Origin of the sequence: Primorskyibacter aestuariivivens (assembly GCF_028023675.1) — a bacterium.
In the GTDB taxonomy this organism is placed as follows: Bacteria; Pseudomonadota; Alphaproteobacteria; order Rhodobacterales; family Rhodobacteraceae; genus Marinovum; species Marinovum aestuariivivens.
The window spans coordinates 1-54,011 of record NZ_JAQIOZ010000021.1 but is presented as its reverse complement, the minus strand read 5'-3'; the positions used below and the strand labels follow the sequence as shown (position 1 = coordinate 54,011).

Genomic DNA, 54,011 nt, shown 5'->3' with positions numbered 1-54,011 from the left:
GCCTCCAGCGCCTTGGACGCGTTGCGGCGCAATTCGCGTTTCTTCAGCACGCCAAAACGATTCGTGGGCCATGCACCAAGATAGATATTCTCGGCCACCGACAGTTCCGGCGACAGCGACAATTCCTGGTGGATCAACAAAATCCCCTTTTGTCGCGCGTCCAGCGGGCCGGTGACCTCGGTCGGCGCGCCCTGATAGACGATCTGCCCGCTATCGGGTTTGTGCAGCCCGGCCAGCGCCTTCATCAGGGTGGATTTCCCGGCGCCGTTTTCGCCCACCAACGCGTGAACCTCGCCGGGGCGGATGTCAAAGCTGACATTGTCCAGCGCCTTCACGCCCGGAAATGTCTTGGTGATGCCTTCGACCTTGAGAATGACGTCATCCATCACGTGTCCCCCTTGTGGTTCAACAGCTTGTCCAGAACGAGCGCCAGCACGAGCACCCCGCCCATCACCATCAGCTCGACATAGTTGGGCGTATTGAGCAGCCGCAGACCGTTGCGTAGAACCGCCAGCGTCAGCACGCCGCCAATGGTCATCCACATGCTGCCGAACCCGCCCTGCAGACGCGTGCCGCCCAGCACCACGGCGATGATCGTCCAAAGCTCCCAGATCTTGCCCGCGTTGGGCTCGGCCGTGCCAAGCCGCATCGACAACAGGATGCCACAGACCGCCGCCAGCGTGCCGCAGATGGTGAAATTGATGATCTTGTGGCGTTTGACATTGATGCCCGCATCATGCGCGGCCTCGATATTGTCGCCCACCGCATAGGTTTCGCGCCCGTGGCGGGTGCTCGACAGTACCCATTGAAAGAACAGCGCCAGCGCAAGGAACAGCATCGCGGTAAGCGAGATCGGGCCAATGTAGATTTCGGGGATCTCGGTATAGCTGAAGTCCTGCACCATCAGCGCGTTTTCCCCGCTATAGACAAAGACCAGACCGCGAATGCCGATGAGCCCACCCAGCGTGACGATGAAGGAATGCATGCCCGACAGCGCCACCAGCGTGCCGTTGACGAAGCCCAGCGCCGCGCCGGACATCAGGCCAAGGAACACGGCGGGCCAGACGCCCATGTGATCCTGCAACCCGATGGCCAGGGCCGAGGCCAGCGCGAGGATGGCGCCGACCGAGAGGTCGATCTCGCCGTCGATCATCACCAGGGTCATTCCGATGGCAAGAATGCCGATGAACGCGCCTTGGGTCAGGATATTGCCGATATTGTTAACGGTCAGGAAATAGGGGCTGGCGAGCGAAAACACGACCACGGTGAGGGCGAGAAACACCCAGATATGGTTGCGAAGCAGCCAGCCCAGCACGCTTTGCAGCGGCGATCCGGTCTGAGATTCGGTTGCAAGGCTCATGCGAAGATCCTCCCGCGCTTGGCGCCCAGATCAATCCAGACGGCGATGATGATGACGGCCCATGTGACGAGCCATTGCACGTAATAGGGAAAACCAAGCAGCAGCAGTCCGTTTTGGATGAAACCCAACATCGAGATGCCGATCACCGTCCGCCAGATGCTGCCAGACCCGCCCAGAAGCGAAGTCCCGCCAAGGATAACCCCGGCCAGAACGGTCAGTTCATAACCCTGCCCGATGGTGTTCTGCGCCCCCATGACCCGGCTGCCCATGATGACCGCGGCCACCCCTGTGGTGAAACCGGACACGACATAGGTCCAAAACACGGTCCAGCGTGCGTCGATCCCGGAAAAGATGCTGGCGGTTTCATTGCCGCCCACGCCGTAGACGCGCCGCCCAAAGGTGGTGAATTGCAGCACCAGCCCGGCGATCACGGCCCCCACAAGAAACAGGATCACAGGCACCGGAAGACCAAGGAAATCGCCGCGTCCGAACACCCCGAACCAGGTCTCCTGCGCATTGGCGACATTGACGTTCGATCCGCCCGAGTAAAACAGCACAAGCCCTTGTAAAAATGATAACATTGCCAAAGTCACGATCAGCGCGTTCAGCCCGACAAACCCAACGAGCAACCCGTTGAAGGCGCCCACGGCGACCCCCACCAGCAAGGTCATGACAATCGCCGGAAACGGCCCCGCGATATTGTGCTGATCGACCACGATGACCGTGAGCAATGTCAGAAGCGAGCCGACGGACAGGTCGAGCCGCCCGGTCAGCACCACAAAAGTGACCCCCAGTGCCATCATGCCGGTGATCGACACCTGCCTGAGCACATCGAGAATATTCCCCGGTGTCAGAAAGGCGTCTGCGTTCAGCGCGACCCCTCCCAGAAACACCAGAAAGGCCAGTATTAGCCCATGTCGGCGCAAGACGCCGTTGATCGTCTGTCCCATGTGAAAATTTCCTCCCTACAGCGACGATAGGCAGCGTCCGGGGTCCGAAAAACTGCGGTTATGTCCAAAATGAATCTTTACCCATTCCGTTGCCCCGAACAGCTCCCCGACAAAGGCCCCGGGCGCAAATGCCGGAAAATCAGATTTGGACATTTCAGCAATTGAGCGCGCCCTCCTTCTGCCGAACAGTCAGGGCAAGCACCCCGAAACGCTGCCAACGGGGCGTGCACTGAGGAGGAATGGCAGCGTCCAGAGGAGGAACACATGAACAAATTTACAACAGCACTGGCCCTTGCGACCGCTGTTGCCTGCGCCGCAGGCTTTGCGAGCGCCGAGGATGCACCGGACTGGCTGGGCGGTGAGCTGAAAAAGCCGCTGTCCGAGACCCGTATCGGCATCACCGTGCTTTATCCCGGCTCCAACGCCTATCAGGCGAAATATGCCGAAACGGCTGAGGCCTATACCAAGGAACTGGGCATCCAGGCGACCGTGATGGACCCGCAGGGCGATCCGGCCGTACAATTCGACCAGATTCAGGACATGGCGTCGCAAAACCCCGATGCGCTTGTGGTCTGGCCGACCTCGCAGAACGCGCTGATCCCGGCGATTCGCAACGCATCGCGCGCGGGCATCCCGGTGATCACCTCGAACTCGCCCATCGGCGAGGCGGGCCGCCGCTATATCGTTGGTCACACTGGCCCCGATGATTGCGCGCAAGCCGAACAATCGGCGGAAATGCTGGGCGACGCGCTTGGCGGCGAGGGCAATATCGTGGTGGTCGAAGGCACGCCCGGCTACAGCGTGTCGATCCTGCGCAAGAACTGCTTCCTCGACAAGATGGCGGACAGCTATCCCGGGATCACCATTCTGGCCAGCCAGACCGCAGAATGGAACCGCGAGAAAGCGCAGACTGTGATGGAAACCTTCCTCACCCAGTTCGGCGACCAGATCGACGGCGTCTATGCCTTTGACGATGGCATGGGGCTTGGCGTGATCTCCGCGCTGCAAGGCGCCGGCAAGGAACCGGGCGAGGTCAAGGTCGTGACCTGTAACCAGTTCGGCGAAGGCTGGGACGCGATGAAGGCCGGATGGCATTCCGGTTCGAACAAGCAATCCCCGGTCGATGACGCGATCCTTGCGATCCAGACCGCGATCAAGGTCGCCAACGGGATCGACGTCCCTGCGCTGCAAGGCATCGAAACACCCAAGGTGCTGCCGGAGAACGTTGACGAGTTTGAACGTCCGTCCTGGTAAGCACGGGCTTTAATTGGTGCAACAAGCGCCCCCGCAGGAGACTGCGGGGGCGTTTCTGATTGGCGGAAAGCTCTGTTTGAGTCGAAGTGCAAAACCGTGCTTTGGCGCGGCGGCCTTCGGCCTTTGTTCCGTGTGGGGCACATTGTCCGGGCAGAGCTCCAACCAGACATGCGCACGATGCCTTTGGCAGGCATTCCACGGCTTCGAAACGACCTGGATGCAGCCGGGGAACCGGCATCTAATCAATCACTATTCGTGCTCAACTCACCGGAAGGAAATCCACGGGCCACATCGCGATCCATGCATGTTTTTCTGGACCGTCTCGATGATCAAGCGGTAGCCGGATTCCCGACCCACGTCCATGCCGCACCCACAGTCGGGCTGTGGTAACAATGCTCGCCCCGCGCCGCCACCGCTCGAATGCGATCTGGTAGCGCGGCGATTTCTTCCTCGGTCGCCACCCCGAGTCGAACGGCTTTGGGGCCGAATCCCGCTACCCCTTCTGCAAGCTGCAAATCCGGGTAGGTGACGACCATTTTGCCATGCAAATCCGTTCCGTGCGGCATCGGTAATCCAGCCTCGCGAAACCAGCTCGCGAGACGAGCGCCCGCGTCCAACGACCGACCAGCCGCAGCCAGGGTCAGATTCATGATCTCGATGCCGCGCACGAGCACAGGATCGGGCGGCGCGACCAGTGCCGCCGCAATCACGTAGTCCATGGCAACCAATACACCACCCGGCCGGGTCAGAGCCGCGAGCCGCCGCACCATTGCAATCGGATCATCCATGTGAATCAGCAGGAACCGGCAGAACACCATGTCGAACGGGGCACCGGGGACGGTCTCGCCCGACAACAGGTCAGCTGTGTGGAAGTTGAAATTGCAGGCCTCTTCCCCTTGCAGCCTCTTCAAACCGTAGGCGCCCACTTCCGGGTCGATATCGACGCCCGTGACAACGCCATCTTGCCCGACCCTGCGCCCCATCAAACGCATCACCTCACCTGGCCCGCAACCCGCATCGAGCACGGACATCCCCGATCCGAGCCCCGCGCGGGCAAGTACCTGATCTGTGAAGGGGGCCCAGCGTTCTGCCTGAACACGGAGGCGCTCGTATTCTCGCGGCGTTCGCGACAGAACATAGCCGTCGTCATTCAGGTCTTGCGACATGGGGCGCCTCACTACAGATCCACGAGCAGCCTGGGCGGTGGAGGAACAGCTCTCCAGACGCCCCTTCTCCCCCAGCATAGCACAAAGCGCGCGGGTGATGGTCGCCGCAGTCGGTTCCTTTCGCCGGAGCACCCGGTCTCCACGCCTTAGTAATGCCCCCGCTCACGCATCAGCGCGTCGATCCTGTTCTGAGACCGGCCAAGCGCGTCTTCGACGGAAATCGCCCCTTGCAGCATCATGTGGATCTCGTCCCCCAGAACGCTCAGCAACTCGCTGAATTCCGGGATTGGCGGGCGGGGCCATGTCTGCAATTCACCGCGTCGCTCCATGGCATCCACTTCGCTGATCAGCGAGGAACTGGCCTGCACCTCGGGGTCAGCGCTGGTGGAAAAACGCGGGCTGGTGAGGTTGCCGTTCAGCACATACCACTTGAGCATTTCGGGCCGGGTCAGGTATTCCATGACCTTCCACGATGCTTTCTTGCGTTCCGCGCTCAACCCCGCAGGCACCGACAGCGAAAACCCCCCGATGGGTGACACCGTGCGCGCGCCGGGGCCATGCGGATGCGGCACGAATTTCACGTTGCCATGGGCGGGCGAGTTTTCGTTCAGCTCAAAAGCGGCAGCGCGAATGCTCCAGCCATAGGTCATCGCCGCCTCGCCGCGCGAAAAAATCCCGATTCGCCGGTCCCAATTGCAGCTCAGGCTGTCCTTGTGGGAAAACTCCGCCAGTTCCAGCAGGAACTCCGCCGCCTCCCGCGCGGCATCGGTATCCAGCAGTGGACGGTAGTTTTCCCCCTCGATCTCGGCCACGTTGAATTCATCGCCCAGCGGATCAAGGTTGATGATCGGCTGACCAAAATCCGCCAGCGTCTGCATGAAGGTATGGGCCATCGGCGTACCGCGTCCGAAATTCATCACGATGCCGGACATGTTGAAGCCTGAGCGGTGCAGCACCCGCGCCGCCAGCAACAACTCATCGGTGGATGTCGGACAGGACAGCCCGGCCTCGGCAAACAGGTCGGCGCGGCAGAACAGCAATTCCGCCGTCGGCTGGATTGGTAACCCGTACTGGCTGCCGTTCCAGGACGATCCCTTGTACGCCGCGTTATGAAAATCCGATGGGTTATAGCGCTCTTCCCGCATGACCTCGTCCAACGGTTCGATCACGCCTTCGGTGGCCAGTTGGCCAATCCACGGCAGATCGACAGCCATCAGGTCATATTTGGATATCTGCCGCCCGGCATTGCTCATGATCTCGCCATGCAGCTCATCCAGCGGCAGGTTGACGATTTCGATATTGGTCCCGCATAACTCGTCCAGATTGGACGAAAACTCGCTTAGCGTCTTGAAGGTGGGATCGATGGGGCTGAGAATCCGGAAGGTCCGGTCCACCCCCACCCCCTGCCGCATGGCGCTGGGATAGGGCAAGGTGCGCGAGGCCATGTAATAGCCCCCGAAATAGAAATCGCCCATCTCGCTATCGCCGGTGGTGAAACCGAATGTATTGCCGACCATCGCCTTGAGTTGCATGGCAAAGCTTTCGAACTCCGCGATCAGCTTGCGGGTGGGATGCAGCGAAAAGCTTTTGCCAGACCGCGATTTTGGCCGCTTGTGCAGCAATCCCTCGTCGATCAGCTCGGTAATCCGCCGCATCGCCGTACCATAGGGCACATCGGCCGCCGATGCCGCCGAGGTCACGGTCAGCAGCTTGCCCTCGAGATGCCGCCGCATCGCATAGGCCACGATGTTCCAGCGCGGGTCCACCGTGGCAAGGCTGGTCCGCTTTTCGGATATGTCGCGGTTCGATTCCACAAAGGTGAGGATTCGCAACAGTTCCTCGCGCGTCATCGGGGCATCTCCTGTGGTCCGTCGGGCTGGTCCAGCACATGATTTCAAAGCCGCACGGGCAAACCAGACGCGGTTCGTCCAAATCTGACATTTCGCGTGTTCAGCAACAAGGCCCCGTCATGCAACCCTCTGAAACAAGACATATCCGGGGAGGAGACAATGGCGCATTCGGAGTACGACTATATCGTGATTGGTGCGGGGTCGGCCGGCTGCGCCGTGGCCGGCCGCCTGGCCGAGGCCGGGCAATCGGTGCTGCTTCTGGAAGCCGGTGGAAAGGACCGCAACCCCTTCATCCATATCCCGCTGGGCTATTCGATGCTCTATGCCAACCCATCGGTCAACTGGTGCTATGAAAGCGCGCCGGAGCCACATCTGAACAATCGCCGCCTGTTCCAGCCGCGTGGCAAGGTACTGGGCGGAACCGGCGCGATCAACGGCATGATCTACATGCGCGGCCAACCGCAGGATTTCGACGGCTGGGAAGCGGCGGGCTGCACCGGCTGGGGCTGGGACGGTGTGCTGCCCTATTTCAAATCCTGCGAGGATCAGGAGCGCGGTGCCAATGAATTCCACGGCACCGGCGGCCCGGTGGCGGTCTCGGATATCCGTACCGAACATGAATTGGGTGAGGCGTTCCATGCCGCCTCTGAGGCGCTTGGCGTGCCGCGCAATGACGATTTCAACGGCGCGCAGCAGGAAGGCACGGGCTATGTCCAGACCACAACCAAAAAGGGCCTGCGCTGGAGCACCGCGGCGGGCTATCTGCGCGGTCCCGCGAAACGCAATATCGACCTGAAGCTGAATGCCATGGTCGAGCGCATCACACTGGAGGGCAAGCGCGCCTCCGGTGTACGCTGGACCGATCGGCGCGGCAGCCATGAGGCCCGCGCCCGGCGCGAGATCATCCTGAGCGGTGGCACCTTCAACTCGCCGCAGCTTTTGCAAATCTCCGGCATCGGGCCCGGCGCGCTGCTCCGCCAACATGGTATCGAGGTGAGCCACGAGCTGCCCGGCGTGGGCGAGAACCTGCAGGATCATTTCGGCATCGGGGCCGAGTATCGCTCCACCGTGCATTCCACGGTCAACGACCTCTACAACAACAAGCTCAAGGGCGGGCTGCAGCTCTTGCGGCACCTGATTTTCCGCACCGGACCTTTTGCCGATAATGGCAATTATTCCAATACCTTCATCTGCTCCGGCCCGGAAATTGACCGACCCGACATGATGGTCACCTTCATGGCGTGGTGCACCGATGAGCAACTGAAACCCCACCCGTTCTCGGGCTTTACCATTCTTGCCGAACACATGCGTCCGAACTCCCGCGGGCATGTCAGGATCTCCGGCCCGGCTCCCAGCGACAAGCCGGAGATCCAGTTTAATTTCTTCGCCGACGAAGCCGACCAGCGCGCCGCCATCGCGGGGCTGCAATTCGGTCGCAAGATCGCGGCGACCAAGCCGATGTCCGATTGCGTGGAGTATGAGCTGTCACCGGGCAAGGACGTTCAGTCCGACGCCGAATTGCTCGCCTATTGCCGCGCCAATGGCCTGTCCTTGCTGCACCCGGTCGGGACCTGCAAGATGGGTGTGGGCGAGGATGCGGTGGTCGATCCGCGCCTGCGGGTGCATGGTATCGACGGGCTGCGGGTGGCCGATGCCTCGATCATGCCGCGCATCGTCACCGGCAACACCAATGCCGCCTCGATCATGATCGGAGAAAAGGCCGCCGCGCTGATCCTCGAAGACGCAAGGGAGCACGCCTGATGCAGACGCTTGGAATTGCCCTGATGGGCACCGGCCGCATGGCCCATGTCTACGGACCCAAGATCAACGCCCATCCCGGGCTGCGCCTTGAGGTGATCTATAACCCGCGCATCGCGTCCGCCACCAAGGCCGCCGATCTCTATGGCGGGCGCGCGATGGACGATCTGGATGCGGTACTGGCCGATCCGGCCGTGGACGCGGTGGTCATCGCCACGCCGACCGACACCCATGTCGATTATATCGAGGCGGCGGCGCGGGCGGGCAAGCCGATCTATTGCGAAAAGCCGCTGGATCAGTCGCTCAGCCGCGTCGATCGGGCGATGGCCGCGTTGCGCGACCATCCCGTGCCCTTCATGCTGGGCTTCAACCGGCGCTTTGATCCGGACAATGCGGCGTTGCGAGAAGCGGTGAAACGCGGCGAAATCGGGCGGCTCAATATGCTGATGAGCTGGTCACGCGAACCCAGCCCGCCGCCCATCGAGTATGTCCGCGCCTCGGGTGGCTATTTCGTCGACGCCACGATCCACGATATCGACCTCTTGTGCTGGATCGCAGGTGAGCGCCCGGTCGAGGTCATGGCCGCCGGCTCCTGCATGTTTGATCCACAGATAGGTGCCGAGGGCGATTTCGACATGACCATGACCACGCTCAAGATGCCCTCGGGCGCGCTGGTCCATATCAACAACTCCCGCGCCTGTGCCTACGGATTCGACCAGCGGTTGGAGGCCTTTGGCGACGGTGGCATGGTGCAGACGCTGAATCACCGTGACGACAATCTGGTGCGCTGGGACAAGGCCCGCACCGTCGCACGCGAACCGCTCAAGCATTTCTTTCTCGAACGCTATGATCAGTCTTTCTACAACGCGCTCGACGAATTCCACGCGGCGGTAACCGGCAACCGCGCGCCATCAGCGACGGCCGAGGACGGGCACGCTGCGCTTGCCATCGCGCTGGCCTGTGCCGAGTCGGCGCGAACCGGTCGCGCCGTGGCACCAGAATTCGCATAGCGGGAATTCGGAGATCTGAGCGGCCTGTATTTGCCAAGACCGTCGAAGTGATCACACATGCCGGGAATGGCGGCGGTCCGCGCGTGACCAAGACATCCACCGTAACCATCTGGAAATTGTGACGGCGCTGCAATCCCGTGACGCCAAAGCGGCGCGTCCCGCGCCGAAACCCGCCTTGCCTGTCGTCTTTTGTGGGGGAAGGTGGCGGACCGAGGAGGATTCGAACCCCCGACCCCCTGATTCGTAGTCAGGTACTCTATCCAGCTGAGCTATCGGTCCGTGGAGCCGGGGTTTACGGAAGCCGCCCGACCTTTGCAAGAGTGAAATGCGAGAATTTTCAAAGATCACCGCGCGGCAGGCAAATCTCGAATATCGTGCCCGCCTCGGAGCTGTCGATGAGCATCACCGTGCCGCCATGACCACGGATCAGTTCGGCAGCGATGGCAAGCCCAAGACCGCTGCCGCCCTTGCGTGCACCGCCCTGAAACGGCTGGAACAGATGCTCACGCGCCTTGGGCGGCAGGCCGGGACCGGTATCGGTCACGCGGATGCGCCAGACATCTTCCTCTTCCTGCGCCGCGACGTTGATCTCGCCCGGTTTGCCGGTGTTGACGATGGCCTGACGTGCATTGCGCACGAGGTTGGACAACACACGGTACAATTGTTCAGGGTCAGCACGGACGCTAAGCGTGGCGGGCACGTCCTCGGAAAAGCTCAGGTCATGGTCGCCCACCGTCAGCCGTTCGCTTTCCACCACATCGCTGACCAGTTCGGCAAGCGAGACACGGGTAAGGCTGGGCGCCGGTTCCTCGGCCCGGCCAAAAGCCAGCGTGCTTTCACAGAGCGACACAGCGCGGGTGATAGATCTGACCAGTTTGGGCGCGAGACGTTTCACAGCCGGGTCCTCGGACATTTCGATCCGGTCGGTGAACAGCTGTGCCGAGGTCAGGATGTTGCGCAGGTCATGGCTGACCCGAGCCACGGCCCCGCCCAACTGCGCGAGCCGCTCTTTCTGTTTCAGCGCGTGGGTCAGTTCGGTCTGCAGCGATTGCAGCGCTTCTTCCGCTTCGCGCAATTCGCGCACACCGGCCGAGGGCTGGATGATACGGCGTGCATCTTCGGGCGCGGCGGCATAGGCCATCATGTGACCGATGACCCCCTTGATCGGTTTCACGAGGAAGACACGCACTGCGAGGAACAACAGAAACGCCGTGGCAATCGAAATCACGGCCGAGAGAAACAGAATGCGCAGCCCGTAATCGATCATCGCCATGCGCAGCGGCGCGGTTTCCATCGACACTTCAATCAACAGGCCTGCGTCACGCAGCGGGTTTCCGATGACACGGATGATCCGGGGCTCCGGATCGGCAAGACGCTGCATGGCATGCATGATTAACGGAAGGGGCCGCGACTCCCGCAGGTCAAAGGTGGCATCAATGGGCCGGGGCATGGGCGAGGACAGGATCAACTGCCGCGCCTCATCCCGGCGCAGCACCACGTTGTAGACGCCCGCATTGCGCAACAGCTCTTCTTCGAGATCGGTGTCGATCATGTCATTGGCCAAAAGCGCCAGCGACGCGATTTGCGCCCGTTCCAGATGACCCAGAAGGTAATCTTCGCGGAACCGGGCCACCGAGGGCACAAAGACCAGCACCTCCGCCAACATCACGAAGACGGTTGTGAGGATCAGAAATCGCCCAGACAGCGAATTGAGCATGGCCCGCCCTACCCCTTGGAGCAATTCCAGCAAAAGTGGATCGCGGTTTTGCGTCCGGAATTGCGAAATATCGAAACGCGTTAACGTATCCAGCGCTGTACAAAACCGACAACGCGCTTAACCATCTGATTATCAAACAATCTGGGAGAGAAATAGGCCCCTGCCGCGCGTTTGTTGATCTCGCCCACCGTCGGATAGGGCGACACCATCGCCGCCACGTGCTTCATCTTGAGCTTGTTGGCGATGACCAGTGACCACAGGTTGATCAATTCCCCTGCCTGATGCCCGGCGATGGACACGCCCACGGGCCGTCCCTTGACCACCATGACCTTGATCCGCCCCGCGGTTTTACGCTCGGCGATCAGCCGGTCGTTATGCTCGAAATCAAAGCGCACCACCTCCAGCCTGTCACCATGCGCCTCGCGCGCCTCTGCCTCGGTCAGCCCCACCTGCGCCAGTTCCGGCGCGGTATAGGTGGCCCAGGGGATATGTGCGTTCGAAACCTTCGCAGGCAGACCAAACAGAGCGGAGCGGATGATGATCCCCGCATGATACCCGGCGACATGGGTGAATTGCAGCCCGCCCGCAACGTCGCCAATGGCGTAAACCCGCTTGTTTGTTGTCTTCAGACTGTCATCCACGGTGATGCCCGTCCGATGCGTCTCGACCCCGGCTTTCTCAAGGTCCAAATTGTCGATATTCGCCTTGCGCCCCACCGCCATAAGCAAATGCGAGCCCTTGAAGACGCGACCATCCTTGGTTTCCACCTCGATGGCCCCGGCCTGTCCGCGAATCTCGGCGGCCAGCGCCTCCTCCGCGATCTCGATACATTCCGCGCGCATCTGTTCGAGGACAATCCCGGCCATCTCCGGATCATCCTTGCCCAGCGCCTTGGCCCCTTCGATCACCGTCACGTCACAGCCCAGACGGCGATGCGCCTGCGCCATCTCCATACCGATAGGACCGCCCCCGATGATCAGCAGGTGATCTGGCTTATCACGCAGCTCGAAAACCGTCTCATTGGTCTCATAAGGCACAGAGTCCAGCCCCGGGATCGGTGGCACCAGCGGTGAAGAGCCGGTGGCGATCACGATACGGCGCGCGGTGATGATATGCTCGCCCGCCTGCACCTCGGTTTCGGAAATGAATCGGCCGTAGTCCCGGATCACCCGCACACCGAGGCCCTCGAACCGCTCCTGACTGTCCACCGGTTCGATCTGGGCGATCACATCGGCCACATGATCCTTGGCCGCCGCATAATCCACCTGAGGCACGTGATCGGCCACGCCATAAGCGCTGGCGTGTGATTGAGCGTAAGCCGCCTTGCCGCTGGCAATCAGAGCCTTGGAGGGCACGCAGCCGAAGTTCAGGCAATCCCCGCCCATCTTGTGCCCTTCCAGAAGGACCACATCGGCCCCCATCTGAACCGCACCCGCAGCCACTGACAGGCCCCCGGAACCGGCACCAATGACCAGAATATCCGTCTTGATCCGCTCCATGCCTCAGACCCCCGGCTTGCCGCGCACGGCTTTGATAACCATTGGCAGCGCGGCCAGAGCCGAAAGCCCCAGCAGCGGCCCGATGATATGCGGCTCCCACAACAGACTCAGATCCGGGCTTTCGCCCCGGTCGAACACCTCGCCCAGCCCCACGCCGATCCATGTAAAGACCAGCCCGCCGGGGATGATGCCCAGCGCCGTGGTCCAGACAAAGTTGCGGAATTTCACACCGACCAGCGCGGGCAACAGGTTGGCCACGAAAAACGGCACCGCCGGGACAAGTCGCAGGAGCAACAGCACGCTGATCTCGTTTTCGCGCAGCCCGTCCTTGAGCCGTTTGATCGTACCCTCCGACGCCTCAAGCCTGGCGGTCAGCGAGGCCCCCAACCCCCAGCGCGCCGCGAGGAATATAGCCGTGGCCCCGATGGTGGCGGCCAGCACGTTCAATCCGGTGCCCGCAGCAAGACCGAACAGGAAGCCGCCAGTGACCGACGCCACCGCCGCGCCCGGCAATGAAAACGCCACGATCAACACGTAGATGCCCACGAAACTCAGCGCCACCAGCGCATAGTTCGAATCGCGCCACCCCAGGAGCAGTTCGCGATTGTCGCGCAACGTGTCAAAGGTGATGTAATCGCGCAACGTGAAGTACCCGATCACCGCCACCACAAGGATAGTCAGAAGCGGAAGGTGTCGGGTCAGGCCGGGCTTGGCGTCCGGCGCGGGCTGGGGTGAGGTCATATCGGTCATGCTATTAGGCTATTCCTGAAAAGGGCAGTGGCTTTCTTGCTCAAAACATGGGCCCCGGGCCAGTGCCGCAACAGCATGGTCACGCCCGCTTGATCTCAGGTGACGGGTTTCGTTAGAAAACACGCGGTGCGACCCGCTTTTGTAACATTTCTCACGTAGCCAACCCCGGAAATGTTGCAGGGGACCGGATTTCGCAGCCAACAGGGTTTGACTTGGCTCCAAAGCCCCCCTATAGCACGGGCTTCAATTTGCTGCCGCGCGAATCCGCGTGATGGAGAGCGTGCGGCCCAGAATTCGGAGACGGAGCGATGAAACGCACCTATCAACCCTCGAACCTCGTGCGCAAGCGGCGCCACGGTTTCCGTTCGCGTATGGCCACCAAAGCCGGTCGCAAGATCCTGAACGCGCGTCGCGCCCGTGGCCGCAAGTCGCTGAGCGCCTAAGCGCGTCTCAAGACTGACCCGCGATGACACCGCCGGAGGCCCCCTTGGATGGCGACAGCGCCAGCCGGGAGGACCGCAGCCCGGCGGTTTCTTCGTACCCGGTTGCGTCACGAGCTGTGCTCCGCACGCTGTCCAAACGCCCGCAATTCCTCGCCGCCGCGCGCGCCCGCAAACAGGGCACGGGCGGTTTTTTGCTGCAAGCACGCAACCGCGGCGATGATGATCCCGCGATTGGCGTGGGCTTCACCTGTTCCAAAAAGGTCGGCAATGCCGTGGCCCGCAACCGCGCCAAACGCCGCTTGCGCGAGATCGCCCGCCTGATCCTGCCCGAACTGGGCCGCCCCGGCTGGGACTACGTGCTGATCGGCAAGGCCGGGAACACCGCCGCGCGCGACTTTACCGATCTGCAAAAGGACCTCTGCTATGCGCTGCGCAAGGTGCACGGAGGTGCGCAATGAGCCCGCTGGCGTGGCTCCTGTCCTTGCCCGTGCGTGGCTATCGCGCGGTCTTCTCACCATGGGTCGGGCATAATTGCCGCTATCACCCGACCTGTTCGGCCTACGCCATGGAAGCCTTGCAAAAACATGGCGGGATCAAGGGCGGCTACCTCGCCCTGCGCCGCATCCTGCGGTGTCACCCGTGGGGCAAAAGCGGCGTGGATAACGTGCCGGATTGAGAAAGGCCAAAATCCGGGCTTGGCCGGACCATCCCTCCACCACGCGCTCTTTTCGATCCCACCCTTGACCGCGGGCCTTAACTTGCGGGAAGCTTGATCAGGGTAGGAAAACAATTTGAAAGCCATCCTCAAGCGTTCTGGATACCGGATTCAACCGTGCATGGTCGGGGACCGTCCGGATGTGGCGGAATATATTTTTGGAGATACCGAGGTCGCCAAAACGCTTGTCCACAATGTCTCGTCCCGCGAAGGCGCCTTGGCCGCAACCAACGCCTGGATTGATACTCTTGCAATCGACGGGAAAAAGAACATCGGTACTGCTGAACATATCGGCCTCTGGACGATCCGTGACGAGTCACGGGACAATCAGTTCGTGGGGATCCGTGGCGTATTTGTTGCTCCTGGCCTCCCAGCCAACTCAGTAGCAACATTTGTTGCCGTCGCCCGGGCTTACTGGGGCCAAGGGGTATCAAGCGATTCATCTCGTATACTTTGTGAGCATGTTTTCGAAACCTCAGACGCCGATGCGATCTACACCCGCGTTTGGCCAAACCTGAATCCAGCTAGCGATGCCGTCCAACGCCGGTTGGGCTTTGTCCGGGCAAAGCGACACACGCTCAGAAACACATTCGGCGAAGCGCGCATGAAAGAGGTTCTGGAATTCGATCTTTGGCGCGCATCTCAACTCCGAGGCGAAGATTTCGATGAGACGCTGCGTCAGGTGTCCATACGCATTGGACAATTGGCGGCGGAAAACCTGCTGGATTCCGAGGCGGCATTTCAGCGAATTATCAACACTCTTCCTGACGCCTTGGCGTGCACAGAAGACCTGCAAACCAAGATTATGGATGATCTGAAAAGCGGGTTGGAAAACCCAGCTTGGGCAACTTATCGATTGTCACGTGACAATTGGTCAGCGTCTCTTCGTGGCACATCATCGGGTTAAAACGCACGACCGTTCGATCCCTCCAAGCACCAACCCTGCGCCGCGCTCTGGACCTCTGCGCTCCCTCTGCTATGACCCGTCCAACATAAAGCCAAAGGGATGTGCCCATGACCACCGCCAAACGCATCGTGCTGTCCAGCGATCACGCCGCCATTGACCTGCGTCAGGCCATCGCCGCCCATATCTCGGCCAAGGGGTTCGAGGTCGAAGACATCGGTCCAACCACGACCGAAAGCACACATTACCCCAAGCATGGCGAAGCCGCCGCGCGCAAGATCGCAGCGGGCGAGGCCGATCTGGGCATTATCCTTTGCGGCACCGGTCAGGGCATCATGATGGCCGCCAACAAGGTGCCGGGCATCCGCTGTGGCGTCTGCATGGACACGTTTTCGGCCCGGATGATCCGCGAGCATAACAATGCGCAGATGCTCTCCCTCGGCGCGCGCGTTGTGGGTGATGCGCTGGCATTGGACATTGTCGATGCCTTCCTGTCTGCCGAGTTCGAAGGCGGCCGCCATGGCACGCGCGTGGACATGATCACTGCGATCGAAGCACAGGGCTGACGCCGCAGCGTGCGCATTCACCTGCGCACCGTTCTTGCCAGATCACGCCAACAGGCATAAACCCGCGCCATGCTGGACACACCTGACGATATCCACCCGCTCTTTGCCGGGGCCCCCTCGACCACCGAGTTCAAGAAGCTGCGCAAACGCGTCGTGCGGCAGGCGCGTGAAGCGATTGAACATTTCGGCATGATCGAACGCGGCGCGCGCTGGCTGGTCTGTTTGTCAGGGGGTAAGGACAGCTATACGCTTCTGGCGGTGCTGCACGAGCTGAAATGGCGCGGGCTGCTGCCGGTGGAGCTTCTGGCCTGCAATCTTGATCAGGGGCAGCCGGGGTTTCCCGCGACAGTGCTGCCCGAATTCCTTGAGGAAATGGGTGTCGAACACCGGATCGAGTATCAGGACACCTATTCCGTGGTGGTGGACAAGGTCCCGCGGGGGCGCACCTATTGCGCGCTATGTTCACGGCTCCGCCGCGGCAATCTCTATCGCATTGCACGGGAAGAGGGGTGCTCGGCCGTGGTCCTGGGCCACCACCGCGACGACATTCTTGAAACCTTCTTCATGAACCTCTTCCATGGCGGGCGTCTGGCCACGATGCCGCCAAAGCTGGTCAATGAAGAAGGCGATTTGTTCGTCTATCGCCCGCTGGCTTACGTGGCCGAGGCCGATTGCGAAAAATTTGCGAATTCAATGCAGTATCCCATTATCCCCTGTGACCTCTGTGGGTCGCAGGACGGGTTGCAGCGCCAGCAGGTCAAGCAGATCCTCGACGGTTGGGAACGCAACAGCCCAGGGCGCAGGCAGGTGATGTTCCGCGCTTTGATGAATGCGCGCCCCTCCCATCTGCTGGACCCGAAGCTGTTTGATTTTGCGGGTCTCGAGCGTGGATCGGGAAAATTCGAAGAAAACCCCGAAGATATCCCGAAGCTGCGTTAACATCCGGGTGAGACATCCGCGCCTATCCTGGTCCTGTACTTCATGGACAGGCACAGGGCATGCGACACACAACTCGGTCTTTCGCTGCAGATTTTCGCCACCTGGTCGGCAAACTGGTCAATAACAGCTGGCTGCCAGCGGTTTTTCCCATCCTGGCCTTTGCCGGCTATCTTCTGGGGGGCGAAGTGTTCCTCGCTTTCTTCGCGCTCGGGCTGCCGATGCTCTGGTTGCTGCTGATCGCGGGACGTGATCGCACCCCGCATATAGCGGGCGCAGATCCGGTCACAGGGTTTGGACTGGCGTCACATTTTGAAAACTGGTGCGCCCAAGCAATTTCCTGCAGCGAAGCCACGGGCAAGGGCACGGCCTGTATCATCCTGGAAATCGACGACGCTGCGGTCTTGCCGGAACGATTCGGGACCGGCGGCTGCGACCGGATCCAGCAACAGCTTGCCAAGCGGCTGCGTGCCGCGACACGGGGCGGCGACCAGTTTGCAAAGCTGTCGGACTGGCAATTCGGCATCATTTTGGATCCGGTGCCACATTTGGATATCGAAGCGTGCATTCAACTTGCCGTGCGTCTGCAGGCCACCCTGGAAGACCCTGTAAGGCTGGATGGGGTCTCCGCTTATGTCTCGGCATCGGTCGGCCTGTGCCTCCTGCGTGACAGCCCCGGCCAGGATACCATGCATTTTGTCGAAGCGGCGGAAACCGCTCTGATCACTGCCCGGCGCAACGGGCCATCCGCGATCCGCGCCTATTCTCCGGGCATGGCGATGATCAAAAGATCGGCTGACAAGGAAGCGCTGGACGTGGCTGCCGCACTTGAAGCGGGACATATCAAACCCTGGTTCCAACCCCAGATTGACACGGTCAGCAAAGCGATCACCGGCTGTGAGGCGCTGGCGCGCTGGGAGCACCCGGATCGCGGGCTGATTCCCCCTGATGAATTCCTGCCGCTTGTCGAGCGGAATGGGTTTCTGGACAGGTTGGGGGAAGACATGCTCTATCACGCGCTGTCGATGCTGCAAGACCTCGACCAGCGTGGTCTCGATCTGCCGGTCATCGGGGTGAATTTCTCTTTGTCGGATTTACGCAACCCAAAGCTGCCTGACCGGGTCGCGTGGGAGCTTGACCGTTTTGCAATTGCGCCGGAACGGCTATGCGTCGAGATTCTGGAACAGGTGGTCGCGGAATCGCCCGACGATATCACCGTACGCAATATCGCAGCACTTTCAGAGGCCGGCTGCCGGATCGACCTTGACGATTTCGGCACCGGGCATGCGTCGATCACATCCTTGCGGCGTTTCGCGGTCGACCGGTTGAAGATTGACCGCTCATTTGTCGTCCATTGCGACCAGGACCCGGACCAGCGCCGCATGGTATCGACCATCATTTCCATGGCCCAGGAGCTTGGGCTCGACACATTGGCCGAAGGCGTGGAAACGATCGGCGAACAGGTTGTGCTGACCGAGCTTGGCTGCGGACATCTGCAGGGATTCGGAATTGCCCGTCCCATGCCGCTTGCGCAATTGCCCGACTGGATTACCGCCCATGAAACGCGGCTGCACGGCGCTTGCAGCGAAGCAACTCCGAAAACCCGGCTCAATTAGGGCCGCGAATGGACGCAGGCAGCTGCTTTCTGCCACTCTGCCCTTGACCTTTGGCCCCACACTCTGTTGAACGCGGCCTGATGAACTAAGGACAGGTGGCAGTCCCTCATGGACGATCAGAACAAGAACCTTATCCTCGCAACCGCGCTCAGCTTTGTCGTGATCCTAATCTGGTTCGTGCTGTTTCCTCCGCCGGAACCCGAACCAACGGACCCGAACGCGCCTACGCAGTCCGAGGCGGGGGTCACGCCGGGAGGAGAAACCAGGGTTGCCGATACTCCGGCAGCCGCTCCGGGCACAACGCCCGCGACCGAGGAAACGGCCGCCGACGAGGCGTCTGACGCCGCGCGCATTGCCATCGAAACCGCGCGCCTGTCCGGCAGCATCTCGGCGCTTGGTGGCCGGATCGACACATTGGCGCTCAAGGATTACCGCGTCACACTGGACGAGGGCGCGCCGATTGTTGATCTGCTCAAACCCGTGGGCAGCCAGGGCGCCTATTACGCGCTTTATGGCTGGGCGCCGGGTCAGGGTCTGAACCTTGATGACGTCCCCGGTCCCAACACCGAGTGGCAGGTCAGCGAAGGCGTGACCCTGACTGAGGACACCCCCGTCACCCTGACCTGGGACAGTGGCAACGGTCTTTTGTTCACGCGCGAAATTGCCGTTGACGAAAACTACATGTTCACCGTGACCCAGAAAGTGGCCAATAGCGGCGCTGGCACCGTGTCCATGGCCCCCTATGGCATTCTGGCCCGTCACGGCGAGCCGCAGGACCTCAAGAATTTCTTTATCCTGCATGAGGGTGTTGTGGCCATGGCCGACGGCGAACTGGCCGAGATCGATTATGCAGACATGCCCGATTTCGACGTCGACCCCGCCGAAGGCGCCCGCGCCGAGGTGACACAAGTCAGCGAGAACGGCTGGATCGGCTTCACCGAGCATTACTGGATGGCAACGCTGATCCCGCAACCGGGCAGCGCTTTCAAATCCGTGGCCAAATACGATGCGCGCCGCGACATCTACCAGACCGAAGCCGTACTCCCCACACGCCAACTGGCAGCGGGCGAAGAGGTCGCCGTGACCACGCAGCTGTTTGCAGGTGCCAAGGAATGGGAAGCGATACGCAACTATGAAAAGGGCGGCGTTGACAGGTTCCTCGATTCCATCGACTGGGGCTGGTTCTTTTTCCTGACGAAACCGATTTTCGCCGTGCTGCACTGGCTCAATGCGATGATCGGCAATATGGGCTGGGCCATCATCGGTCTGACCATCCTGATCAAGGCGCTGCTCTTCCCGCTGGCTTATAAATCCTATGCCTCCATGGCGAAGATGAAAGAGCTTCAGCCGGAAATGGAAAAGATCAAGGAACGCGCGGGCGAAGACCGTCAGAAGCTCCAGCAGGAGATGATGGCGCTCTACAAGAAGGAAAAGGTCAACCCGGCCTCGGGCTGTCTGCCGATCCTGCTGCAGATCCCGATCTTCTTCTCGCTCTACAAGGTGATTTTCGTCACGCTGGAACTGCGGCACGCGCCCTGGATCGGCTGGATCAAGGACCTTTCGGCACCCGATCCGTCGTCGCTCTATAACCTCTGGGGCGTCCTGCCCTGGGGCACGCCAGAACCGGGCTCGATCCTTGCGCTGATCTTCATCGGGATCCTGCCGCTGCTGCTTGGTATCTCGATGTGGCTGCAGCAAAAGCTGAACCCGGCACCCACCGACCCCACGCAACAGATGATCTTTGCCTGGATGCCATGGGTGTTCATGTTCATGCTGGGCTCCTTCGCCAGCGGGCTGGTGGTCTACTGGATCGCGAACAACACGATCACGTTCATTCAGCAGTACCTGATCATGCGGAGCCACGGGTACAAGCCCGACGTGTTCGGCAACATCAAGTCGAGCATAAAACGGAAGCCACGCGAGGCAGACAAGAAATGACCGGCAGGATCACTCAGATCTTCCGCCACCCAATCAAGAGCCACGGTCTTCAGACCGTGGCTCGTGTCTCTTTGGAGGAAGGGCATATGATGCCCTGGGACCGGGTCTGGGGCGTGGCACATGAGGCCTCGGAGGCGGACGGCTCGAAATGGGTGTCCTGTGCCAATTTTTCGCGTGTGTCCAAGGCCCCGGGCCTGTCGGCCATCACCGCCGATCTTGACGAGGCGACCGAAACCGTGACGCTGACCCACCCCGAGTTGGGTTCGCTGACGTTCCAACCGGATCATGAAGGCGACAAGCTGATCGCATGGGCGGGCGGGTTGATCCCGGAAAACCGTGCCGCATCGGCCCGGGTTATTCGCGGCACAGGACAGGGGTTTTCGGACAGCGATTTCCCATCTGTCACGCTGTGCAACATGTCATCGCACCGCGCGGTGGAACAACGGGTGGGACAGGAGCTGTCGATCAAGCGGTGGCGCGGGAATTTCTGGTTCGACGGGCTGGCGCCGTGGGAAGAATTCGACTGGATCGACCGGGAAGTCCGTATCGGCACCGCCATTGTCATCCCCCGCGAACGCACCGACCGCTGCCTTGCCACGCATAACAACCCCGACACCGGCACCCGCGACGCCAATGTGCTTGGCGCGCTGGACAGTTGGGGACACCGTGATTTCTCCGTGCGCGCCGAGGTGGTGCAGGCGGGTGACGTCGCCGTCGGCGACACGATAGGACGAGCCTGATGCAATTGCCTTTCCCTCTGGCCGAAGACCCCGATGCACTGAGCCTGGAAAAGGGCCGCAAGCTGTTCGCGGGGAATACCGATTTCCTCAAGGGCGTGGTGGCTATGTCTGGCCTGCCGCCCGATGACCGGATCGAAGTGTGCTTTGCCGGGCGTTCCAATGTGGGCAAATCCAGCCTGATCAACGCGCTGACCGGCCGCAAGGGATTGGCGCGGGCGTCGAATACGCCGGGGCGCACGCAGGAGATCAACTTTTTCACCTGTGGCGAGGATCATTACCTCGTGGACCTTCCGGGCTATGGATATGCCAATGCGCCGCTGCCGGTGGTGGAGAAATGGCAGAAGCTGTTGAAACAGTATCTCTCGGGCCGCCAATCGCTACGCCGGGCCTTTGTGCTGATCGACACGCGGCACGGGATCAAGAAGGTGGATGAAGAGATCCTGACGCTTTTGGACAAGAGCGCAGTGACCTTCCAATGCGTGCTGACCAAGGCCGATAAGGTCAAGGCGGCGGATCGTGAGAAGGTGCTGACCCAGGTGCGCAGTAAGCTCAGCCAGCATCCGGCGGCCTTTCCCGAGATCGTCCTGACGTCGAGCGAAAAGGGCGACGGGATTGGAACGCTTCGGGCGATTATTGCCTCCCTTGTTTGATGGTTTGGTGGGCAGGAATTGCCCACCCTACGCTTGCGCCTTGGTCCCGTGCTTGGGATAACAGAGCACCAAGAGGGACAAAGGATGAAAACCCAGGATATGAATCGCGACTGGATCGCCACCGCCCGCACGCTGTCTCAGGCCCTGCCCTATCTGCAGCGCTATACCGACGCCATAGTTGTCATCAAGCTGGGCGGTCACGCCATGGGCAGCGACGAGGCGATGGAGGAGTTTGCCCGCGACGTGGTGCTCATGCAGCAGGTGGGCGTAAACCCGGTGATCGTGCATGGCGGCGGACCGATGATCAACGCCATGCTGGACAAGCTGGGGATCACCTCGACTTTCGTGAATGGCAAGCGGGTGACGGACAAGGCCACTGTGGAAGTGGTGGAAATGGTGCTGTCGGGGCTGGTGAATAAGCGCCTCGTGCAGGCCATCAATGGTCAGGGCGGCAAGGCCGTGGGCCTGTCCGGCAAGGATGCCAACCTCATCGTCTGTGACCAGACCAATCCCGATCTGGGTTTTGTAGGCACGCCGGCAAAGATCAACACCGCTGTTCTACATGACATGTTCCGATCCAACACGATCCCGGTGATTGCCCCGCTGGGCGCAGGCCGGGCGGGCGAGACGTTCAACATCAACGGCGACACCGCCGCTGGGGCCATCGCTGGCGCGCTCAAGGCCGACCGGCTGCTTTTGTTGACCGATGTGGCCGGGGTCAAGAATGCAGCGGGCGACGTGGTGACTGAACTGACCGCCGCGCAGATCCGAGAAATGACCAGCGAGGGCGTGATTGCAGGGGGGATGATTCCCAAGACAGAGACCGCGCTTGACGCGATCGAACGTGGCGTGCGCGCGGTTGTGATACTCGACGGGCGCGCGCCCAATGCCTGTCTTCTGGAGCTTTATACCGAACACGGGGCCGGATCGCTTATTCGCGAGGCCCCGAAAACGTGAGTTGTCATATGCGGTCTGCCGCATATATCTGAACGCATGGAAAACGAAGCGCTCATCCGTCTTGTTGTCTTTGCGGGGCTGTTCAGCCTGTTCGCCTTTCTCGAAACGCGCGCCCCGCGGCGCGCGCTGGGTCAGCCGCGTCTGCGGCGCTGGACGACCAATTGGGCGATCATCATCATCGACACACTGACACTGCGGGCTCTGGCCATCGGCCTGCCGCTGCTGGCCGTGGGCGCGGCGGTAGATGCGGGCGCAAATGGCTGGGGGCTGTTCAACGCGCTGGACTGGCCGGGCTGGCTCGAAATTGTCCTTGCGATCCTCATCCTCGATTTCGCGATCTGGGCGCAGCACCTGATCACCCATAAAGTGCCGATCCTGTGGCGGCTGCACCGGGTTCATCACGCCGATACGGATATCGACGTGACGACGGCTATCCGCTTTCACCCGGTCGAGATCGCCCTGTCCATGCTGCTCAAGATCGGTTTGGTGTATTTGCTGGGACCGGCGGCGCTGGCGGTGATCCTGTTCGAGATCATCCTGAACGGCACGGCGATGTTCAATCACTCCAACCTTAAATTGCCGCTCTGGCTGGATGCGGTGCTGCGCCGGGTTCTGGTGACACCGGATATGCACCGCGTTCATCATTCCGTGCACCGCCACGAACATGACAGCAATTACGGGTTTTCCCTGTCGATCTGGGACCGCCTCTTTGGCACCTACATCGCCCAGCCTGAGGCCGGGCATGAAGGGATGCAGATCGGGCTTGAGTGGCAGGACGAGCGGCCTTCAAAGCTGGGATGGGCCTTGTGGCTGCCGTTTATGAAGCGCTAAGCTGGGACGCCGAGGCGCGGCATCTGCGCATTCTGGGCGGGTTTCATCCCGGGCCGGAGCACGGCGCACCTGAGGGATGCCACACGCTGTTGATGATCGGCCCCGCCGAACCCGCATTCTGGCCTGCCTTTCAAGCAACCCCTGAATATCAGGATGGCGCCCCGGACCCTCTTGATCGCTGGTCCAAGCGCGTCCTCGGCGACTGGGCCGCAGAACTGGGCGCAGAGGCGCTGTTCCCCTCGGATGGCCCGCCCTATGCGCCTTTCATCGCCTGGGCCAAGGCAACGAGGCGCGTGCATAATTCGCCCGCCGGTATCCTTGTGCATGACCTTGCCGGGCTGATGGTGTCCTTTCGCGGCGCGCTGGCGCTGCGCGAGAACGTTGACCTGCCTAACCCGCCACCCTCGCCCTGCCTCAACTGCGCGGATCGCCCCTGCCTCATCGCCTGCCCGGTCGGAGCGCTGGCCGAAGGGCAGGCTTATGACGTTCCCAAATGCAAGGACTGGCTGGATCGGGATGAAACCCGCGATTGCATGACACGCGGTTGCGCGGTACGCCGGGCCTGTCCCGTGAGCCAGAGCTATGGCCGCCCCGAAGCGCAATCGGCTTTTCACATGAGATCGTTTCACCCGACATGACCCTTCGCCTGATCCTGATGCGCCACGCGAAATCAAGCTGGGATGATCCCCGGCAGGCTGACCATGACCGCCCCCTGAACAAGCGCGGACGACGGTCGGCAGATGCACTGGGGGATTGGTTGCGGGACAAAGGATACCTACCGGATCTGGCGCTCTCGTCGTCGTCCCTGCGCACGCAAGAGACCTTTGAGCGGCTGCGCCTCACCAGTCCCGTTGACTACCAGTCATCGCTCTACCACGCCGGACCGGCGGCGATGATGGATGCTTTGCAACAGGCCGAAGGGCAAACCGTGCTGATGCTGGGCCACAATCCCGGCATTGCGGAGTTTTCCGCGCGGCTTGTCACGCATGACCCTGCGCATGAGCGCTTCTACGATTACCCGACCTGTGCCACGCTGGTCGCGGAGTTCCCTGAAACAAACTGGGCGGCGATACGCTTTGGTACCGCCGCCCCGATTGATTTCGTTATTCCCAGAGAACTGGTGTGATCGACCGGATCAATGTCCCAGAATCTGGCTCAGGAAGAGCTTCGTCCGCTCATTCTGCGGGTTGTTGAAGAACTCTTCGGGTTCGTTCTGTTCGACGATCTGGCCCGCATCCATAAAGATCACACGGTTCGCCACCTGACGGGCAAAGCCCATCTCGTGGGTCACGCAGAGCATCGTCATGCCCTCTTCGGCAAGGCTCACCATGGTGTCGAGCACTTCCTTGATCATCTCGGGGTCAAGCGCCGAGGTGGGTTCATCGAACAGCATGATGCGCGGACGCATGCAGAGCGACCGGGCGATGGCCACACGCTGCTGCTGACCACCGGAAAGCTGGCCGGGATATTTGTCTGCCTGTTCCGGGATCTTCACCTTTTCGAGGAAATGCATGGCAATCTCCTCGGCCTCTTTCTTGGGCGTCTTGCGCACCCAGATCGGGGCCAGCGTGCAATTCTCAAGGATCGTCAGATGCGGGAAAAGGTTGAAGTGTTGGAACACCATCCCGACCTCGGAGCGGATCTTGTCAATATTCTTGAGATCCGAGGACAGCAGCGTGCCGTCCACGGTGATCGACCCTTTCTGGTGCTCTTCCAGTGCGTTGATGCACCGGATAAGCGTGGATTTACCCGACCCGGACGGACCCGCGATCACGATCCGCTCGCCACGGTGAACGGTGAGGTTGATGTCGCGCAGAACGTGGAACGTGCCGTACCACTTGTTCATGTTGTCAATCTGGATCGCGACTTCGTCGGAGATATGCAGATTTTGAGCAGCTTCAGCCATCTGTGAAACCCTCCCTTAACGGTGATCGGTCTGAAGCTGACGCTCCAGCCATTGTGAATATTGCGAAATGCCGTAGCAGACGATGAAGAACACGAAGACCGCGAAGCCCCAAAGCTCCCAGTAGACGCCGTTCCACTCCGTCGAGGCGAGGATCGGACCGCGGATCATGCCCACAAGGTCAAACATCGAGATGACCGAGACCAGCGTGGTGTCTTTGAACAGCCCCACCGCCACGTTCACGATGCCCGGGATCGAGATCTTGAGCGCCTGCGGCATGATGATCAGGCGGGTGGCCTGCGCATAGTCGAGGCCAAGACTGTCCGCCGCCTCGTATTGACCGCGCGGCAGAGCCGCCAGACCGCCCCGGATCACCTCGGCGATATAGGCCGAAGAGAAGGCCGTGATCATGATGATCACCCGCACGATCAGGTCGAAATTCGTGCCCGGAGGCAGGAAATAGGCCAGCACCACGTTCGCCACGAAAAGCAAGGTGATGAGCGGCACGCCCCGGATGAATTCGATGAAGACCACGCAGATCCACTTGATAATCGGCATGTCCGACTGACGGCCCAGCGCAAGGCAGATACCAATGGGCAGCGACAAGGACACACAGACGGTGCCGAGGATCATGTTCAGCATGAAGCCGCCCATGTCGCGCGAGGCCACCGGCTCAAGCGCCAGCACATTCGACGCCGCCCCCGAAACGAACCCGCCGACGAACCAGACCACGATGGCCGTGATCAGACCGGCGAGAAGCCCCATGGCAAAGCTTTGATGTTCGACTTTCTTAAAGGCGATATAGGCCGCGACAAAGCCAAGCAGCGCCACCAGCGGGGCAAGGATTGTCCCGCCCCAGATCAGCCAGAAGGCCACGAAAGGGAACAGTCCGGTCAGGATCAGCATCTTGCGCGGCAGGTGGCTGAACAGCACCGGAGCGATCGAGACCAGCATGACCACGAAGGCCAGCGTCGGGCGCCAGTACTGGTCATCGGGGTATTTGAACCCAAACAAGAGCTGGTTCCAGCGTTCCGTCAGGACCGAGAAACAGCCCCCCGTCGCGCCTTGCAGGATTTCGCGACATTCGGCCAGCGAATCCGTTGTCCAGATACCGTTGGCGAACCAGGGCAACGCCCCCACCACGATCTTGTAGATGACGTAGGCTGCAAAGATGGTCAGGATGGAGTTGAACCATCCCGCAAAGAGGTTCTCCCGCATCCATTTGATCACGCCACGTTCGGTGGCCGGGGGCTCTAGCTCCGGCAGCATGGTTTCACGCACGTAGGCGACGGTTTGCGCATGTGTATCAGACATCTCAGCGCTCCTTCAGCTTAACGGCGTTGTTGTAGACGTTCATGATGGCCGAGATGCCCAACGAGATCGTCAGGTAGAACAGCATCAGAAGCAGCACGCATTCAATCGCACGGCCCGTCTGGTTCAACGTGATCCCGCCAAGCGTGCCGGTCAGGTCCATATAGCCCACGGCGATAGCCAGCGACGAGTTCTTGGTCAGGTTCAGGTATTGCGAAATCAGCGGCGGAATGATGACGCGCAGCGCCTGCGGCAGAACCACAAGGTTCATGATCCGGTTGGGACGCAGACCAAGCGAGGCCGCGGCCTCGGTCTGGCCCTTGCTCACGGCAAGGATACCGGCACGCACGTTTTCCGCGATAAAGGCCGCCGTGTAGATCGCCAGCGCAAAGGTCAACGCGATCAGCGAGTTCCGCATGAAGATGCCACCACGGAAGTTGAAGCCCTTGAGCTCCGGCATTTCCCAGCTCAGCCCCATGGCAATGAGTGCAATAATCAGGGGACCAAACCAGATGGCCAGCGTGTAATACCAGGTGGTCGGACGTACGCCGGTTGCTTCCTGGGTCTTGGTGGCCCAATTCGCCAGGGCACGGGCACCGAAGAACCCGGCAACCAGAAGCGCGATCACAATCAGCCAGCCAGTGCCACCTGCGGCCCATTCCGCAGTGAAGAAGGGACGTGGCGAATAGAACCCGCGCCCGGTAAAGGCAAAGGCCTCCCACAGCATCGACGCCTCGGGATTGTCACCCCGGAAATCACGCGGTTGCGGCAGCACGGCAACGAACACCGCCATGATGATCAGGATCCAGATCAGCACCGGCACGTTGCGGAAAATTTCGACATAGACAGCCATCAGCTTGCGCACGAGCCAGTTCTTTGACAGACGCAAGACACCGACGACAACGCCGATCACCGTCGCAAGGAAACAACCGACAACGGCCACCAGCAAGGTGTTGAGCACACCCACCACGGCAGCGCGCAAGTGGCTCGATTGGCTGGTGTATTCAATCAGCGTCTGGTTGATGTCATATCCAGCGGGTTCGCCCAGGAACCCATAGGACAGATTCAACCCGGCCGCAGCCAGGTTCTGCACGAGATTCCAGCCCAGATAGGCCATGACCACGATCAGACCCAGCAGGGCGATGAACTGAAATGTAATGGATCGGTAGCGTTTGTCGTTGATCAGCTGGGACAGCCGAAACGACTCCGCCGGTGGGTCGGATAACGTCGACATGAATTTGATCCCTGTGTTTCCGCCGGGTTTTTAAGAGGCTGGCAGGTTGTCCTGCTCTGATGCCGGTGGCGGATTTTTTATTGTGATGGGAAAAAGAGGGCGCTGCTAGCGCCCTCTTCCGTGGATCCGATTAACGGAACGGCGGTGCGTAGAGCAGGCCGCCATCGGTCCATTGTGCGTTCAGACCGCGTGCCAGACCAACGGGAGTGTTTTCACCGATGGTCTTCTCAAACAGCTCACCGTAGTTGCCGCCTGCAGCAATCGCTTGCTTGGCCCAGTCAGCCGACAGGCCGAGCATTTCGCCCAGCGTGCCCTCGGAACCGAGCAGACGGTTGATTTCCGGATTGTCAGTGCCGGCCGACATCTCTTCGAGATTGGCCGAGGTGACACCGTATTCTTCCGCAGCAATCAGCGCGTTGAGAGTCCAGCGAACCACGTCACCCCAGTCGTTGTCGCCATGGCGGACCAGCGGGCCGAGCGGCTCTTTGGAGATGATCTCGGGAAGAACAACGTGATCGCCCGGGTTTTCAAAGGCGGCACGGGTTGCGGCCAGACCGGATGCGTCCGTGGTGTAGACGTCACAGGCACCTTCCAGGTACAGCGGCTGCGCTTCTGCGTTGGTCTCAATCGGAACCGGTTCATAGCTGATGTTGTTCTTGCGGAAGAAATCCGCGAGGTTCAGCTCGGTTGTGGTGCCGGTTTGGATGCAGATGGTCGCGCCATCCAGTTCCTTGGCCGAGGACACGCCCAGTTCCTTCGGAACCATGAAGCCCTGACCGTCGTAGTAGTTGATGCCGACGAATTCGAACTTCAGGTCTACGTCACGCGAGAAGGTCCATGTGGTGTTCCGGGCCAGCATGTCGATCTCGCCCGAGGCCAGCGCGGTGAAACGCGTCTTGGCGGTCGTTGGCACGAATTCCACGGCGGTTGGGTCACCAAGAACGGCAGCAGCGACGGCGCGGCACACGGCGACATCGAAGCCTTGCCATTCGCCATTTGCATCTGGCGCGCCAAAACCGACCAGCCCGGTCACCACACCGCAGTTGAGCTTGCCGCGCGCCTTGACATCGTCCAGCGTACCAGCTGCCGCAGCACCTGCCGCCAGACCTGCAACAGTCAGCGCGCCAAGAAATACGGATTTATTCATAGTTACCTCTTCCTGTTTATAGCCACCCGGAAAATGTCTCCCTTCCAGGGCGGTCGTGGCCACCGCAACGGCGGCAATCTCAATGCAAGAGGGCCTCGCCCCCCCTAACGGCTGCGAGTGTGGGCGGATTCCTGAATGAAGGTCAAGTGAAACGGGGGGTTTTTGGCCACTTGACGCAAGGGGGACCAAAGGTAAAGCAAGCCGCTGCGCAACATTCGCGCCAGAACGCATGCCTGGTGCACAAGAAACGGTCGGACCGTTATACCCCCGGCCCTGTGTGCCCGTGTTATTCTACCTGCGACAGGCGCCAGACACGCGCTGCATGCAAAAAGGCCTGCCGTTTGATCTCGGCCTGGGCGCTGGCTTCTTCATCCTCGCCCCATTGCTCTTCCTGCCAGGTCTCGTCGATGCGGGACATGGCCCAAAGCGCGTCGTCGGGCTGAACCTGCTTGGTCGCCGCAAGGCCGATGACAAGCGATCCCGACAAGGACACCAGATCATGCAACGCGGCCAGTTCAAAATTGCTGGCCTCATGAACGCGCTTGCGCAAGGGCGCGAGCGCAGCCTCGGACTGCGCCAGATGCATCACGCCGGAGGTCACCTCCAGCTTTGCACCATATGTCTGCGTTGCCCAGTCCAGCAATGGGTCCCACGTCGCATCCTGCCGCGCGCGCAGCTCTGCAGGCGAATCTGCGCGGTAGCAGAGAAGGTCCGTGCCACCGTAGTCAGCAATCATGTCAGCCACTTCGCCATGTTGGAGCACAACCTTGTCAATCGCGGCATTGGCCGTGCGGGTAAACGGCATTTTATTGGGGTCGATCAACTCCTCGACCGCATCCCATTCGGCGCGAACCGCATCGGCAAATCCCCGGGTCGGAAGCACAAGCGCCGCTTTGGCCGGGGTTTTCACCGGACGCCCGTCCAACTGCACCGCGAAGCCATCCTCGCATTCGCTCACGAGGGTCTCCTTCCAAAACCGATTTGCTTTCCATTCGCTCATGTTGAAAACCCCCAATACTGCTCCAGCACTCCCGGCAACTGCGTAACCTGATCAATGATCACATCCGCCGCCCCAAGGCGTTCTCGCGGGTGATAGCCCCAGCTCACCCCGATGGCAAAGATGCCAGCCGCGCGCGCCATTTCCATATCAAAACTGGTGTCACCGACCATGACCGCATGTTCCGGATCAAGCCCTGTCTCGCTCAGCGCTGCATGCAGCATGGCGGGATGCGGCTTGCTCGGGTGAAAGTCCGATACCTGTTCGGTGACGAATGTATTCCGCATTCCGTGCGCGTCCAGAAGCGCCGTCAGGCCGCGCCGCGATTTGCCCGTCGCAACGCCCAGCAACCATGTTTCGCGCGCGTTCAGCGCGGCCAGTGTCTCGGCGATCCCCGGATAGAGCGGTGAGGTCGCGCCCATGCGCCGGTGACTGGCATAGGCATCTTTGTAAGCGGTCACGATGCCCGCCTGTGTCTCCGGGTTCTGATCGGGAGCCAGCTCTGCAATCGCCTGCGGCAAAGACAGACCGACGATGGACAGAACCGCTTCGCGTGGCGGCGCGGGCAAATCCAGCGCCCCGAACGCCTCTTGCATGGCGCGCAGGATATCCGCCTGGCTGTCGACAAGCGTGCCATCCACGTCAAAGATGACCAGCCGGAGGTCGCTCATCTGAGGCTCTCGAACGGGTCTTCCGCGGCGAGGTCTTCGGTCCAGCCCAACGTCTCGAATGTCTGCGCAATGTGTTCGGGCAACCGCGCGGTCACTGTGATCACCTTGCCCGTCACGGGATGTTCGAAACGCATCATACGCGCATGCAGGTGCAGCTTGTTCGAGATGATCCCGCCCAGTTTCGCGCCCCAGCCATCGCCAAGGTTCTCCTGCCCCGAACCGCCATATTTGCCGTCGCCGATGATTGGATGTCCGATTTCGGCCATATGCGCGCGAAGCTGGTGGGTGCGGCCCGTGATCGGCTCCATCGCCACCCAGGACGCGCGGCTGGCGACGCGGTAGAGCGTGGCATATTGCGTAAGCGCGCGCTTGGCGCCCGGCGTGCTGTCCACCTCGCGCGGATGCACGGCGATCATCTTTTCGCCCTCGCCGCGGCTGCCATGGCCGCCTGCCTTGACCAGCCCGTATTTGATCTCGCCCAGATAAGGCGTCGGCACGCCGGCCACGACGGCCCAATAGATTTTGCGCGTTTCCTTGTGCCGGATTGCCGCCGTAAGCTTGCTGGCCGCCTGTCGGGTCCGTGCCAGAAGCAGCACGCCCGATGTATCCTTGTCCAGCCGATGCACAAGGCGCGGTTTGTCCTCGAAATCGCCCTGCAGCGCCTCTGACAACCCGTCCACATGACGGGTCTGTTTGCTGCCGCCCTGCGTGGGCAGGCCCGGCGGCTTGTTCAGCGCGATGATGTGATCATCCTGCCAGATCACGCAATCGCGGATCAGCTTGGCGTCCTTGTCAGAGACACGGGTCCGCGCGGGCGGCGGCGTGGCCCCTGCATCGGGGATGGGCGGAATGCGCACCTCCTGCCCCGCTTCCAGCCGCGTGGCGGATTTGACCCGCCCGCCATCGACGCGCAGCTCGCCCTTGCGGCACATCTTCTCGATGCGGCCTTGCTGCAAATGCGGGAACATCCGGCGCAGCCAGCGGTCAATGCGCTGGCCCGCGTCCTCGTCCGAGACGATCTGTTTCTGAACACCGCTCATGCGAAATACCCCCGTGCGGCGATCATGCCCAGCACCATCCCCAATAATGCCAGCGCCACCGAGGCCCCGACATAGAGCGCGGCTGTCCCCAGAGCGCCCCGTTGAAATAATGTCACCGCGTCCAGCGAGAAGGCCGAGAAGGTGGTGAACCCGCCCAGCACACCGGTCATCAGCAGCGGCGCAAACCGTGTCGCATGGTAATGCGCCAGCACCACCACCAGCACACCCATCGCGAAAGAGCCGATCACGTTCACCGCCAAGGTGCCCCATGGAAAGCCATGCCCCATCAACCGCACGGCCAGTACGCCGGTCAGGTAGCGCCCCGAGGCGCCGATGGCCCCGCCAAGGGCCACTTGAAGGAGGGTGATCATCATGGGGGCGTCCATCGCGCGCCGTCACGGACATGTCAAGCGGCGGCCGCGTCGTGGGGACTTGTTCGGCGCGGCCTACCACCTATGATCTGCGGCAAAGGAGTTTGCCCATGCTGTCCCGCCGCGCATTTCTTGGCTCTGCCCTTTCGATAACCGCCCTGCCCGCACTTGCCACGCCGCGCCGCAGCCTGACCGCTGGTCCATCGCGCCATCAAATCGCACCGGCTGACTATCCCGACACCGCGCTCTGGACCTTCAACGGGACCTTCCCGGGAGAAGCGCTGCGTTTTGCGCAGGGCGAGCGGCTCGATATTCGCGTCAAGAACGACCTGCCGCAGGCAACAAGCGTGCATTGGCACGGGCTGCGCCTGCCCAATGCGATGGACGGGGTGCCGGGGCTGACCCAACCGCCGATCGAGACGGGGCAAAGCTTTGATTACGCCTTTGATCTGAAGGACGCGGGAACCTATTGGTATCATTCCCATGCTCAAAGCGTGGAACAGGTCGAGCGCGGGCTCTATGGCCCCCTGATCATTGACGAGCCAGAGCGCCCGGATGTGAACCACGACCTGACGCTGGTCCTGGATGATATCCGGCTCGTGCAGGATGCCAGTATCTCGGAGGATTTCGACAACCGGCATGACGGGTCGCATGCGGGGCGCATGGGCAACCTGATCCTGACCAACGGGATGATGGACGCGCGATTTGATGTGAAACGGGGCGAAAGGCTGCGCCTGCGTCTGATCAATGCGGCCAATGCGCGGGTGTTCCAGCTTGGCCTGCAGGGGCTGGAGGGCTGGGTGGTGGCGCTGGACGGGATGCCGTTGCAAACCCCGGAACGCCCCGGCGAGACTTTTGCACTGGCCCCGGCGCAGCGGATGGATCTGATCGTGGATGTGGTGGCCGAAGATGAGGCGTTCCTCGTGCAATATGACCGTTCGGGCGGCTATGCGCAGGCCACGTTCCACATCTCGGGCAGGTCAGAGGCCACGCGCCCGGCACCCGATGCGCTGCCGCCGAATGAGGTTCACGCACTGGAGATCGACGCCGCACGCTCTGTTCCCTTGCGGATGGAAGGCGGCGCGATGCGCGGGCTGCAAAGCGCGGTCTACCAGGGCGAGGACATGGGCATGCGCGATCTGGCGAGCCGTGGCATGTTCTGGGCCTTCAACGGCGCGGTGGGGCGGCAGGAGGCGCCGCTGATCGAGGCCGCGTTGGGCGAAACGGTGCGTGTGCCGATGATCAATGACACGGCCTTTCCCCATGCGATGCACCTGCACGGGCATCATTTTCAGGAAGTGACCGAGGCGGGGATGGGCCCCTTGCGCGATACGCTGCTGGTGAACCCGGGGGAAACCCGCGAAGTGGCCTTCAACGCGCATAACCCCGGCGACTGGCTGTTTCATTGTCACATGCTGTCCCATCACGCGGCGGGGATGGGCACATGGATCAGGGTTCGCGCCTGAGCCTGAGCTTGGCGAAATAATCCACGCGTTTCTTGAGCTCCCGCTCGAACCCGCGCTCGACAGGGCTGTAGAGCACGGGGCGTTTCATGGTTTCGGGGAAATAGTTCTGCCCCGAGAAACCGTCCTCGGCGTCGTGATCATAGGCATAGCCATCGCCATATCCCTGATCCTTCATGAGCGATGTCGGCGCGTTCAGGATATGTTTGGGCGGCGGCTCGGACCCGGTGGCCTTGGCCGATTTACGCGCGCCTTTATAAGCCACATACCCCGCGTTGGATTTCGGCGCGAGCGCGAGATAGATCACCGCCTGCGCCAGCGCCAGCTCTCCCTCCGGGCTGCCCAGCCGCTCATAGGTCTGCCATGACTGCAGACAGACCGCCTGCGCCTGCGGATCGGCCAGCCCGATATCCTCCACCGCCATGCGCGTGAGACGACGGGCAAGAAAGCGCGGGTCTTCACCGCCCTCCAGCATCCGCGCGAACCAATAGAGCGAGGCGTCGGGATCAGAGCCGCGCACCGATTTATGCAAAGCGGAGATCAGGTTGTAATGCGCGTCCCCGGATTTGTCATATTGCGCCGCGCGCCGCATCAGCCGGGACGAAAGCGCCTTTGGGTCCAGTTTGCCGTCAACGTCCCATGCCATGACCTGTTCAATGAGATTGAGCAGCGCGCGCCCGTCGCCATCGGCCATCTCCAACAGAGCCTCCCGCGCTGGGCCATCCAGCGGCAGGGCGCGGTCAAGTTCCTTCTCGGCCCGTTGCGCCAACCGCTCAAGATCCGCTAGGTCCAGCCGCGTCAGGACCAGCACCTGCGCGCGACTTAGAACAGCGGCGTTCAGTTCAAAGGACGGGTTTTCCGTGGTCGCCCCGACAAGCAGGATCGTGCCGTCCTCCATATGCGGCAGGAACCCGTCCTGCTGCGCCTTGTTGAAGCGGTGGATCTCATCGACAAAGAGCAGCGTCCCCTGCCCGTTGGCCCGGCGATGCTTGGCGGCCTCGAACACCTTGCGCAGTTCCGGGACGCCAGTGAAGATTGCGCTGATCTGGACGAAATGCAGATCGGTTGCATCGGCGAGTAGCCGGGCGATGGTGGTCTTGCCCACGCCGGGCGGCCCCCAAAAGACCAGCGAGGACAGCGAGCCGGATTTCAGCATCACGCCAAGCGGCGCATCCGGTCCCAAAACCTGTTCCTGCCCGATCACCTCGTCCAGCGTTTTCGGGCGCAGCCGATCGGCCAGCGGGCGCGGCGCGGTATCGGGGGGCGCATCTGCCGATGTGTCGAAGAGATCCGCCATTCGCTCAGACCCGGAACCGCAGGACAACCCGCTGTCCACGACGCAGAACCTGCATCCCGACCCGACCCGAGGCGCGGCGCAGGATGCGCGCCACGTCATCCGGTGCCTCGATCCGGACGCGACCGATCGCTTCAATCACATCGCCACGTTGCAGCCCAAGCCGCGCACCGATCTCGCCGGGGTCTGTGACCACCACGCCTTCCGCCCCCGCAGGCAAGCCCAGTTCGTCCTGCACCGCCGGGTTGGCGCGGGCGATGGTCAACCCCTCGATCAGGTCGCCGCGGCCAAGCGTGATTTCATTCCGGGGCGGGATGTCGGGCGGGGCGATCATCGCCACGTCCACCGTATCTTCGCGGCCTTGCCGGGCGAAAGTCACGTCAACGCTGGACCCGATGCCACGCACTGCCATGCGATAGATCATCTCGGGCGGGGTGTTCACCGGCTGGCCATCAACTGCGAGGATCACATCACCCACCTCGATCCCGGCTTCGGCAAAGGGGCTGGCACGGTGCAGCTCGGACACGACAACGCCGCCGGGAACGGAGAGACCAAGGCTCTCGGACAGGTCGGCATCCACCGCCTGACCACTCATCCCGGCCCAGGGCCGGGCAAAGCGGGTCAGCCCCTCGCGCGCCTGCGCCACGAACTGCGCAACAAGTGAGGCAGGAATGGCGAAGCCAATACCGTTGGAGCCGCCCGATCGTGTAAGGATCGAAGTATTGACCCCGATCAGCGCGCCGTTGACGTCGATCAACGCACCACCGGAATTGCCGGGGTTGATCGGCGCATCGGTCTGGATGAAATAGCCCCGCCCATTGCCCGTGGCCGTGCCGGAGCGGGCGAGGCCGGAGACAATGCCGCTGGACACGGTCTGGCCCACGCCGAACGGGTTACCGATGGCCAGCACCAGTTCGCCCACCTCGACCGTATCACTGTCACGCAGCGACAGGTGCGGCATGTCGTTTGCCTCGTCGAGCTGCAGGATCGCCAGATCGCTTTCCTCATCCGCCAGAAGCACCCGCGCGGAAAATTCACGCCTGTCGTTGAGCACCACGCGGATATCGGTCGCCTGCCCCACCACGTGATAATTCGACACGACGATCCCGTCCTCGGACAGAATCACGCCCGACCCCAGAGAATTCTGCACCCGGGGCCGCATCTGGCCGAAATCGCGAAAAAACTCGCGGAAGAACGGATCATTGGCAAAAGGGCTGTTGCTGCGCTCGGCCACGACGCGGCGGGCATAGATATTGACCACGGCCGGAGCGGCCTGTTTGACCAGCGGCGCGAATGTCAGCGAGATTTCTGGACGGCTTTGCGGCACCTTGGCGGTGGCCGGAAAGTGATATGCCGCAATCCCGAGGATTGCGATGATGCTGATTGCGATCCATCTCATGACGCCAAGGATATGCGCCCCGGTCCGGAGTTTTGCAAGTCAGCGTCGCGCAACGAAAAAGGCCGCCCCGGTCGGAGCGGCCTTTGATCGTCCCTGACCAGGCGATTTATTCTTCGGCAGCTTCTTCGGCTGCAACGCGAGCCTTGTCAGCCGCGCCTTTGGCGTCCACGTCGCGGTCCACCAGTTCGATGATCGCCATCGGGGCCATGTCACCGTAACGGAAACCGGCTTTCAGAACACGCGTGTAACCACCCTGACGCTCGGCATAACGGGGGCCCAGAACCTCGAACAGCTTGGCGACGTCCTTGTCTTCTTTCAGCTGTGCTGCGGCCTGACGGCGGGCGTGCAGATCGCCGCGTTTGCCGAGCGTGATCAGCTTGTCCATGACGCGCTTGAGCTCTTTTGCCTTGGGCAGGGTGGTCTTGATTTGCTCATGTTCGATGAGCGAGCCGGCCATGTTGGCCCACAGCGCCTTGCGGTGCTCGTGGGTACGGTTCAGGCGGCGGTAACCTTTTGCGTGACGCATTGTCGTTCTCCTAATGTGCCCTCTACAGGCGTTTTTGCTTTGTCTGACCGGCGATGCGTGTCACCGGTTCTCCTTGGGGCGGATGCCCGGGTGGTGAAGGTGCGCGATGGACGCGCACCTAATAGCGTTCTTAGAACGCGTCTTCGAATTTCTTGGCCAGATCTTCGATATTGTCCGGCGGCCAGTCCTCGACATCCATGCCAAGGTGCAGACCCATGCCGGACAGGACCTCTTTGATCTCGTTCAGCGATTTGCGGCCAAAGTTCGGGGTGCGGAGCATCTCGGCTTCGGTCTTCTGGATCAGATCGCCAATATAAACGATGTTGTCGTTCTTCAGGCAGTTCGCAGATCGCACCGACAGTTCCAGCTCGTCCACTTTCTTGAGCAGAAGCGGGTTGAACTCGAGACCATCATCGTCGTCCTGACGCTGCGCCGATTCCGGCTCGTCGAAGTTGACAAAGATCGACAGCTGATCCTGCAGAATGCGCGCGGCATAGGCAATCGCGTCTTCCGGAGTGACGGAACCGTCGGTTTCAACCTTCAGCGTCAGCTTGTCGTAATCCAGCACCTGGCCCTCACGGGTCGGTTGCACGTCATAGGACACTTTCTTGACCGGCGAATAGATCGCATCGATCGGGATCAGGCCGATGGGCGCGTCTTCGGGCTTGTTCTTGTCTGCGGCAACATAGCCCTTGCCGGTGTTCACGGTGAGTTCCATGTACACGTCGGCGCCATCGTCAAGGTGGCAGATCACGTGATCACGGTTCAGCACTTCGATGCCTGCGGAGTCGGAAATGTCACCGGCAGTGACAACGCCCGGTCCCTTGGCATTGATCGAAAGGCGCTTGGGGCCTTCGACTTCCATGCGGATTGCAACGCCCTTGAGGTTCAGTACGATGTCGGTCACGTCTTCGCGCACACCGGCAACGCTTGAGAACTCGTGCAGCACGTTGTCGATCTGAACGGATGTGATGGCCGCGCCTTGCAGCGACGACATCAGAACGCGGCGCAGCGCATTGCCCAGCGTCAGACCAAAGCCACGCTCCAGCGGTTCCGCAACGGCGGTCGCCTGGCGCGCGGGGTCGTTGCCCGGCTTGACCTCAAGCTGCGTCGGCTTGATCAGTTCTGCCCAATTCTTGTGGATCATGCGTCCCTCCATTCCTGCTCTTGCCCCATGTCCAAAGGCAAAAGCGCCCGAGGTTAAAATGACGGATTGGGGCCGTGCGAAACGCGCGGCCCCAATCGAATAAATCTGGTCTTAGACGCGGCGGCGCTTCGGCGGGCGGCAGCCATTATGTGCAATCGGGGTCACATCACGGATCGAAGTGATGTTGAAACCGATGGCAGCCAGCGCGCGCAGGGCCGATTCACGGCCCGAACCGGGGCCTTGAACTTCGACTTCCAGCGTCTTCATGCCATGCTCCTGAGCCTTTCGACCTGCGTCTTCGGCGGCCATCTGCGCCGCGTAGGGCGTGGATTTCCGCGAGCCTTTGAAGCCCATGGTGCCGGCGGACGACCAGGAAATGGCGTTGCCCTGCACGTCAGAGATCAGGATCTTGGTGTTGTTAAACGAAGAGTTCACATGCGCCACACCGGTGGCGATATTCTTGGAGACCTTTTTCTTGCCTCCGCGACGGGTATCACGTGCCATGTTACCAGACCTCCCTTACTTCTTCTTGCCAGCGATGGGTTTCGCCGGGCCTTTGCGCGTACGCGCATTGGTGTGGGTCCGCTGACCGCGAACGGGGAGGTTACGGCGATGGCGCAGACCGCGGTAGCAGCCAAGGTCCATCAGACGCTTGATGTTCATCTGCACTTCGCGGCGCAGGTCACCTTCGACGGTGAAGTTGGCGTCGATGTGCTCGCGCACGGCCAGAACTTCGGCGTCGGAAAGCTCGTTCACACGACGGGTCGGGTCGATATTGACAGCTTCGCAGATTTGCTTGGCCGAGGTATGGCCAATTCCGGTGATGTAGGTCAGGGCGATCGGGACCCGTTTATGGGTCGGTATGTTTACGCCGGCGATACGTGCCACGTGTCATCTTCCTTTTCGTTGCGGGTCCGTAGTTCCAGACCCTTTTTTCACAACGTAAGCCCGGACGTGTTCTGACCGGGCCGCAGCTGAATTCGAGGTGATTTATCCCCATTGGGGAATCGCGCGGGTGACCGCGAGATATGGCTATCTATGGGGACGCGGGTGCAGCGTCAACCCCTTGTCAAGAGATTTGTTGTTCAGCCGGCAAACGGATTTGGAATCGCTCTGTTCAACCTTGCCAACATCGATATCCGCACCGTTCGAGCCGGTCTCATTGGCTCGAACAACACGCAAGATCCAATACGCATCCAGCGTCGAAAAACTAGTTCATAAAGCCCCTCAGAAAATCAAGATCATCGGGCTGATCAATCCGATACCCGGCGCCTGTTCCTGCGCAGTTTCCGTTCAGGCCGAAGGATGTAACGGCACCGATGACATTCGTGTCCCCCACGAAAAGAGGACCGCCTGAATCTCCAAAACACGTGCCCCCCGTATTGGCATTGTTCGACAGGGCAATCGACGTCTTTGGCGGCACACCGAAAGTGCCGGTCATGTCGATCAAACGTAAATCGGCCTTTAGACGGACCAAGTCGCTCTTGATGATCGGTTTGATCTGTTGGAGCCCGTATCCAACCGCTGTAAAGGTCGTGTCCTGTCTGCCACGCTTTTTCGCCAAAGGCGTGAGCTGCTCCTGGCTCGGCAATTGCCCATATTGGAAAGAGTACTGAGGTGAATCGAGTATCACGACCCCCAGATCGAAAAGAAAAAATGCGAAGTTATCGTATTGCGGATGGGTGTGCACCGAGGCCGCTTCAACAGCGGTTCCCCCACCAAACGGGAACCCGTTCCCTGGAATGCCCGCACCGACGTCCTCTTCGAACCACATTCGCGCAGCTGATGTACCATACGTGCAATGCCCGGCGGTCACAACGACTGTTGGGGTCACCAAAGTTCCGGTACACCGGTGCGACGGCTGCCCTCCGACGTCGAAAATAATAAGGCCAACATACGGGTGCTCACCGCCATCCGGGTCGCCGCCTCGCGTAATCGCACCCGCCATATTCGGGGTCAGGATAATAGCGGATACCGTCAGCATAACCATCGAAACAGAAGCAACCAACATGTGAACAAATCGATCTAGTCTCATAATGCGCTCCTTTATTGCCAATCTTGCTTTTTCCTATGCTTCGTCCTTGGCCGAACGAGCTAACCTCCGAACCTGCAGCCAATTTAGTTCTTGCGCTGCCGCCGAAGACTGAAAGGCGTTGCCATGGGCAAGTTCTACGGTGCCCAGCCCGCAATCACACCGTAACCACCGGGAACCGGTTTCGGTTCCAGAAACTCGGCAAAATTGCCCCATATCTCCGCGCCCCTCTTAGCGTTTGCATCCGAAGTCGCCTAGTCCGTCACAAATGCAACGACATAGCCGCTGCCATCTTCGTTCATGACACTGTAAATTTGTTGCATTCCGGGAAGGCTGAGGATCTGGTTCTTCGACTCGTTCATCTTCGCGGTCGCCGCCTCACGCGTACCGGGATTCATTTTGAACGGCGTCACCCTTGCGTACATCTTGTCCCCCCTGAACACGGGCCGCAAATAGCCCTTGCTGGGAACTATAACACAGAAGGGCCGAATAACCTAAGCATGGGGTCTCAAGGCCATTCTATTGGACCTGCCTACCCAGAAGATCACAGAGGGAAGTTCCATCCAGCACAGTTTGGAAAGATGCAATCTCGCGGAAAGTTGTTCTCGCCATCACGGCGAGGCTGGCAAAAATTGCCCACCCTTCCGTCACGCGGCCTTAGCCCAGTACGCCCGCGATCTCAGCCCGGACATCGTCAATCGCACCCAGACCGTCGACGCCGGTCAGTGCGCCCTTGGCGTAGTAATAGCCAATCAGCGGCGATGTTTTTTTGTAGTATTCCATCAACCGGATCTTGAGGCTTTCCTCATTGTCATCCGCCCGCGCCGTGCCACCGGCGGCAACCGCCTCTTTGGCGCGGTTCACGATCCGGTCGACCAGAACATCGTCATTGACCTGAAGCTCAATCACATGATCCAGCGTCTGGCCCGTTTCGGCCAGCAGAGCACCAAGCGCATCCGCTTGCGCCAGCGTCCGTGGGAAGCCGTCAAAGATGAACCCACCCTCAGAGCCCTGCTCCAGCTTTTCGCGGATCAGCCCGATCACGATCTCATCAGTCACAAGCTCGCCGCGATCCATGACCTCGGCTACGCGTTTGCCCATCTCCGTGCCAGAGGTTTTGGCCGCGCGCAGCATGTCGCCGGTGGACAGCTGCACCATGCCGCGCTCTTCGACAAGGAATTGCGCCTGCGTGCCCTTGCCCGCGCCGGGCGGTCCCAGAAGGATGATGTTCATGGCTCGTTACCTCCGGACAGGGCTGCGTTTCTTGCGGGACTTACCCTTGCCGCGAAGCTGCGACTTTTGAATGAGACCTTCGTACTGGTGTGCCAGAAGATGCGACTGCACCTGCTGGATCGTGTCCATGGTCACCGACACGACAATCAGCACGGACGTGCCGCCGAAGTAGAACGGGATGGCGAACTGACCGCGCAGAACCTCGGGCAGCAGACACACAGCCGCCAGATAGCCGGAACCCAAAACGAGGATGCGGTTGACCACATATTCCAGATACTCGGCGGTCTTCTTGCCCGGGCGGATGCCGGGAACGAAACCGTTCTGGTTCTTCAGGTTGTCGGCCACGTCATCGGGTTTGAACGACACGTTGAACGTATAGAAATAGGCGAAGAACACGATCATCAGCGCGAAGAACGCGAGGTAGAGCGGCTGACCGGGGCCGAAATAGGCAAGGATCGTGGACATGATCGGGCTGGTCTGATTGCCCGAGAAGGTCGCGATGGTTGTCGGCAGAAGCAGAAGCGACGAGGCAAAGATCGCCGGGATCACGCCTGACGGGTTAACCTTGACCGGGAGGTGGCTTTGCTGCGCTTCCGAGATTTTCATGCCCTGCTGGCGGCGCGGGTATTGAATGGTGATCTTGCGCAGCGCGCGTTCCATGAACACGACGAACATGATCACGGCCACCACCATGATGATCACACCGATGATCACCGCGGGGCTGATGGCACCGGAACGGCCAGATGCAAAGAACTGTGCCAGAGCGGCCGGTACTTCGGCGATAATGCCGACGAAGATGATCAGCGAGATACCGTTACCGATGCCGCGCGCGGTGATCTGTTCACCCAGCCACATCAGGAACATGGTGCCGCCCACCAGCGTGATGACACAGGACGCAATAAAGAAGCTTTGGTCGATCTCGGCCTGTACGAAGTCGTTGGCGTAGAGGCCCACAGACAGGCCATAGGCCTGGAACGTGGCCAGTACCACGGTGCCATAGCGGGTATACTGGTTGATCTTCTTGCGGCCCTGCTCGCCCTCTTTCTTGAGCTGTTCCAGCGCGGGAACCATGGCGGTCAGAAGCTGCACGATGATCGAGGCCGAGATATAGGGCATGATCCCCAGAGCAAAGATGCCCATCCGCCCCAGCGCGCCGCCGGTGAACATCGACACCATGCCGCCGATGCCCTGCCCCGCCTGCTCCATGAACTCACGAAGCGCGGCACCGTCGATCCCCGGAACCGGGATGAAGGTGCCAAGACGGTAGACGATCAGAAGACCGAGGGTGAAGAGGATGCGGTTGCGCAGGTCGGTGGCCTTGCCGAGCGCTGCCCAGCTTGTATTGGCCGCCATCTGCTCTGCTGCTGATACCATGGCTCTTTATATCTCGCTTTATGCAAACGCCGCCCGGGCCGGTTTCCGGCGGGCGGCGTTAAGGAAAACCTGTCAGGCTATGTAAGCGGCGAATGCGCCGCTCACAACCCGTTATTCAGCCGCAGACGCAGCTGTGACCTTCAGTGAGCCGCCCGCTTTCTCAACAGCCTCGATGGCCGCTTTCGATGCACCGGTCACTTCGATGGTTGCCTTGGCGGTAATCTCGCCCTTGGCCAGCACGCGCACACCGTCGAGTTTGCGGCGCACGGCGCCCGATGCGATCAGGCTGTCTTCGGTGATGTTCGCGGCGTCCAGCTTGCCGGCGTCGATGAACTTCTGGATGATGTTCAGGTTGATCACCGCATAGGATTTGCGGTTCGGCTTGTTAAAACCGCGCTTGGGCAGGCGTTGGTAGAGCGGCATCTGGCCGCCTTCATAGCCCTTGATGGCCACACCCGAACGGGATTTCTGACCCTTGATACCGCGACCAGCGGTTTTGCCCATGCCGGAACCCGGACCACGGCCAACGCGCTTGCGGCGTTTGGTTGCGCCAGGATTGTCGCGCAGTTCATTGAGTTTCATATCGCTTCTCCTTGCCGGATGTGACCCCCGAAGCGTGTTGGGTCAACCACGGCGTTTCTTGGTTTTGATTCTGCGGCGCTCTGCGCCACCGGGCGCGTATAGCGGTCAGGCCATCGCCATGCAAGGCCCCCCAAAAGGAAACGCCGCGCGGTTTGAAACTCGCGCGGCGATTATCGGGGGCGTCCGTGATCAGCGGGTCTGACGCAGATATTCCGTCCAGCAAGGCACGGGGTCAGATTTCAGCGCGGTCATAACGCGGCCGATGATACGGCGGGCCATGGCGGGGATCAGTGTCATCAGAGGTCTCCGGTCGCTCGTCAGTGGCAGAAGAATCAGAGGGTTGCCGCGTGGGCGCTGGCCACGTCGCCGATTTCCGAGCGGGCCAGACCGATATCGGCCAGTTCACGATCGGACATCGCATTGAGTTCGTCATAGAGCGCGTTGAAGGCCGCGCGGCGGGCTGCCGCTTGGCGGATATTCGCGACTGCATTGCGGTAAGCGGCGCGCAGGCTGAAACCGGGGCGGGCGTAGGTAGGGGCAAATGCCATGATAGTGTCCTTTGTCTGGGTGGGGCGCGGTGCCCCGAATTCGTATTTGCTTTCACGCGAGGACATAGGCCCGGTTGGTGGCGCTCACAATCGACAGTATGGTCTGCCCGTTATGCATTTTCTGCAATGCAGCATCGGCCCTGCCAGACAAATGAAAACGCCCCCCGGCCTGAACCGGAGGGCGCTTTGGTCTATAGGGTGGGCCATGCGGCCCACCAATCGCTTAGCCGCGTTCTTCGACGATCTCGACGAGATGCGGGATCTTGTTGATCATGCCGCGCACCGAAGGGGTATCCTCAAGCTCGCGGGTTTTGTGCATCTTGTTCAGGCCCAGACCGATCAGCGTCTTGCGCTGGATTTCGGGGCGACGGATCGGCGAGCCGATCTGCTTGACTACGATGGTTTTTGCCATGGGTCTCAGGCCTCCTCAGCAACCTGGGTGCTTTCCTGCGGCGCGTCATCACGCTTGGGCAGGATGTCAGCAACCTTTTTACCACGACGCTGTGCCACCATACGGGGGCTGGTTTCTTTCTGAAGACCGTTCAGCGTGGCGCGGATCATGTTGTAGGGGTTCTGCGACCCAGTCGACTTGGCAACCACGTCCTGGATGCCCAGCATCTCGAACACGGCGCGCATCGGACCACCGGCGATGATACCGGTACCCTGCGGTGCGGTGCGCATCACGACTTTACCGGCGCCGTGGCGGCCTTCCATGTCGTGGTGCAGCGTGCGGCCTTCGCGCAGCGGCACGCGGATCATCTGGCGCTTGGCTTGCTCGGTGGCTTTGCGGATGGCTTCAGGCACTTCTTTCGCCTTGCCCTTGCCAAAGCCCACGCGGCCTTTCTGGTCGCCCACAACCACGAGTGCGGCGAAGCCAAAGCGCTTACCACCTTTCACGGTTTTGGACACCCGGTTGATCGCAACCAGGCGATCTGCAAATTCCGGCGCTTCGTCGCGGTCGCGACCCTTGCCCCGGCGGTTCTCACGTTCTGCCATCTGGCTTCCCTTCATGAGTGGCGCGCTTTGCGCCTGTTTTTTTCAATCGCAGTGACCCCGGTTTCCCGGGGCCCCCGATCATCGAGAGGCGCGGCGCCCCGCGCCCCCACACTTTAGAACTTCAGGCCGCCCTCACGCGCAGCATCGGCCAGAGCCTTGATGCCACCGTGGAACAGGAAACCACCGCGGTCGAAATAACACTCTTCGACACCGGCTTTCTTGGCGCGCTCGGCAATTGCCTCGCCCACTTTTTTCGCGGCTTCCACGTTGTTCTTGCCCACGAACCCCAGGTCCTTTTCGAGCGACGAAGCCGATGCCAGCGTGGTGCCGTTGACGTCGTCGATCAACTGGACCGAAATGTTCTTGTTCGAGCGATGGACCGACAGGCGCACGCGCCCACGGTTCATCTTGCGGAGTTTGTTCCGAACGCGCAGACGGCGCTTCAGGAACAGTTGTCTTTTGCTGTTTGCCATTGTGCGCGTCCTTACTTCTTCTTGCCTTCCTTCTGGAAGATATATTCACCCTTGTAGCGGATGCCTTTGCCTTTATAGGGCTCGGGCTTGCGCCATTCGCGGATATTGGCCGCGACCTGACCCACCTGCTGGATGTCATTACCTTCGATAATGATCTCAGTCGGTTTGGGAACAGTAATGGTGATACCTTCCGGAATTTCGAAATCCACGTCGTGAGACAGGCCGAGGTTCAGCTTGAGGGTCTTACCCGCCAGCTGAGCACGATAACCCACACCCTGGATTTCCAGCTCTTTCTTGAAGGTTCCGGTAACGCCGTGGACCAGGTTGGCCACAACGGTGCGGCTCATGCCCCACTGCTGGCGTGCACGCTTGGACTTGCCGCGCGGCGTGACGGTCACGGTGCCATCTTCGATGGTCAGCGTCACGTCATCCGTGGCGGTGAAGCTCTGGGTCCCCTTGGGGCCTTTCACTTCAATGGTCTGGCCCGAAAGCGAAGCGGTCACACCGTCAGGAAGGGCAACAGGCTGTTTGCCGATACGAGACATCTCAGACCCTCCTTAGAATACGGTGCAGAGCACTTCGCCGCCGATATTGGCATTGCGTGCAGCTGCATCCGACATGACGCCCTTGGAGGTGGAAACGATGCTGACGCCCAGGCCCTGACGGACGGTGGGGATCTCGTTCACACCCAGATACACACGACGGCCCGGCTTGGACACCCGCTTCAATTCGCGGATGACGGGGGTGCCGTCGTAGTATTTCAGGCTGATTTCGATGGCGGGGTGACCGCGCTCATCGGTGGTTTTCTCGTAACCGCGGATGTAACCTTCGTCCGCGAGAACGTCGAGCACCCAGGCACGCAGTTTCGATGCGGGGGTCGACACGGTCGACTTGCCACGCATCTGTGCGTTGCGGATCCGGGTGAGCATATCGCCGATAGGATCGTTCATCTTATGCCCTCCTTACCAGCTCGACTTGACCATGCCGGGAAGCAGGCCCTTGGAGCCCAGTTCGCGCAGCGCGATACGGCTGATTTTCAGCTTGCGGTAGTACGCGTGGGGACGACCGGTCAGCTGGCAGCGGTTGTGCAAACGGGTAGCCGAGCTGTTGCGCGGCAGTTTCGCCAGTTTCAGACGCGCCTTGAAGCGCTCTTCCATCGGCTTGGTTTCGTCGTTTGCGATTTCCTTGAGTTCGGCGCGTTTGGCAGCATATTTCGCCACCATCTTTTCGCGCTTCTTCTCGCGTTCGATCATTGCTTTTTTAGCCATGTCTAATCCTCTCCCGCGTTACGAGCTGAAAGGCATGTTGAAATGCTTCAACAGCGCCTTGGCTTCTGCGTCGGTTTTCGCGGTGGTGGCGATCACGATGTCCAGGCCCCAGGCCTCGTCCACCTTGTCAAAGTCGATTTCCGGGAACACGATATGTTCCTTGATGCCCATGGCATAGTTGCCACGGCCGTCAAACGACTTGCCCGAAACGCCGCGGAAGTCGCGGATACGGGGCATTGCCACAGTGATCAGACGATCGAGGAAATCGTACATGCGTGCGCCGCGCAGGGTTGTTTTCGCACCCAGTGGCATGTCTTCACGAACGCGGAAGCCGGCGATCGACTTCTTGGCCTTGGTGATGACGGCACGTTGACCGGCGATTGCGGTCAGATCATCCTGCGCCGACTTGGCTTTCTTGCTGTCTTTGACAGCTTCAGCGCCGCAGCCGATGTTCAGGACGATCTTGTCCAGACGCGGGATCATCATGTCGTTGGAGTAGCCGAATTCTTCTTTCAGCTTCGCCTTGATCTCGGCGTCAAAGAGCGCGCGCAGACGCGGGGTGTAGTTTGCGGAATCAAGCATCGATCACGTCCCCCGTGGTCTTGGCGAAGCGGACCTTCTTGTCACCTTCCATGCGGAAGCCGACGCGGGTGGCTTTGCCGTTAGCGTCAAGCAGTGCCAAGTTCGACAGCTGGATCGGCATCGGCTTGGGGATGCGACCGCCTTGCGACGTTTGGCTCTGACGGGTGGCGCGGATGGCGATGTTCACACCGTCCACGATGGCCTTGCCGGATTTCGGGTCAACGGAAGCAATGGTGCCTTCCTTGCCCTTGTCCTTGCCGGCCAGCACGACGACCTTGTCGCCTTTACGGAGTTTGGCAGCCATTACAGCACCTCCGGAGCAAGCGAGATGATTTTCATGAAGTTCTTGGCGCGCAGCTCACGAACAACCGGTCCGAAGATACGGGTACCAACGGGTTCGTTGTTGTTGTTGAGGATCACGGCTGCGTTGCGATCAAAGCGGATCGCGGTGCCGTCTTCACGGCGAACTTCTTTGGCGGTGCGCACGACGACGGCCTTGCGGACGTCACCCTTCTTCACGCGACCGCGCGGGATGGCTTCCTTGACGGATACTACGATGATGTCACCCACCGACGCGTATTTCCGCTTGGAACCACCCAGAACCTTGATGCACTGAACCCGGCGCGCGCCGGAGTTGTCAGCTACATCCAGATTGGTCTGCATCTGGATCATGTGGTTTCTCCTGACCTTTGGGGGGTCATGCCTGACCTGTTCCCCATGGTTTCGATCAAACTAAAAGGGTCCGGAAGCTTACGCTTCCAGAACCTCCCAGCGTTTCGTCTTCGATTTCGGCGCGCATTCGATGATGCGTACGGTGTCACCGACCTTGAAAGCGTTCTTTTCATCATGAGCCCGGTACTTCTTGGACTTCTTGATGGTTTTCTTCAGAACCGGGTGCTTGAAGCGGCGTTCCACCGACACAGTCACGGTCTGGGCGTTGGCGTCCGAGGTTACGACACCTTGCAGGATACGTTTGGGCATAGGTCTCGCTCCTTATTCAGCTGCCGCAGCGGCTTTTTCGTTCAGCACGGTTTTCACACGCGCCGCATCACGTTTCACCTGGCGCATACGCGCAGTGTTTTCCAGCTGACCAGTGGCTTGCTGGAAACGCAGGTTGAACGCTTCTTTTTTCAGATTGGCCAGCTCTTCACGAAGCTGATCCGGCGTCTTGTCACGCAGTTCGGTGGCGTTCATCGCCTTGTCCTTTCTCAACATCACCAGACGGCCCCTTTCACATCATCGTGTGGGTCACCGTGATTCTGGTGGAGTCCATGAATGAGGGGGCCGTATAGGCGCGATGCCGCCGCTTGGCAAGAGCAAAGGCAGGTGACGCTGCATGTTGCCATAGAGGAGACACTCAGTTGCCCAATTTTGGACAGTAAAATTCGATAAAAAAATGTACAAACGACCCGGTGTCGTTAATCAGTGTTGGAGTTTCACATGGAAATTGTTCTGCTAATGGCTTTGGCCGTGCTTGGCATTGGCTTTATCGACACGGGAAATTCCGAAGACGATGAGCAAGAAGCTCTGGTCGAAGAGGACGATGTCGAAACGCCGGACACCCCGGATACGCCTGACGATCCGGACACGCCTGACGATCCTGACACCCCCGATGAGTCCGACACGCCCGACGACCCGCTCACGGCGGGTTCCAGCAGCTCAGTGACCGGGACCGACGGCGCAGATGTCATTACCCTTGCGGTCGAGGATGAGGGCGTTGAAAACGCGACGATACTGTCCGGCGACGGCGACGACACGATCGACCTTTATGACGAAGACTTCGAAAGCACTGGCCCGATAGACGAACGCACGCTGATACTAAGCCGGATCGAGGCGGGCGGCGGTGACGACGTCCTGAATGCCCTGCTGTTGTCCAGCACCATCGACATGGGCGACGGTGATGACACCGTCGCGTTGGTAGACGAGTCCATCGATTCCATTGTGGATCTCGGCGCAGGTGCCGATGTGTTTGACGGAAGCGGTGGCAGTGGGCCTCAGGTCACAGTGAATGGCGGTGACGGCAACGACACCATCACCGGAAGCTTCAACATGAACCTGAACGGCGACGCAGGAGATGATGTGATCAGTTTCTCAGGGGTGGCGGAAGGTGACACCGGCTATGCGACGCAGGTCGACGGCGGCGATGGAAATGACACGATTTCCTTTACCGGCACGGGCATCACGGACCCAAGCCTGAGCGCCTTGTCTCCGCGCGGCGGTGCAGGAGCGGATCTGTTCGACCTTGATATCTCCGAGGGCGACCTGAGCGCGCCCAACTTTGACGGCTCCGAGTTTGATCCGACAGAGTTTGTCCAGGACGATGGCAGTCTGTTGTTCGAAGTTCTGGAACTGCCCGATTTCACCCCGGGCGAGGACATGATCCGCATTGATGCCACCCCATCCGACGACGGTTACGACCTGACCGAAGCGCGTTTGGAACCGGGAACGGACGTGTTTGGCAACGAAATCACCACGCTTGTGCTGCGCTATGACCACGCGACCGAGGCGGCGCAGGAAACAACGGTGGTCATCGGCGCGGCGGACGTGGATTGGGACGACATCACCTTTGTCGGCGAGGATATCCCGACGCTGGAACCAATCACTCCCAGCGGTAGTTAAAGCTCACGCTGACGCGCTCGTCCTCGGCCATGTTCATCGGCACCTCGTGGCGCAGCCAGCTTTCCCAAAGCAGCACATCACCCACTGTCGGCGTCTGATAAACAAAGGCCTTCAGCTCCTCGCGGCACCCCTTGCGCCGCGGCGGCGCGGCCATCATGCGGGCCGAGCGCGGGTCTTCGAGTTTCAGCGCCGAGGTGCCTTCGGGCATCGAGACATAAGTGGTGCCCGAGATCACCGAATGCGGATGCAGGTGGCTGGAATGCATACCGCCCTCGGGCAGGATGTTGATCCAGATATCCTCCAGCACAAGGTTGCGCCCGTCGAGATCGAACTCCAGATCCTCGGCAAAGGCCGCGACATGGGCGTCGAGCACCTTGACCAGATCGGAAAAGATCGGAAAGCGCCAGGGCAGATCGGTGAGCGAGGCGTAAGACGTGTAACCGGGATAGCCCTCGGACTCGCACCATTCCTGCCCGGCCTCGTCATCCTCGGCGATGGTAAAGCAGGACGCTTCCAGCTCGTCATTGTCGATGGCAGGGCCATGCTCGGAGAGGGCAGCGCGGTAAAGACGGGTCACGAAGAGGGAGGATATGTCAGCCATGACACGGCTTTACTCCAGCTTTTATCAAAGAAAAACCCCCGCCGCATCACTGCGCCGGGGGCCAATTTCGTAGGGTGGGCAATGCTGCCCACCGATCACCAGTCCTCGCGGACCACGACGCGGGTCTTGACCGGCAGTTTCATCGCGGCAAGGCGGAGCGCCTCACGTGCAACTGCGTCGGTCACGCCGTCGATCTCGAACATCACGCGGCCCGGCTTGACCTTGGCGGCCCAGCGGTCGACGGAACCTTTACCCTTACCCATCCGGACCTCGATCGGCTTGGCCGAAATCGGGGTGTCGGGAAAGATGCGGATCCAGACGCGGCCCTGACGTTTCATGTGACGCGTCATGGCACGACGGGCGGCTTCGATCTGGCGGGCGGTCACGCGCTCGGGCGTGGTGGCCTTGAGACCGTAAGTGCCGAAGTTCAGATCAGAGCCGCCCTTGGCGTCGCCCTTGATCCGGCCTTTGTGCATCTTGCGGAATTTAGTGCGCTTTGGTTGAAGCATCTGTCATTCCTCCTCAGCGACGGCCACCGGCGCCACGAGGGGCCGGACCATCCTGAACTTCCTGTGCCTTGCGGTCACGCGCTTGCGGGTCGTGCTCCATGATCTCGCCTTTGAAGATCCAGACCTTGATCCCGATGATGCCATAGGGCGTTTCCGCCTCGACATGTGCGTGGTCGATATCGGCGCGCAGGGTATGAAGCGGCACACGGCCTTCGCGGTACCATTCGGTCCGGGCGATCTCGGCACCGCCAAGACGGCCCGCAACGTTGACCCGGATGCCTTCGGCACCCATGCGCATGGCGTTCTGCACCGCACGTTTCATCGCACGACGGAAGGACACACGACGCTCAAGCTGTTGCGCGATGCTTTCGCCGACAAGGCGGGCATCCAGCTCGGGCTTGCGCACTTCCACGATGTTGAGGTGCAGCTCGCTATCGGTCATGTTGGCGATTTTCTTGCGCAGGGTTTCGATGTCTGCGCCTTTCTTGCCAATGATGACACCGGGGCGGGCAGTGTGGATCGTCACGCGGCACTTCTTGTGCGGACGTTCGATGATCACACGGGCCACGCCGGCCTGTTTGCACTCTTCATGGATGAAATCACGGATTGCCAGGTCTTCCAGCAGAAGATCACCGTAATCCTTGGTGTCGGCGTACCAGCGGCTGTCCCAGGTGCGGTTGACCTGAAGGCGCATGCCGATCGGATTGGTTTTATTCCCCATCAGGCTTGCTCCTCAATCTGACGGACCTTGATGGTCAGTTCCGAAAACGGCTTGACGATCTTGCCAAACCGGCCACGTGCTCGCGGGCGACCGCGCTTCATGACCAGGTTCTTGCCGACATAGGCTTCGGCCACGATCAGCTCGTCCACATCGAGACCATGGTTGTTCTCGGCATTGGCGATGGCAGATTGCAGGCACTTGCGCACGTCGATGGCGATCCGCTTCTTCGAGAAAGCCAGATCGTTCAGCGCTTTTTCAACCTTCTTGCCGCGGATCATTCCGGCGACCAGGTTCAGCTTTTGCGGGGACGTACGGAGCATGCGCAGTTTTGCCATTGCTTCGTTGTCGGCCACGCGGCGGGGGTTCTTTTCCTTGCCCATGACTTACTTCCGCTTCGCTTTTTTGTCAGCGGCGTGGCCATAATAGGTGCGGGTCGGGGAGTATTCACCGAACTTCTGACCGATCATGTCTTCCGTGACGTTGACAGGGATATGCTTCTGGCCGTTGTACACGCCAAACGTCAGGCCCACGAATTGGGGCAGGATCGTCGAGCGGCGCGACCAGATCTTGATAACTTCGTTGCGGCCGGAGTCGCGGGCTGCTTCGGCTTTTTTCAGCACATAAGCATCCACGAAGGGGCCTTTCCATACAGAACGTGCCATGTCTTAGCGGCCCTTCTTCTTGGCGTGACGCGAGCGGATGATCAGCTTTTGCGACGCCTTGTTCTTGTTGCGGGTGCGTTTACCCTTGGTCGGCTTGCCCCACGGTGTCACCGGGTGACGACCACCAGAGGTCCGGCCTTCACCACCACCATGGGGGTGGTCGATCGGGTTCATGACAACACCACGCACAGAGGGGCGGATGCCCTTGTGGCGCATGCGGCCCGCTTTACCGTAGTTCTGGTTCGAGTTGTCGGGGTTCGACACGGCACCCACGGTGGCCATGCATTCCTGACGCACCATGCGCAATTCGCCCGAGGACAGGCGGATCTGGGCGTAGCCACCGTCACGGCCGACGAACTGGGCATAAGTGCCTGCGGCGCGTGCGATCTGACCGCCCTTGCCGGGCTTCAGCTCGATGTTGTGAACGATGGTACCAATGGGCATGCCCGAGAACGGCATCGCGTTGCCCGGCTTGATGTCGGCCTTGGCCGAAGCGATCAGCTTGTCACCAACGGCAATCCGCTGCGGCGCGAGGATATAAGCCTGCTCGCCGTCTGTATATTGCACGAGGGCAATGAACGCGGTGCGGTTGGGGTCATATTCGATGCGCACAACGACGGCTTCGACGTCGAATTTGTTACGCTTGAAATCAACGATCCGGTAGAGGCGTTTCGCCCCGCCACCACGACGGCGCGATGTGATACGTCCGGTGTTGTTCCGGCCACCCGATTTCGTCAGACCCTCGGTGAGGGCTTTGACGGGGCGTCCTTTCCACAGCTCCGAACGGTCGATCAGCACCAGCCCGCGCTGGCCCGGCGTCGTCGGCTTGTACGACTTGAGTGCCATGCTTTCTGTCTTCCGTTTAGCAATGCGGGACTGTGCGCCCCGCTATGTTTGGGCTTTCCCTTTGTTCGGGTCAGCCAAGGTATAGGGCCCCGAAGGTCCCCGGTTAGGATGGCGGACAAACTGCCCACCTTGCGCCGGTCTTGTAGGGTGGGCAATTTGCCCACCAGACCAACAAATACACACAGCCCCAGACGAATCTGGGGCGGTGCGGATGGGGTCTGATAGGGGAAGGGGGGCGTGGGGTCAAGGGCGCCTGGTCGGTCAAACAATCCTAGGAAACCTAATCACCGGACTTTTCGTCGTTCGATGGTTGCTTTGACCGTTTCCTTGAGTCGATCAGATGATGTAACGACATATCGATAAGCATTGGAATTTCTTCAATAATGAAATGCGCTTCTTTGGCGTCACCGATCATTTCACGCGAAAACTTCGAGCGCATAAGGGTTTTAACGGTGCGTTGGAGACGATGCATTGCTTTTTCAGCGACATCGGAACCACCTTCACGGACTTCACGGTAGGATTCCGCCAACACTTCGGACAACCAAGGAAAATCCTCTCTGAGATATCCAGCCATCAATAGCAGTCCCATCGGGGCGTCGTCACCTTCCTGCGAAACATACATGATTTCTTCCAGCATTCGAGGGTGAAACCGTGGTCTTCTTCTCCTGATGTGTCGAGCAGCCTCCAAGAGTTCGGGATCAAAGTCACGCATTCGAGAATTGAGGCCACGCACACTGAGCTACCCCCTGAAATTCGGACACTGACGTAAGCTACGATTTGTTGTCTGCTGGTCTTCGACGATAAGGAGATTAGAGATGTCGAAACGGAAGAACCATTCGCCGGAGTTCAAGG

The 54,011-nt window shown here is 60.6% G+C and carries 65 protein-coding genes and 1 tRNA gene (1 of these 66 running past the window's edge); 19 read left to right on the top strand and 47 right to left on the bottom strand.

What is annotated here, in order from left to right:
• The 3 genes in view from PGB28_RS18400 to PGB28_RS18390 are tightly spaced (each overlapping or abutting the next) and all read right to left on the bottom strand, a layout consistent with a single transcriptional unit that may run on beyond the window.
• Positions 1-386: the beginning of a sugar ABC transporter ATP-binding protein gene (locus PGB28_RS18400; RefSeq protein WP_271422996.1), read on the bottom strand. The gene continues 1,120 nt to the left of window position 1, outside the view; the window shows 386 of its 1,506 coding nt (coding positions 1-386); its start codon is at positions 384-386; its stop codon lies beyond the left edge, outside the window.
• Entirely contained in the window at positions 386-1,360 is a 975-nt protein-coding gene (locus PGB28_RS18395) for an ABC transporter permease (RefSeq protein WP_271422995.1), read from the bottom strand. Before PGB28_RS18395 ends, PGB28_RS18400 begins: the two co-directional genes overlap by 1 nt.
• Positions 1,357-2,310, bottom strand: a complete 954-nt coding sequence (locus PGB28_RS18390) for an ABC transporter permease (protein ID WP_271422994.1) — start codon at positions 2,308-2,310, stop codon at positions 1,357-1,359. The genes PGB28_RS18395 and PGB28_RS18390 overlap by 4 nt, the downstream gene beginning before the upstream one ends.
• 264 nt (positions 2,311-2,574) lie before the next feature.
• On the opposite strand from PGB28_RS18390, the gene PGB28_RS18385 reads away from it, so the two are divergent.
• Entirely contained in the window at positions 2,575-3,564 is a 990-nt protein-coding gene (locus tag PGB28_RS18385) for a sugar ABC transporter substrate-binding protein (RefSeq protein ID WP_271422993.1), read from the top strand.
• Positions 3,565-3,893: 329 nt separating this feature from the next.
• Here PGB28_RS18385 and PGB28_RS18380 read toward each other — a convergent pair whose 3' ends face one another.
• The gene (locus PGB28_RS18380; RefSeq protein ID WP_271422992.1) at positions 3,894-4,730 is read right to left on the bottom strand and encodes a class I SAM-dependent methyltransferase; all 837 of its coding nucleotides are present in this window, start codon (positions 4,728-4,730) and stop codon (positions 3,894-3,896) included.
• A gap of 146 nt (positions 4,731-4,876) precedes the next feature.
• Positions 4,877-6,580, bottom strand: a complete 1,704-nt coding sequence (locus PGB28_RS18375; protein ID WP_271422991.1) for an ABC transporter substrate-binding protein — start codon at positions 6,578-6,580, stop codon at positions 4,877-4,879.
• A 159-nt stretch (positions 6,581-6,739) separates the two neighbouring features.
• On the opposite strand from PGB28_RS18375, the gene PGB28_RS18370 reads away from it, so the two are divergent.
• Together PGB28_RS18370 and iolG are read left to right on the top strand one after the other, a co-directional pair.
• Positions 6,740-8,341 carry a GMC family oxidoreductase gene (locus PGB28_RS18370; protein ID WP_271422990.1) on the top strand — a complete coding sequence of 534 codons (1,602 nt, stop codon included), beginning with the start codon at positions 6,740-6,742 and terminating at the stop codon, positions 8,339-8,341.
• The gene (iolG, locus tag PGB28_RS18365; RefSeq protein ID WP_271422989.1) at positions 8,341-9,348 is read left to right on the top strand and encodes an inositol 2-dehydrogenase; all 1,008 of its coding nucleotides are present in this window, start codon (positions 8,341-8,343) and stop codon (positions 9,346-9,348) included. The genes PGB28_RS18370 and iolG overlap by 1 nt, the downstream gene beginning before the upstream one ends.
• Before the next feature lie 202 nt (positions 9,349-9,550).
• Here the strand turns inward: iolG and PGB28_RS18360 are convergent.
• The 4 genes from PGB28_RS18360 to PGB28_RS18345 all read right to left on the bottom strand — a co-directional run bounded on the left by PGB28_RS18360 (position 9,551) and on the right by PGB28_RS18345 (position 13,314).
• Positions 9,551-9,627 (bottom strand) — tRNA-Arg (locus tag PGB28_RS18360).
• 58 nt (positions 9,628-9,685) lie between these two features.
• Positions 9,686-11,065, bottom strand: coding sequence for a sensor histidine kinase (locus tag PGB28_RS18355; protein ID WP_271422988.1), 1,380 nt, complete (start codon positions 11,063-11,065; stop codon positions 9,686-9,688).
• 80 nt (positions 11,066-11,145) lie between these two features.
• Positions 11,146-12,564 (bottom strand): dihydrolipoyl dehydrogenase family protein, encoded by a 1,419-nt coding sequence (locus PGB28_RS18350; RefSeq protein ID WP_271422987.1) that lies wholly within the window; start codon positions 12,562-12,564, stop codon positions 11,146-11,148.
• A gap of 3 nt (positions 12,565-12,567) precedes the next feature.
• Positions 12,568-13,314, bottom strand: coding sequence for a TVP38/TMEM64 family protein (locus PGB28_RS18345; protein WP_271422986.1), 747 nt, complete (start codon positions 13,312-13,314; stop codon positions 12,568-12,570).
• A gap of 308 nt (positions 13,315-13,622) precedes the next feature.
• On the opposite strand from PGB28_RS18345, the gene rpmH reads away from it, so the two are divergent.
• The 14 genes from rpmH to PGB28_RS18275 all read left to right on the top strand — a co-directional run bounded on the left by rpmH (position 13,623) and on the right by PGB28_RS18275 (position 24,736).
• Positions 13,623-13,757 carry a 50S ribosomal protein L34 gene (gene rpmH / locus PGB28_RS18340; protein WP_048599009.1) on the top strand — a complete coding sequence of 45 codons (135 nt, stop codon included), beginning with the start codon at positions 13,623-13,625 and terminating at the stop codon, positions 13,755-13,757.
• Positions 13,758-13,780: 23 nt separating this feature from the next.
• Positions 13,781-14,215: a ribonuclease P protein component gene (gene rnpA, locus PGB28_RS18335; RefSeq protein ID WP_271422985.1), complete on the top strand. Its 435-nt coding sequence runs from the start codon at positions 13,781-13,783 to the stop codon at positions 14,213-14,215.
• Positions 14,212-14,433, top strand: coding sequence for a membrane protein insertion efficiency factor YidD (gene yidD, locus PGB28_RS18330; protein WP_271422984.1), 222 nt, complete (start codon positions 14,212-14,214; stop codon positions 14,431-14,433). The genes rnpA and yidD overlap by 4 nt, the downstream gene beginning before the upstream one ends.
• 115 nt (positions 14,434-14,548) lie before the next feature.
• On the top strand, positions 14,549-15,379 hold the full coding sequence (locus PGB28_RS18325) for a GNAT family N-acetyltransferase (protein ID WP_271422983.1): 831 nt from the start codon (positions 14,549-14,551) through the stop codon (positions 15,377-15,379).
• A 107-nt stretch (positions 15,380-15,486) separates the two neighbouring features.
• Entirely contained in the window at positions 15,487-15,942 is a 456-nt protein-coding gene (gene rpiB / locus PGB28_RS18320) for a ribose 5-phosphate isomerase B (protein WP_271422982.1), read from the top strand.
• 69 nt (positions 15,943-16,011) lie between these two features.
• Entirely contained in the window at positions 16,012-16,881 is an 870-nt protein-coding gene (gene ttcA, locus PGB28_RS18315; protein ID WP_271422981.1) for a tRNA 2-thiocytidine(32) synthetase TtcA, read from the top strand.
• Between the two features lie 59 nt (positions 16,882-16,940).
• Positions 16,941-18,494: a putative bifunctional diguanylate cyclase/phosphodiesterase gene (locus PGB28_RS18310; protein ID WP_271422980.1), complete on the top strand. Its 1,554-nt coding sequence runs from the start codon at positions 16,941-16,943 to the stop codon at positions 18,492-18,494.
• 108 nt (positions 18,495-18,602) lie between these two features.
• Positions 18,603-20,432: a membrane protein insertase YidC gene (gene yidC / locus PGB28_RS18305; protein WP_271422979.1), complete on the top strand. Its 1,830-nt coding sequence runs from the start codon at positions 18,603-18,605 to the stop codon at positions 20,430-20,432.
• Positions 20,429-21,172 (top strand): MOSC domain-containing protein, encoded by a 744-nt coding sequence (locus tag PGB28_RS18300; protein WP_271422978.1) that lies wholly within the window; start codon positions 20,429-20,431, stop codon positions 21,170-21,172. The genes yidC and PGB28_RS18300 overlap by 4 nt, the downstream gene beginning before the upstream one ends.
• Complete coding sequence (yihA, locus tag PGB28_RS18295; protein WP_271422977.1) at positions 21,172-21,822, top strand: ribosome biogenesis GTP-binding protein YihA/YsxC; 651 nt, start codon at positions 21,172-21,174, stop codon at positions 21,820-21,822. Before PGB28_RS18300 ends, yihA begins: the two co-directional genes overlap by 1 nt.
• 84 nt (positions 21,823-21,906) lie before the next feature.
• Positions 21,907-22,779: an acetylglutamate kinase gene (gene argB / locus PGB28_RS18290; RefSeq protein ID WP_271422976.1), complete on the top strand. Its 873-nt coding sequence runs from the start codon at positions 21,907-21,909 to the stop codon at positions 22,777-22,779.
• A gap of 36 nt (positions 22,780-22,815) precedes the next feature.
• Positions 22,816-23,610, top strand: a complete 795-nt coding sequence (locus tag PGB28_RS18285; protein ID WP_271422975.1) for a sterol desaturase family protein — start codon at positions 22,816-22,818, stop codon at positions 23,608-23,610.
• On the top strand, positions 23,577-24,248 hold the full coding sequence (locus tag PGB28_RS18280) for a ferredoxin (protein ID WP_271422974.1): 672 nt from the start codon (positions 23,577-23,579) through the stop codon (positions 24,246-24,248). The genes PGB28_RS18285 and PGB28_RS18280 overlap by 34 nt, the downstream gene beginning before the upstream one ends.
• Positions 24,245-24,736 carry a SixA phosphatase family protein gene (locus PGB28_RS18275; RefSeq protein WP_271422973.1) on the top strand — a complete coding sequence of 164 codons (492 nt, stop codon included), beginning with the start codon at positions 24,245-24,247 and terminating at the stop codon, positions 24,734-24,736. Before PGB28_RS18280 ends, PGB28_RS18275 begins: the two co-directional genes overlap by 4 nt.
• A gap of 9 nt (positions 24,737-24,745) precedes the next feature.
• Here PGB28_RS18275 and PGB28_RS18270 read toward each other — a convergent pair whose 3' ends face one another.
• From PGB28_RS18270 to crcB, 8 genes are all read right to left on the bottom strand, one after another.
• Positions 24,746-25,516 (bottom strand): amino acid ABC transporter ATP-binding protein, encoded by a 771-nt coding sequence (locus tag PGB28_RS18270; RefSeq protein WP_271422972.1) that lies wholly within the window; start codon positions 25,514-25,516, stop codon positions 24,746-24,748.
• Between the two features lie 15 nt (positions 25,517-25,531).
• Entirely contained in the window at positions 25,532-26,827 is a 1,296-nt protein-coding gene (locus PGB28_RS18265) for an amino acid ABC transporter permease (protein WP_271422971.1), read from the bottom strand.
• Between the two features lies 1 nt (position 26,828).
• Complete coding sequence (locus PGB28_RS18260) at positions 26,829-28,058, bottom strand: amino acid ABC transporter permease (protein WP_271422970.1); 1,230 nt, start codon at positions 28,056-28,058, stop codon at positions 26,829-26,831.
• Positions 28,059-28,188: 130 nt separating this feature from the next.
• Complete coding sequence (locus PGB28_RS18255; protein ID WP_271422969.1) at positions 28,189-29,205, bottom strand: amino acid ABC transporter substrate-binding protein; 1,017 nt, start codon at positions 29,203-29,205, stop codon at positions 28,189-28,191.
• A 286-nt stretch (positions 29,206-29,491) separates the two neighbouring features.
• Positions 29,492-30,205 (bottom strand): ATP12 family chaperone protein, encoded by a 714-nt coding sequence (locus PGB28_RS18250; protein WP_271422968.1) that lies wholly within the window; start codon positions 30,203-30,205, stop codon positions 29,492-29,494.
• On the bottom strand, positions 30,202-30,873 hold the full coding sequence (locus PGB28_RS18245) for an HAD-IA family hydrolase (RefSeq protein WP_271422967.1): 672 nt from the start codon (positions 30,871-30,873) through the stop codon (positions 30,202-30,204). Before PGB28_RS18245 ends, PGB28_RS18250 begins: the two co-directional genes overlap by 4 nt.
• Positions 30,870-31,913 (bottom strand): RluA family pseudouridine synthase, encoded by a 1,044-nt coding sequence (locus tag PGB28_RS18240; protein ID WP_271422966.1) that lies wholly within the window; start codon positions 31,911-31,913, stop codon positions 30,870-30,872. Before PGB28_RS18240 ends, PGB28_RS18245 begins: the two co-directional genes overlap by 4 nt.
• Complete coding sequence (crcB, locus tag PGB28_RS18235; RefSeq protein WP_271422965.1) at positions 31,910-32,287, bottom strand: fluoride efflux transporter CrcB; 378 nt, start codon at positions 32,285-32,287, stop codon at positions 31,910-31,912. The genes PGB28_RS18240 and crcB overlap by 4 nt, the downstream gene beginning before the upstream one ends.
• Before the next feature lie 107 nt (positions 32,288-32,394).
• Here crcB and PGB28_RS18230 point away from each other — a divergent pair, with 107 nt between their 5' ends.
• Complete coding sequence (locus tag PGB28_RS18230) at positions 32,395-33,750, top strand: multicopper oxidase family protein (RefSeq protein ID WP_271422964.1); 1,356 nt, start codon at positions 32,395-32,397, stop codon at positions 33,748-33,750.
• Here the strand turns inward: PGB28_RS18230 and PGB28_RS18225 are convergent.
• The 23 genes from PGB28_RS18225 to rpmC all read right to left on the bottom strand — a co-directional run bounded on the left by PGB28_RS18225 (position 33,734) and on the right by rpmC (position 48,395).
• Positions 33,734-35,044, bottom strand: a complete 1,311-nt coding sequence (locus PGB28_RS18225) for a replication-associated recombination protein A (RefSeq protein WP_271422963.1) — start codon at positions 35,042-35,044, stop codon at positions 33,734-33,736. The genes PGB28_RS18230 and PGB28_RS18225 overlap by 17 nt on opposite strands.
• Positions 35,045-35,048: 4 nt before the next feature.
• Complete coding sequence (locus PGB28_RS18220; protein ID WP_271422962.1) at positions 35,049-36,440, bottom strand: trypsin-like peptidase domain-containing protein; 1,392 nt, start codon at positions 36,438-36,440, stop codon at positions 35,049-35,051.
• Positions 36,441-36,546: 106 nt separating this feature from the next.
• Positions 36,547-36,966 (bottom strand): 50S ribosomal protein L17, encoded by a 420-nt coding sequence (rplQ, locus tag PGB28_RS18215; protein ID WP_271422961.1) that lies wholly within the window; start codon positions 36,964-36,966, stop codon positions 36,547-36,549.
• A gap of 130 nt (positions 36,967-37,096) precedes the next feature.
• Positions 37,097-38,113: a DNA-directed RNA polymerase subunit alpha gene (locus PGB28_RS18210; protein ID WP_271422960.1), complete on the bottom strand. Its 1,017-nt coding sequence runs from the start codon at positions 38,111-38,113 to the stop codon at positions 37,097-37,099.
• Between the two features lie 111 nt (positions 38,114-38,224).
• Positions 38,225-38,617: a 30S ribosomal protein S11 gene (gene rpsK, locus PGB28_RS18205; RefSeq protein ID WP_271422959.1), complete on the bottom strand. Its 393-nt coding sequence runs from the start codon at positions 38,615-38,617 to the stop codon at positions 38,225-38,227.
• Between the two features lie 15 nt (positions 38,618-38,632).
• Entirely contained in the window at positions 38,633-39,001 is a 369-nt protein-coding gene (rpsM, locus tag PGB28_RS18200; protein ID WP_271422958.1) for a 30S ribosomal protein S13, read from the bottom strand.
• A 322-nt stretch (positions 39,002-39,323) separates the two neighbouring features.
• The gene (locus PGB28_RS18195; protein ID WP_271422957.1) at positions 39,324-40,148 is read right to left on the bottom strand and encodes a trypsin-like serine protease; all 825 of its coding nucleotides are present in this window, start codon (positions 40,146-40,148) and stop codon (positions 39,324-39,326) included.
• A gap of 251 nt (positions 40,149-40,399) precedes the next feature.
• Positions 40,400-40,570: a hypothetical protein gene (locus PGB28_RS18190; protein ID WP_271422956.1), complete on the bottom strand. Its 171-nt coding sequence runs from the start codon at positions 40,568-40,570 to the stop codon at positions 40,400-40,402.
• 232 nt (positions 40,571-40,802) lie between these two features.
• Positions 40,803-41,378, bottom strand: a complete 576-nt coding sequence (locus PGB28_RS18185) for an adenylate kinase (RefSeq protein WP_271422955.1) — start codon at positions 41,376-41,378, stop codon at positions 40,803-40,805.
• A gap of 6 nt (positions 41,379-41,384) precedes the next feature.
• A complete protein-coding gene (secY, locus tag PGB28_RS18180; protein ID WP_271422954.1) occupies positions 41,385-42,752 on the bottom strand; it encodes a preprotein translocase subunit SecY in 1,368 nt (455 codons plus the stop codon).
• A gap of 111 nt (positions 42,753-42,863) precedes the next feature.
• Positions 42,864-43,334: a 50S ribosomal protein L15 gene (gene rplO, locus PGB28_RS18175; RefSeq protein WP_271422953.1), complete on the bottom strand. Its 471-nt coding sequence runs from the start codon at positions 43,332-43,334 to the stop codon at positions 42,864-42,866.
• A gap of 332 nt (positions 43,335-43,666) precedes the next feature.
• Positions 43,667-43,882, bottom strand: coding sequence for a DUF1127 domain-containing protein (locus PGB28_RS18170; RefSeq protein ID WP_271422952.1), 216 nt, complete (start codon positions 43,880-43,882; stop codon positions 43,667-43,669).
• Positions 43,883-44,105: 223 nt separating this feature from the next.
• Positions 44,106-44,294 (bottom strand): 50S ribosomal protein L30, encoded by a 189-nt coding sequence (gene rpmD, locus PGB28_RS18165; RefSeq protein ID WP_025311786.1) that lies wholly within the window; start codon positions 44,292-44,294, stop codon positions 44,106-44,108.
• Between the two features lie 5 nt (positions 44,295-44,299).
• Positions 44,300-44,878 (bottom strand): 30S ribosomal protein S5, encoded by a 579-nt coding sequence (rpsE, locus tag PGB28_RS18160; RefSeq protein ID WP_271422951.1) that lies wholly within the window; start codon positions 44,876-44,878, stop codon positions 44,300-44,302.
• Positions 44,879-44,991: 113 nt separating this feature from the next.
• Positions 44,992-45,351: a 50S ribosomal protein L18 gene (gene rplR / locus PGB28_RS18155; RefSeq protein ID WP_271422950.1), complete on the bottom strand. Its 360-nt coding sequence runs from the start codon at positions 45,349-45,351 to the stop codon at positions 44,992-44,994.
• Between the two features lie 11 nt (positions 45,352-45,362).
• Positions 45,363-45,896, bottom strand: coding sequence for a 50S ribosomal protein L6 (rplF, locus tag PGB28_RS18150; RefSeq protein ID WP_271422949.1), 534 nt, complete (start codon positions 45,894-45,896; stop codon positions 45,363-45,365).
• A 12-nt stretch (positions 45,897-45,908) separates the two neighbouring features.
• Positions 45,909-46,301 carry a 30S ribosomal protein S8 gene (gene rpsH / locus PGB28_RS18145; RefSeq protein WP_271422948.1) on the bottom strand — a complete coding sequence of 131 codons (393 nt, stop codon included), beginning with the start codon at positions 46,299-46,301 and terminating at the stop codon, positions 45,909-45,911.
• A gap of 12 nt (positions 46,302-46,313) precedes the next feature.
• Entirely contained in the window at positions 46,314-46,619 is a 306-nt protein-coding gene (rpsN, locus tag PGB28_RS18140) for a 30S ribosomal protein S14 (RefSeq protein ID WP_271422947.1), read from the bottom strand.
• Between the two features lie 18 nt (positions 46,620-46,637).
• Positions 46,638-47,201, bottom strand: a complete 564-nt coding sequence (rplE, locus tag PGB28_RS18135; protein ID WP_271422946.1) for a 50S ribosomal protein L5 — start codon at positions 47,199-47,201, stop codon at positions 46,638-46,640.
• Positions 47,194-47,505 carry a 50S ribosomal protein L24 gene (gene rplX, locus PGB28_RS18130; protein WP_271422945.1) on the bottom strand — a complete coding sequence of 104 codons (312 nt, stop codon included), beginning with the start codon at positions 47,503-47,505 and terminating at the stop codon, positions 47,194-47,196. Before rplX ends, rplE begins: the two co-directional genes overlap by 8 nt.
• Positions 47,505-47,873 (bottom strand): 50S ribosomal protein L14, encoded by a 369-nt coding sequence (rplN, locus tag PGB28_RS18125; RefSeq protein ID WP_005621870.1) that lies wholly within the window; start codon positions 47,871-47,873, stop codon positions 47,505-47,507. Before rplN ends, rplX begins: the two co-directional genes overlap by 1 nt.
• Positions 47,874-47,951: 78 nt before the next feature.
• Positions 47,952-48,182 carry a 30S ribosomal protein S17 gene (gene rpsQ, locus PGB28_RS18120; RefSeq protein WP_271422944.1) on the bottom strand — a complete coding sequence of 77 codons (231 nt, stop codon included), beginning with the start codon at positions 48,180-48,182 and terminating at the stop codon, positions 47,952-47,954.
• A 12-nt stretch (positions 48,183-48,194) separates the two neighbouring features.
• The gene (gene rpmC / locus PGB28_RS18115; protein ID WP_271423015.1) at positions 48,195-48,395 is read right to left on the bottom strand and encodes a 50S ribosomal protein L29; all 201 of its coding nucleotides are present in this window, start codon (positions 48,393-48,395) and stop codon (positions 48,195-48,197) included.
• A 246-nt stretch (positions 48,396-48,641) separates the two neighbouring features.
• Between rpmC and PGB28_RS18110 the strand changes: the two genes are divergently transcribed.
• Entirely contained in the window at positions 48,642-49,820 is a 1,179-nt protein-coding gene (locus PGB28_RS18110; RefSeq protein WP_271422943.1) for a hypothetical protein, read from the top strand.
• Here PGB28_RS18110 and PGB28_RS18105 read toward each other — a convergent pair.
• From PGB28_RS18105 to PGB28_RS18075, 7 genes are all read right to left on the bottom strand, one after another.
• On the bottom strand, positions 49,801-50,421 hold the full coding sequence (locus PGB28_RS18105) for a 2OG-Fe(II) oxygenase family protein (protein WP_271422942.1): 621 nt from the start codon (positions 50,419-50,421) through the stop codon (positions 49,801-49,803). The two genes, PGB28_RS18110 and PGB28_RS18105, sit on opposite strands and share 20 nt — an antisense overlap.
• 95 nt (positions 50,422-50,516) lie before the next feature.
• Complete coding sequence (rplP, locus tag PGB28_RS18100; protein ID WP_271422941.1) at positions 50,517-50,930, bottom strand: 50S ribosomal protein L16; 414 nt, start codon at positions 50,928-50,930, stop codon at positions 50,517-50,519.
• A gap of 13 nt (positions 50,931-50,943) precedes the next feature.
• Positions 50,944-51,651, bottom strand: a complete 708-nt coding sequence (gene rpsC, locus PGB28_RS18095) for a 30S ribosomal protein S3 (protein WP_271422940.1) — start codon at positions 51,649-51,651, stop codon at positions 50,944-50,946.
• A complete protein-coding gene (gene rplV, locus PGB28_RS18090; RefSeq protein WP_271422939.1) occupies positions 51,651-52,031 on the bottom strand; it encodes a 50S ribosomal protein L22 in 381 nt (126 codons plus the stop codon). The genes rpsC and rplV overlap by 1 nt, the downstream gene beginning before the upstream one ends.
• A 3-nt stretch (positions 52,032-52,034) precedes the next feature.
• Positions 52,035-52,313: a 30S ribosomal protein S19 gene (gene rpsS / locus PGB28_RS18085; protein ID WP_271422938.1), complete on the bottom strand. Its 279-nt coding sequence runs from the start codon at positions 52,311-52,313 to the stop codon at positions 52,035-52,037.
• 3 nt (positions 52,314-52,316) lie between these two features.
• Entirely contained in the window at positions 52,317-53,159 is an 843-nt protein-coding gene (gene rplB, locus PGB28_RS18080; RefSeq protein ID WP_271422937.1) for a 50S ribosomal protein L2, read from the bottom strand.
• 280 nt (positions 53,160-53,439) lie between these two features.
• Positions 53,440-53,796, bottom strand: a complete 357-nt coding sequence (locus PGB28_RS18075) for a hypothetical protein (protein ID WP_271422936.1) — start codon at positions 53,794-53,796, stop codon at positions 53,440-53,442.
• Positions 53,797-54,011 lie beyond the last annotated feature (215 nt).

What these genes read in the sequence shown, in the direction of transcription:
- PGB28_RS18395 (WP_271422995.1), bottom strand. Translation starts at nt 1,360, where the DNA reads ATGAGCCTTGCAACCGAATCTCAGACCGGATCGCCGCTGCAAAGCGTG.
- PGB28_RS18390 (WP_271422994.1), bottom strand. Translation starts at nt 2,310, where the DNA reads ATGGGACAGACGATCAACGGCGTCTTGCGCCGACATGGGCTAATACTG.
- PGB28_RS18385 (WP_271422993.1), top strand. Translation starts at nt 2,575, where the DNA reads ATGAACAAATTTACAACAGCACTGGCCCTTGCGACCGCTGTTGCCTGC.
- PGB28_RS18380 (WP_271422992.1), bottom strand. Translation starts at nt 4,730, where the DNA reads ATGTCGCAAGACCTGAATGACGACGGCTATGTTCTGTCGCGAACGCCG.
- PGB28_RS18375 (WP_271422991.1), bottom strand. Translation starts at nt 6,580, where the DNA reads ATGACGCGCGAGGAACTGTTGCGAATCCTCACCTTTGTGGAATCGAAC.
- PGB28_RS18370 (WP_271422990.1), top strand. Translation starts at nt 6,740, where the DNA reads ATGGCGCATTCGGAGTACGACTATATCGTGATTGGTGCGGGGTCGGCC.
- iolG (WP_271422989.1), top strand. Translation starts at nt 8,341, where the DNA reads ATGCAGACGCTTGGAATTGCCCTGATGGGCACCGGCCGCATGGCCCAT.
- PGB28_RS18355 (WP_271422988.1), bottom strand. Translation starts at nt 11,065, where the DNA reads ATGCTCAATTCGCTGTCTGGGCGATTTCTGATCCTCACAACCGTCTTC.
- PGB28_RS18350 (WP_271422987.1), bottom strand. Translation starts at nt 12,564, where the DNA reads ATGGAGCGGATCAAGACGGATATTCTGGTCATTGGTGCCGGTTCCGGG.
- PGB28_RS18345 (WP_271422986.1), bottom strand. Translation starts at nt 13,314, where the DNA reads ATGACCGATATGACCTCACCCCAGCCCGCGCCGGACGCCAAGCCCGGC.
- rpmH (WP_048599009.1), top strand. Translation starts at nt 13,623, where the DNA reads ATGAAACGCACCTATCAACCCTCGAACCTCGTGCGCAAGCGGCGCCAC.
- rnpA (WP_271422985.1), top strand. Translation starts at nt 13,781, where the DNA reads ATGACACCGCCGGAGGCCCCCTTGGATGGCGACAGCGCCAGCCGGGAG.
- yidD (WP_271422984.1), top strand. Translation starts at nt 14,212, where the DNA reads ATGAGCCCGCTGGCGTGGCTCCTGTCCTTGCCCGTGCGTGGCTATCGC.
- rpiB (WP_271422982.1), top strand. Translation starts at nt 15,487, where the DNA reads ATGACCACCGCCAAACGCATCGTGCTGTCCAGCGATCACGCCGCCATT.
- ttcA (WP_271422981.1), top strand. Translation starts at nt 16,012, where the DNA reads ATGCTGGACACACCTGACGATATCCACCCGCTCTTTGCCGGGGCCCCC.
- PGB28_RS18310 (WP_271422980.1), top strand. Translation starts at nt 16,941, where the DNA reads ATGCGACACACAACTCGGTCTTTCGCTGCAGATTTTCGCCACCTGGTC.
- yidC (WP_271422979.1), top strand. Translation starts at nt 18,603, where the DNA reads ATGGACGATCAGAACAAGAACCTTATCCTCGCAACCGCGCTCAGCTTT.
- PGB28_RS18300 (WP_271422978.1), top strand. Translation starts at nt 20,429, where the DNA reads ATGACCGGCAGGATCACTCAGATCTTCCGCCACCCAATCAAGAGCCAC.
- yihA (WP_271422977.1), top strand. Translation starts at nt 21,172, where the DNA reads ATGCAATTGCCTTTCCCTCTGGCCGAAGACCCCGATGCACTGAGCCTG.
- argB (WP_271422976.1), top strand. Translation starts at nt 21,907, where the DNA reads ATGAAAACCCAGGATATGAATCGCGACTGGATCGCCACCGCCCGCACG.
- PGB28_RS18285 (WP_271422975.1), top strand. Translation starts at nt 22,816, where the DNA reads ATGGAAAACGAAGCGCTCATCCGTCTTGTTGTCTTTGCGGGGCTGTTC.
- PGB28_RS18280 (WP_271422974.1), top strand. Translation starts at nt 23,577, where the DNA reads ATGGGCCTTGTGGCTGCCGTTTATGAAGCGCTAAGCTGGGACGCCGAG.
- PGB28_RS18275 (WP_271422973.1), top strand. Translation starts at nt 24,245, where the DNA reads ATGACCCTTCGCCTGATCCTGATGCGCCACGCGAAATCAAGCTGGGAT.
- PGB28_RS18270 (WP_271422972.1), bottom strand. Translation starts at nt 25,516, where the DNA reads ATGGCTGAAGCTGCTCAAAATCTGCATATCTCCGACGAAGTCGCGATC.
- PGB28_RS18265 (WP_271422971.1), bottom strand. Translation starts at nt 26,827, where the DNA reads ATGTCTGATACACATGCGCAAACCGTCGCCTACGTGCGTGAAACCATG.
- PGB28_RS18260 (WP_271422970.1), bottom strand. Translation starts at nt 28,058, where the DNA reads ATGTCGACGTTATCCGACCCACCGGCGGAGTCGTTTCGGCTGTCCCAG.
- PGB28_RS18255 (WP_271422969.1), bottom strand. Translation starts at nt 29,205, where the DNA reads ATGAATAAATCCGTATTTCTTGGCGCGCTGACTGTTGCAGGTCTGGCG.
- PGB28_RS18250 (WP_271422968.1), bottom strand. Translation starts at nt 30,205, where the DNA reads ATGAGCGAATGGAAAGCAAATCGGTTTTGGAAGGAGACCCTCGTGAGC.
- PGB28_RS18245 (WP_271422967.1), bottom strand. Translation starts at nt 30,873, where the DNA reads ATGAGCGACCTCCGGCTGGTCATCTTTGACGTGGATGGCACGCTTGTC.
- PGB28_RS18240 (WP_271422966.1), bottom strand. Translation starts at nt 31,913, where the DNA reads ATGAGCGGTGTTCAGAAACAGATCGTCTCGGACGAGGACGCGGGCCAG.
- crcB (WP_271422965.1), bottom strand. Translation starts at nt 32,287, where the DNA reads ATGATGATCACCCTCCTTCAAGTGGCCCTTGGCGGGGCCATCGGCGCC.
- PGB28_RS18230 (WP_271422964.1), top strand. Translation starts at nt 32,395, where the DNA reads ATGCTGTCCCGCCGCGCATTTCTTGGCTCTGCCCTTTCGATAACCGCC.
- PGB28_RS18225 (WP_271422963.1), bottom strand. Translation starts at nt 35,044, where the DNA reads ATGGCGGATCTCTTCGACACATCGGCAGATGCGCCCCCCGATACCGCG.
- PGB28_RS18220 (WP_271422962.1), bottom strand. Translation starts at nt 36,440, where the DNA reads ATGAGATGGATCGCAATCAGCATCATCGCAATCCTCGGGATTGCGGCA.
- rplQ (WP_271422961.1), bottom strand. Translation starts at nt 36,966, where the DNA reads ATGCGTCACGCAAAAGGTTACCGCCGCCTGAACCGTACCCACGAGCAC.
- PGB28_RS18210 (WP_271422960.1), bottom strand. Translation starts at nt 38,113, where the DNA reads ATGATCCACAAGAATTGGGCAGAACTGATCAAGCCGACGCAGCTTGAG.
- rpsK (WP_271422959.1), bottom strand. Translation starts at nt 38,617, where the DNA reads ATGGCACGTGATACCCGTCGCGGAGGCAAGAAAAAGGTCTCCAAGAAT.
- PGB28_RS18195 (WP_271422957.1), bottom strand. Translation starts at nt 40,148, where the DNA reads ATGAGACTAGATCGATTTGTTCACATGTTGGTTGCTTCTGTTTCGATG.
- PGB28_RS18190 (WP_271422956.1), bottom strand. Translation starts at nt 40,570, where the DNA reads ATGTACGCAAGGGTGACGCCGTTCAAAATGAATCCCGGTACGCGTGAG.
- PGB28_RS18185 (WP_271422955.1), bottom strand. Translation starts at nt 41,378, where the DNA reads ATGAACATCATCCTTCTGGGACCGCCCGGCGCGGGCAAGGGCACGCAG.
- secY (WP_271422954.1), bottom strand. Translation starts at nt 42,752, where the DNA reads ATGGTATCAGCAGCAGAGCAGATGGCGGCCAATACAAGCTGGGCAGCG.
- rplO (WP_271422953.1), bottom strand. Translation starts at nt 43,334, where the DNA reads ATGAAACTCAATGAACTGCGCGACAATCCTGGCGCAACCAAACGCCGC.
- PGB28_RS18170 (WP_271422952.1), bottom strand. Translation starts at nt 43,882, where the DNA reads ATGGCATTTGCCCCTACCTACGCCCGCCCCGGTTTCAGCCTGCGCGCC.
- rpmD (WP_025311786.1), bottom strand. Translation starts at nt 44,294, where the DNA reads ATGGCAAAAACCATCGTAGTCAAGCAGATCGGCTCGCCGATCCGTCGC.
- rpsE (WP_271422951.1), bottom strand. Translation starts at nt 44,878, where the DNA reads ATGGCAGAACGTGAGAACCGCCGGGGCAAGGGTCGCGACCGCGACGAA.
- rplR (WP_271422950.1), bottom strand. Translation starts at nt 45,351, where the DNA reads ATGGCAAACAGCAAAAGACAACTGTTCCTGAAGCGCCGTCTGCGCGTT.
- rplF (WP_271422949.1), bottom strand. Translation starts at nt 45,896, where the DNA reads ATGTCTCGTATCGGCAAACAGCCTGTTGCCCTTCCTGACGGTGTGACC.
- rpsH (WP_271422948.1), bottom strand. Translation starts at nt 46,301, where the DNA reads ATGAACGATCCTATCGGCGATATGCTCACCCGGATCCGCAACGCACAG.
- rpsN (WP_271422947.1), bottom strand. Translation starts at nt 46,619, where the DNA reads ATGGCTAAAAAAGCAATGATCGAACGCGAGAAGAAGCGCGAAAAGATG.
- rplE (WP_271422946.1), bottom strand. Translation starts at nt 47,201, where the DNA reads ATGCTTGATTCCGCAAACTACACCCCGCGTCTGCGCGCGCTCTTTGAC.
- rplX (WP_271422945.1), bottom strand. Translation starts at nt 47,505, where the DNA reads ATGGCTGCCAAACTCCGTAAAGGCGACAAGGTCGTCGTGCTGGCCGGC.
- rplN (WP_005621870.1), bottom strand. Translation starts at nt 47,873, where the DNA reads ATGATCCAGATGCAGACCAATCTGGATGTAGCTGACAACTCCGGCGCG.
- rpsQ (WP_271422944.1), bottom strand. Translation starts at nt 48,182, where the DNA reads ATGCCCAAACGTATCCTGCAAGGTGTCGTAACCTCGGACGCCAACGCC.
- rpmC (WP_271423015.1), bottom strand. Translation starts at nt 48,395, where the DNA reads ATGAACGCCACCGAACTGCGTGACAAGACGCCGGATCAGCTTCGTGAA.
- PGB28_RS18110 (WP_271422943.1), top strand. Translation starts at nt 48,642, where the DNA reads ATGGAAATTGTTCTGCTAATGGCTTTGGCCGTGCTTGGCATTGGCTTT.
- PGB28_RS18105 (WP_271422942.1), bottom strand. Translation starts at nt 50,421, where the DNA reads ATGGCTGACATATCCTCCCTCTTCGTGACCCGTCTTTACCGCGCTGCC.
- rplP (WP_271422941.1), bottom strand. Translation starts at nt 50,930, where the DNA reads ATGCTTCAACCAAAGCGCACTAAATTCCGCAAGATGCACAAAGGCCGG.
- rpsC (WP_271422940.1), bottom strand. Translation starts at nt 51,651, where the DNA reads ATGGGGAATAAAACCAATCCGATCGGCATGCGCCTTCAGGTCAACCGC.
- rplV (WP_271422939.1), bottom strand. Translation starts at nt 52,031, where the DNA reads ATGGGCAAGGAAAAGAACCCCCGCCGCGTGGCCGACAACGAAGCAATG.
- rpsS (WP_271422938.1), bottom strand. Translation starts at nt 52,313, where the DNA reads ATGGCACGTTCTGTATGGAAAGGCCCCTTCGTGGATGCTTATGTGCTG.
- rplB (WP_271422937.1), bottom strand. Translation starts at nt 53,159, where the DNA reads ATGGCACTCAAGTCGTACAAGCCGACGACGCCGGGCCAGCGCGGGCTG.
- PGB28_RS18075 (WP_271422936.1), bottom strand. Translation starts at nt 53,796, where the DNA reads ATGCTGGAAGAAATCATGTATGTTTCGCAGGAAGGTGACGACGCCCCG.